The following is a 56,459-nucleotide window of genomic DNA, read 5'->3' as shown; positions in this document are numbered from 1 at the left end:
TCGCGACGGCCGGCGGATGTCCGTCGGCGGGGGAGGAGGCCAGGTCCACCAGGAACGGGAACAGCGTCGCGCCGAAGCCGTCCCCGGTGCCGACGGCCCGGCCGGTGACCTGCCGGAGGTCGTGGTCCGACACGCCGAGGGCGTGGCGCGGGAACTGGAAGACGTGCAGGGCGAACCGCCGCGGATGGTCGAAGGAGTACGGCCGGGCCGTGTCGTACACCACCAGGTCGCCCGCGCCCAGCTCGGTCCGGCGGCCGTCCTGCGCGAAGACGGCCGTGCCGGACACCTGGACGCCGACCGCCACCGGCGACTCGGACGCCCCGGACGACCCGGCGATCAGCGCCGGCGTACGGCTGGTCCGTCCCGCGTCGGCCTCCACGGTGGAGACCCGCAGGTGTCCGAGGCGGTCGGCGGTGATCCGGCCCTCGAACGGGCCGTCGCCCCGGGGGGTGACCGTCACCGGCACCAGCGTCCTGCTCACCGCGTCGTTCCAGTACGCGACCTTGTCCCGGTCGGGCACCGAGGCGGTCGTCAACACCGGGCTCATGTCGGCCTCCGGCCGGGGAGAGGGGAGAAGTGGGGTGGGGGGCGCGGCCGGCGAACCACTTCGGTGGGTCCGGTGCCTGCCCGCACCACACAGCCAAGCAGCGGCCCTTTTCCGCCTCCAGGCAGAACCACAGGCAGGAATGCCGGAGGCCGGGGCGCGCTCCGGAACCCCCGCTCGGGCAGGATGGGCACATTGTTCGATTCGGGGGGCAGTGGAGGAATGAGCGGGTGACCGGAGCAGGTCTGGAGTTCGGGGCGCTGTTGCGGCGGTTGCGCCTGGACGCGTCGCTGACCCTGGAGGCGTTGGCGGAGGCGTCGGGGGTGAGCGTCCGCGGGATCGGGGACCTGGAGCGGGGGCGGGTCGCGACTCCCCAGCGCAGGACGGTGGCCGCGCTCGCGGACGGGCTGCGGCTGGACGGGACGGAGCGGGAGCGGTTGCTCGCCGTCGCCCGGGTCGGCCGCAACCCCCGCCCGCGCCCGGCGGGGTTGCACGCCTTCCCCCGCGGCATCGACGACTTCGTGGGCCGGGAGGCGGAGCTGGCGCGGCTGCGGGCGCTGACCGGGCAGGGGACCGCGGGGATACCGGTGGTGGTGGCGGTGTCCGGGCCGCCCGGCGCGGGCAAGACCACCCTGGCGCTGCGCGCCGCCCACGACCTGGCCGGGCGCTTCCCGGACGGTCAGCTCATGTTCGACCTGCGGGGGACGGACGACGACGCGCCGGACGCGGCCGAACTCCTGCTCCGCGTCCTGAAGGCGCTGGGGGTGGCCGACCGGGACCTGGCCATGGCCGGTCCTCAGGGGCACCCGGAGCTGTGCCGGCGGGTGCTGGCCGAGCGGCGGTGTCTGCTGGTCCTCGACAACGCCCGCGACGAGGCCCAGGTGCGTCCGCTGCTCCCGGGCGCGGGCGCGGGGATGGTGGTGGTCACCAGCCGGAGGATGCTCACCGGCCTGGAGAGCGTCCACCGCCTGCCCCTCGGCGAGCTCTCCCCGGCCGAGGCCGCCGTCTTCCTGACCTCCCTGGTGGGAGGGGAACGCGCGGAGGCTGAACCGGGCGCGCTGGCCGAGGTGGCCGGCCACTGCGGGCACCTGCCGCTGGCCCTGCGGGTGGCGGGCAACTGGCTGGCCACGCGCACCGGCTGGACGGTGCGCCGCCTCGCCGACCGCCTCGCCCTCGAAGAGCGCCGCCTGGACGCGCTGGCCGCCGGCGACCTCCGTCTGTCGGCGGCCTTCAATCTGTCCTACCGCCAGCTCACCCCCACGGCCGCGCGCATGTTCCGGCTGCTGGCGCTGGTCGACGGGCCCGACGCCGGAGTCGCCGGCGCCGCCCGGCTGACCGGGCAGTCACCGTTCGACGCCGAGGACACCCTCGAGGAACTCGTCGAGACCGGTCTCCTGGGCGCGGACCGGGACCGCTACCGCTTCCACGACCTGCTGCGCCTGTACGCCCGCGACCGGCTGCGGGCCGAGGAGCCGGCCGGGGCGGCCGAGGCCGCCCGGACGGCGCTGCACCGCTGGCTCCTCGAAACCACCGTCATGGCCGGCCGCTGGTACGAGCCCGACCACGGCGCCCCGCCCGCCACGTGGCAGGGCACCGTCGACCTGTCCACCGCCGGGCACGCCCGCCGGTGGCTCCGGGTCGAGGGCGTCAACTGGCTGGCCGCCCTGCGCGCGGCCGCCGCCGCGGGGGACCACGCCGTCGTGGTGGAGGCCGCCGAGGCGCTGCACTGGTTCTCCGACCAGTGGATCTTCTGGGGGCACTGGCCCGAGGTCTTCGCCACGGCCGCCCGCTGCGCCCAGGCCCTCGGCGACCCCGTCCTGGAGGCGACCCACCTCAACTACCACGCCTGGGCCCTGCTCGTCTGCGAGGGCCGCCACCACGACAGTCTCGACCGCTCGGCCCAGGCCCTCGCCGCGGCCGTGCGCGCCGGCGACCTCCCGCAACAGGGATGGGCCCACAAGTATACCGCCTGGGCCTTCAGGCTGCTCGGCGACTACGCGGCGGCGGCGCGCCACAACGGTGAGGCGGCCACGCTGTTCGAGGCCGCCGGCGACCTCCACGGCGCGCTCCAGTGCAGGGTCGAGCACGACCAGATCCTGGTGGACGGGGGCCGGCAGGAGGAGTCCGTCGCGGAGATCCTGGACACGCTCTCCTTCCTCGACCAGGCCGGCGACCGCATCGAACCGCACATCGCCGACTTCACCCGCACGAACCTGCGGGTGCTCATCGGCGGGGCCCACGCCCAGCTCGGGAACTGGTCCGAGGCCGCCGAGCACCTGCGCGTCGCCGTGGAGCTCTGCCGTGCCGGCGGCAACGCGGCCATGGAGAGCCGTGCCCTGGTCCACCTCGGCAACAGCCTGCTGGCCGCCGGGGACCGCGCCGGGGCCCGGGACGCCTTCTCCCGGTGCCTCGCCCTCGGCGCCGCGGCCGACCCCCAGCGCCTCACCGAGGCCCGGGAACGCCTCGCCGAGGCGGACGTCCGGTGAACCGCCCGTACACCCCCGTCCGGTGGATCAGACCCCGGGGGAGGCGTCCCGTACGGGGTGCTTGCTCAGGATCGACACCCGGTTGAACGCGTTGATGGTGATCGCCACCCAGATCACGGCGGAGATCTCGTCGTCGGTGAGGGTCCGGCGGGCGTCGTCGTAGGCGCGCTCCTGCGCGAGGGCGTCGGCGGGGCGGGTGGTGGCCTCGGCGAGGGCCAGCGCCGCGCGCTCGCGCGGGGTGAAGAGCCCGGTGTCGCGCCAGGCGGCGAGCACGCCGAGGCGGCGGGGCGTCTCGCCGGCGCGCAGGGCGGCCCGGGTGTGCACGTCGAGGCAGGAGGCGCAGCCGTTGATCTGGGACACCCGGAGGTTGACGAGCTCCACCAGGATCCGGTCGAGCCCGGCGTCGGCGGCCGTCGCGCGGACCGCCTCGGCCGTCCGGACCAGGGCGTGGTAGGCCTGGGGGCTCTGCTTGTCGAGGTGGATCCGTCCGGTCGTGGGGGTTTCCGCCGCATCGCTCACTGCGCACTCCGTCCTCGGGGCCTTCCGCGGTCGCGGAAGCTATCATCGTCCATGATTGTTTAAAACGAAACTACAGGTTTCCGGAGGGGGACGCGCATGAGCGACAAGACGGGGACGGGGACGGAGTCCGGAGCCGCCGGGATCGGGGTGGAGGTGCTGTCCGCGCGGGACGTCCCCCTGGGCGGCCCGCGGGCGATGACCGTGCGGCGCACGCTCCCGCAGCGGACCCGTAGCCTCATCGGGGCCTGGTGCTTCGCCGACCACTACGGTCCCGACGACGTCGCGGAGTCCGGCGGCATGGACGTGGCCCCGCACCCGCACATCGGCCTCCAGACCGTGAGCTGGCTGTTCAGCGGAGAGATCGAGCACCGCGACAGCCTGGGCAGCCACGCGCTCGTACGCCCCGGCGAGCTCAACCTCATGACGGGCGGTCACGGCATCAGCCACTCCGAGGTCTCCACCGCCCGTACGACGGTCCTGCACGGCGTACAACTATGGGTCGCCCTCCCCGGGGAGCACCGGGACACCGCCCGCGACTTCCAGCACTACGCCCCCGGGACCGTCCGCCTCGACGGGGCGGACGTCAGGGTCTTCCTCGGCTCCCTGGCCGGCGAGACCTCCCCGGTGCGGACCTTCACCCCGCTGCTCGGCGCCGAGATCCTCCTCGACCCTGGCGCGGCCGTCACCCTCCCCACGGACCCCGCCTTCGAACACGGCCTGCTCGTCGACGAAGGAGAGGTCCGCCTGGCCGGCACCCTCCTGCACCCGGCCGAACTGGGCTACGCGGCCCCCGGCCCGGACGCCCTCACGCTGACGAACGAGTCGACCGCCCCGGCCCGCACGGTCCTCCTCGGCGGCCCGCCGTTCGGGGAGGAGATCGTCATGTGGTGGAACTTCGTCGGCCGGTCCGGTGAGGAGATCGTACAGGCGCGCAACGACTGGGAGCAGGGTCTGCGGTTCGGCGAGGTGCACGGCTACGACGGTGCGCGGCTGCCCGCCCCGGCCCTGCCCACCACCCCGCTGAAGCCGCGCGGGCGAGTGCGCTGACCTGCGGAAACCCATGCTCGGATGGGCTGTGATCCCACTGACGGCCATCGTGCTGGGCCCCTTGCTCCGCATCCTGTCTTGTGCTCGGCTTCGGGAGTCTGCCGGGAGCGAGGGGAAGCGCGCCGAGCCTCATGTTCGGGCTCGTGTGTCAGCGTTCGATCGGATCGGTGCCGACCTTTTGTCGACCTTCCTGACCGGTGGTCAGGTGGCGCTGGTCACCGTCTGCCGCCCGGATGTCGAGCGCCGGGCCCGGACGGAGCCACTGAAGCGCGACCGGGCGTCGCGAACCCCGGGTGTCGAACTCGGGCTCGCTCCCGATGCTGCCCCGCGCATGCCGGTCGCGGCCGCTGCGGGTGCTGATGCGGTGCTTCGCGCCACCGGCGTCGCCCTCGCTGATCTTCGCGATCGGGTCACCGTGCCAGGGGGCGATGGACGCCGCCCTGGCCGCCCCGGCCCGGGCGGTAGCCGCGGGCACCCCACCCGTCGGGGCGTTCGCCGGGTATCCCCTGGCCCACCCGCTGCGCTTTCTGCGCGGCCTGGTACGACCGCTGTGCGATGCGGATGGCGGCACCGGAATCCGTGGCCGTTCCGGTGGAGACGTGAACTCCGCTGTCTCCGGTGGTGCTTCGCATGGGGACGTTGACCTCGCGACAAGGCACGTCTTCGCCTCCTTTCAGGCGCCGACGGCCCGTGTGGGGGAGTGCGGAAGACAAGCTTCTTGCCGGGGAAGGCCGGTGTCGGGATTCGGGGGGTCGATGCCGGCCTCCGCGCGGGGCGTCAGGAAGGATCGATGCGCGCAGTGCCGACATGTGTCGTCGTGCATCGACGGGAAGTCACACCACAGGAGCCCCCTGTGCGGGGGCCCACCGGCGGATGAGGGCGGCGAACGCGGGCTGGTGGAAGGCGGCGGACATGGCGAGCCCGGCCAGGTCCGGCCGGCGAAGAACACCGCCGGGTTCGGCGCGAGCGCGACGGCCGGGCTCGGAACGCCCGTTGCGGAGCCCGCGGTCATGATCGTGCGGGGGCCGCGACCGGACCCCGTCCCGGTCGCGGTCCCGGCCGCGTGGAGGTCGAGGTGGGTCACGAGCGGCAGGAAGGCGCCGAGGTGGTGTCGAGCTGGATCGGCTGCGGAGCCGGAGCGCAGCAGCCGCCCCCGTCGCTCGCCCGATCGGTGGTCGCCCGGTCGAAGAGGCCGGCGCCGCCGCAGACCCCGGTCTCGGGCAGGACGAGTTCGACGCGCTCGGCCGCCTCGCGGTCGCCGGCGAGGGCGGCGACGACGGAGCGGACCTGCTCGTAGCCGGTGAGGGCCAGGAACGTGGGCGCGCGGCCGTAGGACTTCATGCCGACCAGGTGGACGCCCTCCTCGGGGTGGGAGAGCTCGCCCGCGCCGTGCGGGTAGACGGTGCCGCAGGAGTGCTGGTTCGGGTCGATGAGCGGGGCGAGGGCGAGGGGGGCCTGGAGGCGCTCGTCCAGGCCGAGGCGGAGTTCGCCGAGGAAGGACAGGTCGGGGCGGAAGCCGGTCAGGACGACGACCTCGTCGACCGGGTCGAGGCGGCGACCGTCCTCCGCCACCAGGACCAGCCGGTCGCCGTCGCGCTCGATCGCCTCCGTGCGGAAGCCGGTGACGGCGTCGGCGTGCCCCTCGTCGACGGCGGCCCTGGCGGCCAGGCCGAGAGCGCCGCGCGCGGGGAGCCGGTCGGCGGTGCCGCCGCCGAAGGTGGAGCCGGAGAGCCCGCGCCGCAGGATCCACGTGGCGTGCGTGCCGGCCCCGCCCTCGGACTTCGCGAGGTCGGCGAGGGTGGCGAGGGCGGTGAAGGCGGAGGCGCCGGAGCCGATGACGGCGATTCGCTTCCCGGCGTAGCGGGCACGGGTGGCGGAGTCGTTCAGGTCGGGGACGCGGTAGGAGACGCGGTCGGCCGCCGCACGCTCGCCGAGGGCGGGCAGGCCGTCGCCACCGGCCGGGCTCGGGATCGTCCAGGTGCCGGAGGCGTCGATGACGGCACGGGCGAGGAGCTTCTCCTCGTGTCCGTCGGCGTGGACCACGTGGACGGTGAAGGGCTGCGCCTCGCGGTCGGCGTCGACGGTCCGGTCGCGGCCCGCGCGGGAGACGCCGGTGACCCGGGCGCCGAGGCGCACCTTGTCGCCGAGGACGTCGGCGAGCGGCTGGAGGTACTGCTCGACCCAGTCGCCGCCGGACGGATACGCCTTCGTGTCGGGCTTCGTCCAGCCGGTGGGGATCAGGAGCTTCTCGGCGGCGGGGTCGGTGAGCTCGCCCCAGGTGGAGAAGAGCCGCACGTGCGCCCACTCGCGCACCGCCGCGCCGGCCCGGGCCCCGGCCTCCAGGACCAGGGGTTCGATGCCGCGGTCGACGAGGTGGGCGGCTGCGGCCAGACCGGCGGGACCGGCTCCGACGACCACGACGGGCGGCTGCTCCGTGGCGGTGGCGTTCATGACGAATCCCCTTTTGTTTCGACGTCTGTCGATCTTTTGCGTTCTCAGCATGGCACTTGTATCGACAAGCGTCAACATAGGCATTCATCGAAATAAGGTGATGCTTCATGGGACGCGTCGATGCCGCTGCCGTCGGGGGGCGGGTGGTCCGGTCTCGCGGTGGCGCACGGTCTTCTGCGTGAGGGGCTCCGGCCGCTGGTTCCCGAGGCGTCGGAGCGGCCGGCCGGGTCCTGGCCCCGGTCCACGACGGCCGCACCCTCTTCTCGCCGGTGCGGGTGAGCCTGGCCGGCCGGCACCGGTGCGCCGCTTCCCGCAGCAGCCGTTCGGGCGGGATCCGCACTTCTGGTTGATCGTCACGGGCCTGGATGCGGCTCCGCCGGGCCGGTTCCCGTTCCGTCCGGCCACGATGGCGGTCATCGGCGACGGTGGTCACCGCGCCGCCCTCGCCGCGGGCCGACCGGAACGGCGTCCGATGTTCACGCGTGTCGACGGCCCGGCCGTCATCCGGGGCGACGGGACCGGAGGGGAAGCGGACGTGATCATCCTGGCCACCGGTCACCTGCCCGACCTCGGTCGCCCCGTTCCGCTCGACGTCCTCGACCGGGCGGGCCGGCCGCTGCGCCGGGGTGGCGCCTCGCCGTCCCGTCTTCGCCCGGCGCGCGTGGGGTTGGAATGGCGGCGCAGCTTGTCGTCGGCCTCCTTGCGGGGCGTCGGCCGTGACGCGCGGCGCGGAGGACCGCTCGGGAGCCCGGCGGTCGACAGCCCCTGGGTGCTTGCTTTGACGTGTGTCAACATAGACGCATGTCGAACGTGAAGGTGCTGCCGCTGCTTCAGCCCGCCGTCGAGCCGTGCTGCCCGCCCCTGAACGAGCGGCCGCTGACCGCCGAGGAGGCAGGGCCGGCGGCGAAGATGTTCAAGGCGCTGGGTGATCCGGTCCGGCTGCGATTGTTCTCCGCGGTCGCCTCGCACGAGGGCGGGGAGGCGTGCGTGTGCGACATCTCCGACGTCGGCGTCTCGCAGCCGACCGTCTCCCACCACCTGAAGAAGCTGAAGGAGGCCGGACTGCTGTCCTCCGAGCGGCGCGGCACCTGGGTGTACTACCGCGTCGAACCGGCGGTCCTCGCCGCCATGGGGCGGCTGCTCACCAAGGCTTCCGGCGCATGACCGCCTCCGTCCTCGTGGTCCCTCTGACCGCCGACCACGCCGACGAGGTCGTCGCGATCCACCGGGCCGGCATCGACGAGGGCAACGCCACCTTCGAGACCACCGCGCCGTCCTGGGAGCGGTTCGACGCGGCCAAGTTGCCCGAGCACCGCTTCGCCGCCGTCGACGAGACCGGCCGCGTCCTCGGCTGGGTCGCCGCCACCAGGGTCTCCGACCGGTGCGCGTACGCGGGCGTGGTGGAGCACTCCGTCTACGTCCACCCCGACGCCCGGGGTCGGGGCGTCGCCTCCGCCCTGCTGAAGGCGCTCGTCGAGTCCACCGAGGCGGCCGGGATCTGGACCGTCCAGTCCGGGATCTTCCCCGAGAACACGGCCAGCCTCGCCGTCCACGAGCGGGCCGGCTTCCGGATCATCGGCATCCGGGAGCGCATCGGCCGTCACCACGGCGTCTGGCGGGACGTGATCCTGGTTGAACGCCGCAGCGGCACCGTGCAGTGACATACCCGCTTTGCCCAGGTCCCGGCATGCTCGTCCGGTAGCGATGCGCACCTCGTGACCGGCGGGACGGTTCCACTCGTCGCGGTGGACCCGCGGCTCCCCTTCGGGCAGATGAAGGTCGCCGTGGACATGGACGCTGCTGGTGTCCCCGGCCCGTACATCGTCGTAGCGGGGGGTGCCCCGACCTGCGGAGGTGGAGCACCGTTCAGGGGCGGGGGCTTCGCGTCTACGACCGGCCGGGGGCGAACGTCTTGCGCCAGGCGAGCGAGACGTAGACCAGGGCGACGAGGACGGGGACCTCGATGAGGGGACCGACGACGCCGGAGAGCGCCTGGCCGGACGTGACGCCGAAGGTGGCGATGGCGACGGCGATGGCGAGTTCGAAGTTGTTGCCGGCCGCCGTGAACGCGAGGGTTGCGGTGCGGCCGTAGTTCAGGCCGATCGCCTTGCCCAGCGCGAAGGTGCCGAACCACATCACCGCGAAGTAGACGAGCAGCGGAAGCGCGATCCGTGCCACGTCCAGCGGTTGCGAGGTGATGGTCTTTCCCTGGAGGGCGAAGAGGACGACGATCGTGAACAGCAGGCCGTACAGGGCCCAGGGGCCGATCTTCGGCAGGAACCGCCGCTCGTATGACTCACGGCCCATCCTCTTCTCGCCGATGCGGCGGGTCAGGAAGCCGGCCAGCAGGGGGACGCCGAGGAAGATGACGACGTTGAGCGCGATCTTCCCCATGGAGATGTCGAGGACCTCGCCCTCGCCCAGGCCGAGCCGGTCGGGGAGGACGTCGAGGTAGAACCAGCCGAGCAGGCCGAAGGCGAGGACCTGGAAGACCGAGTTCAGGGCGACGAGGACGGCCGCCGCCTCACGGTCGCCGCAGGCCAGGTCGTTCCAGATGATCACCATGGCGATGCAGCGGGCCAGGCCCACGATGATCAGACCCGTGCGGTACTCCGGGAGATCCGGAAGGAAGGTCCATGCGAGGGCGAACATCACCGCCGGCCCCAGGACCCAGTTGGCGACCAGCGACGAGACCATGAGCTTCTTGTCGCCGGTGACGGCGTCCAGCCGGTCGTAACGGACCTTGGCGAGGACCGGGTACATCATGATCAGCAGGCCGGCGGCGATCGGCAGGGAGATGCCGCCGATCTCGACCTTCGCGAGCGCGTCGTTCAGGCCGGGGACCAGTCGCCCCAGGCCCAGGCCGAGCGCCATGGCGAGGAGGATCCAGACGGCGAGGAAGCGGTCGAGCGTCGACAGCTTCGCGACCACGGATGCCTCCGGGGCGGTGGTCGCGGGGGCGGTGGGGCTCAACATGACCTCTTGGAGTCGGCGTGGGCGCGGGCGGTGGCGGCGAGTCCGGCGAACTGGCCGGCGAGCGCGTCGAGGACCTCGGGCTTCAGTCGGTAGTACGTGAACCGGCCGCACGGCTCCGTCTCCACCACCCCGGCATCGCGCAGCACCTTGAGGTGGTTGGAGAGGTTGGTCTGTCTGGCTCCGGTCTCCTCGACCAGGTGCGTGGTGCACAGGGTCTCGTGGGCGAGCAGGGTCACGATCCGGAGCCGCAGCGGGTCGGCGAGGACCTTCAAGAGATCAGTGTCGACTGACGTCAGCATGGGCTGATACTGTCACATCATTGATCGCTGATGCCAGTCCGGGCCGATGCCCGTCTGTCGTGGAAGAAGAACCGATGCCCGAGTCCCCGCTCGCCTCCGTGCTGTTCGTCTGCGTCCACAACGCCGGACGCTCCCAGATGGCCGCCGGATTCCTCCGCCACCTGGCGGGCGACCGCGTGGAGGTCCGCTCCGCCGGCTCCCTGCCCGGCGACCGGGTCAACCCGGCCGCCGTGGCCGCCATGGCCGAGCTCGGCATCGACATCTCCGGCCAGCGCCCCAAGGTCCTCACCCCCCAGGCCGTCCAGGCGTCCGACTACGTCATCACCATGGGCTGCGGCGACGCCTGCCCGTACTTCCCCGGCAGGACCTACCTCGACTGGCGGCTGGACGACCCGGCCGGGCAGGGTGTGGAAGCCGTCCGCCCCATCCGTGACGAGATCAAGGGCCTCATCGAGAACCTCGTCGCCGACATCGACGCGAAGACGCAGGAGAGCTGACCGCGTCATGACGACGACTACGACAGGCGCCCGGAACGCGCACGGGGTCGTCATCGGCTTCGGCCACGTCGCCGCGCTCTTCATCGTCCGCACCCCTTCCAAGCCCTGAGGAACGCGTCCATGGACAAACCGCCGGCCGTCGGAAGCACTCCTGGGGGGTTGCGGCGGACGCTCGGCGTGCCCGACGCCGTCGTGATCGGTCTGGGGTCGATGATCGGCGCCGGGATCTTCGCCTCCCTGGCCCCGGCCGCCCGCGCGGCCGGCTCCGGGCTGCTGATCGGTCTCGCGCTCGCCGCCGTCGTCGCGTACTGCAACGCGACCTCCTCCGCCCGGCTCGCCGCCCGCTACCCGGCCTCCGGCGGCACCTACGTCTACGGCCGCGAACGGCTCGGGGAGTTCTGGGGTTATCTGGCCCGCTGAGCGTTCGTCGTCGGCAAGGCGGCCTCCTGCGCGGCGATGGCGCTCACGGTCGGCTCGTACGTATGGCCCGGCCAGGCGCACGCGGTCGCGGTCGTCGCCGTGGTGGCGCTGACGGCGGTGAACTACGCCGGTGTGCGGAGGCCGGCCCTGCTGACCCGTGCGATCGTGGCCCTCGTCCTGGCGGTCCTCGCCGCCGTGGTGGTCACCTCCCTCACCTCCGGCGCGGCGGACGCGGCCCGGCTGGACATCGGCTCCGACGCGACCTTCGGCGGGGTGCTCCAGGCGGCGGGGCTGCTGTTCTTCGCCTTCGCCGGGTACGCGCGCATCGCCACCCTCGGCGAGGAGGTCCGCGACCCGGCCCGCACGATTCCCCGGGCGATCCCGATCGCGCTGGGCATCGCCCTGGTCGTCTACGTCCTCGTGGCGGTCTCGGTCCTGATGCTCCTTGGTCCGGACGGACCGGCCGGGGCGACCGCGCCGCTGGCGGACGCCGCGCGGGTCGCGGGGGCCGACCGGCTCGCCCCCGTCGTGCGCGTGGGTGCGGCCGTCGCCGCGCTCGGCTCCCTGCTCGCCCTGATCCTGGGCGTCTCCCGCACCACGCTGGCCATGGCCCGCGACCGGCACCTGCCGCACGCCCCGGCCGCGGTGCACCCGAGGTACAAGGTGCCGCACCGCGCCGAACTCGCCGTCGGGGCCGTGGTGGCGGTGGTCGCGGCGACGGCCGACGTGCGCGGGGCGATCGGATTCTCCTCCTTCGGCGTCCTCGTGTACTACGCCGTCGCCAACGCCTCCGCCCGGACCCTCACCATGGCCGAAGGCCGACCGGCGCGGATCGTCCCCGTCGTCGGACTGGCCGGCTGCCTCGTCCTGGCCTTCGCGCTCCCGGCATCCTCGTCACCGGCGTCACCGGCCCGGACCGGGAACCCGTCATGAAGCGGGCCGCCGCCATCGTCACCCGAATGCGGCCCGGGACCGGATCAGGTGACTGCGGGTTCCGCGCCCTCCAGGCATCTCAGACCGTGTACCGGTAGGAGGTCCACGGTCCTGTCGGAACGCCGTCCCGCAGAGCGCCGATGCGGCGTCGCCACTCGGCGCGCATGCCCGGATTCGCTCCGAGCAGGGGGAGGACGACCGTGAGGACGTTCAGGGCGTGCACGCGGGCCATGGTCGGGAGGCCCTCCCAGGTGCGGGGATCGAAGCCGTAGGCGTCCACGAGCCGTTGGTATCCGGTCATGGGGCGCCCGTAGCGGACGCAGCCCATGAGTTCGGGGACGAGGTCCCATTCGGGCGGCCCCACGCACATGAAGTCCAGGTCGCACAGGACCGGGTGGCCCCGGGCGTCGTGCAGCAGGTTGCCGATGTGGGCGTCGCCGTGGATCACCGTGCGGGGAAGGGCGAACCGTAGCCGGGGAAGCTCGTCCTCCAGGCGATCGGCGAGGTCGTGCAGGTAGGCGAGTTCGGCGGCGCCCGCACCTGCCGGTGCCCTGCGGAGGCGGGCTCGGTCGACGCCGAGCGGGTCCCAGTCCGGCAGCGGGCACGGAGGCGCCCCCAGGGCGTGCACGCGGCGCAGGGGGCCGGCCAGCTCGTCGACCGCCGGATGGCGGCCAGGTGCCTGGGGAAGATGGCGCCAGAACGTGGCCGGCAGCCCGCTCCCGGTCACCACGGGTTGGGGGACGGGAAGGGGGGCGAGCCTGACGGCGGGGACGTCCTCGTGTTCCAGCCAGCGTGCGAGGGCGACCACGCGGACGACGTCGTCACGGCCGAGCTGAGGGCCGGCGATACGGACGACCACGGGAGCGTGACGCAGCCGGAAGACCGCGTTCACGGTGAGGTGCAGGGGCTCGGCGCCCTCCGCGGAGAGGCCGGCCGTCGCGCACGCCTCCTCCAGCGCACGGCGGAACGCGTCGGCCGTGTACGCGTCCGGGCCCCTGCCCATGGTCAGTCCGCCGACAGGTCGCGGCGCCGGAGGACGAACGGGCCGAGGGCCAGCAGGTCCATGGGGGTGGTTGCGAAGCAGGCGACGGCGTCGCGGGGGTGATCGGCGATGGGCATCTCGGCCACGTTGAAGCTGGTGTTGATCACGACGGGGACGCCCGTCTCCCGTTCGAACTCCTTGAGCATACGAGCCACCAGGGGCTCGTCGTCCTCCGCGATGGTCTGGATGCGGGCGCTTCCGTCGACGTGCAGGGCCGCGGGGACGCGCTCGGCCCACCCCGGCTTGATCTGGTGGGTGAAGAGCATGTACGGGCTCGGGAGCGGTCCGTCGAAGATCTCCGCGGCGCGGTCGAGTAGGACCATGGGCGCCACCGGGCGGAACTGCTCCCGGCCCTTGATGTCGTTGAGGCGTTCGAGGTTCCCGCGGTAGCTGGGGTTGGCCAGCAGGCTGCGGTGCCCCAGGGCGCGGGGGCCGAACTCGCTGCGGCCCTGGAACCAGCCGACGACCTTGTTGTCGGCGAGTGCACGGGCCACGACGGCGGCCACGTCCGGCGGACGGGAGTAGGGGATCCGGCTGGACTGGAGCCAGGCCTCCGTCTCGGCGTCGCTCCAGCCGCGCCCCAGGGCGGCGGTGGTCATGTGCTTGACGGGGTCGCCCGCCGCCTGTGCGGTGTAGAGCGCGCCGCCGAGCGCCGTACCGGCGTCGCCCGCCGCCGGCTGCACCCACACCCGCTCGAACGAGCCTTCCCTGGCGATGCGCGAGTTGGCCACACAGTTGAAGGCGACGCCGCCGGCCATGGCGAGATCCCGTTCTCCAGTCTCGCGCCGGAGCCAGCGGGCGAGGTCGACGAGGACCTCTTCGAGGCGGCGCTGGACGGTGGCGGCCAGGTCTGCGTGGTGGGATTCCATCTCCTCGCCGCGGAGCCGGCGCGGCATCAGCTCGTGCAGGTCGAGCGGTTCGACGACGAAGGTGCCGTCCGTGTTCGCCCGCACGCGTTCGCGGAAGCGTCGCAGATAGGCGGGCTGACCGTAGGCCGCGAGCGCCATGACCTTGTACTCGTCCGCGCAGCGGCGGAAGCCGAGGTGCTCGGTGACGTCCTCGTAGAGCAGTCCGAGCGAGTGAGGCAGGTGCTGGCTCGCCAGGACGGTGAGTTCGCCGTGCTCGGCGCGGCCGGCGAGGTGCGTGGCGACTTCGCCGCGCCCGTCGAGGACGAGGACGGCGCAGTTGTCGTAGGGCGCGGCCAGATAGGCGGAGGCGGCGTGCGCGAAGTGGTGCGGGACGAAGGTGACCTTGGCCGGATCGAGGTCCGGGAACATCCGGTGGAGGAACTGCGGGGCCGTCTGCGCGTACGTCTTGTGGACCTGTTCCCAGAAGCCGCGCGGCTCGTTCGTGTCCTGGTCGGGGACGAGGGACGGCTCGTAGGAGTAGACCACGGCGTCGAGATCGCTCATCGTCAGTCCGGATTCGGCCAGGCAGCTCGCGACGGCCAGTTCCGGAAGTTCCCACCGGTTGAACGGCACCGGTGTCTTTCGAGCCTTTTTCCGTGAAAGACGTTCTTCTTCCTGGGCGATGACGATCTCGCCGTCGACGACCAGTGCCGCAGCCGGATCGTGGAAGATGGCGTTGATCCCGAGAATTTTCACGTGCTCCCCTCCGTGCCTCCTGTGCGCCCCCGAAAAACGCCTTACGGGGGTCCGCTTGCCGCTCATACCGTAAATGATCGCCAGCGTGCGGCGTAAGGCCACGAACATGCATAAACAAGACATAACCTCAAGGGGTATTCCATGCGCATCAAGGACATCTCCACCGCCATACGCACGCTCCCCACCAGGGAGAAGCAGGAGATGGGTGCCGGATCCCTGATCGATTCCGTGACCAATGTGTTCGTGCGTGTCCGAAGTGACGAAGGGGTCACCGGATACGGCGAGGCGGCCACCTGGAACCTCTTCTCATCGGAAACTCCGGAGGGGATATGCCACGTGGCCGAGAAACTCTTACAACCTGCGATAGAGGGCCGCGACGTCCTGGATCTCCAAGGCTGCCGCGCTGCCATTGATGCCGCCATCGTCGGAAATCCGGCCGCGAAAAGTGCCGTCGAGACGGCACTTCACGATCTCGCCGCCCGCACCCTGGGAATTCCCGTCTACACCCTGCTCGGCGGACTTCGGCGCCCGGACCTCGGACTGTCGTACTCCGTGTCGGCCCAGGACCTCGCCCAGGAGGCCGAGCTCGTCCGGGCCAGGTACGAGGAGGGGTACCGCATCTTCAAGATGAAGACGGGGGTGCGGGACTGGCGCACCGACGCCGCCAGGATCGAGGCCCTCGCCGGCCGGTACGACGACATCGTGATCCGGCTGGACTTCAACTGCACCGGCGACCCCCTGGACGTACCCCGGCTGATGAGGGCCGTCGCCGACGTGCCGATCGACTTCGTGGAACAGCCCTTCGCCCCCGAGCACCACCAGCCGCTCAGTCGACTGCGCCGGTCCTTCGCCGTACCCCTCTGCGCCGACGAGGGCTGCCGCACTCCTGCCGACGCGCGTCGTCTGCTGGCGGACGGCTCCTACGACCTGATCAGCCTCAAGCTCGGCAAACTCGGGGGCTACGGCACGGTCGGGCGGATCTCCGCCGCCGCGGCACTGCACGGCGTCTACGGGTACGCGGGGGCGTTCGAGGAGTCCCGGCTGGGGACGACCGCCGCACTGCACCAGATGCTCACGCTTCCCTCCCTGGTCGACGGCTGCGACTACTACTTCTCCCTCGTCGTCCTCGATCCCGAGTACGGCCCGCAGGGTGGCTTCACCGTGCGGGACGGGCGACTGGGCCTGCCCGAGGAGCCGGGTCTCGGCGTGACCGTCCCGGACCACTGGTTCGCCTGATTCCCACACCCCGGCCCGCACGTCGTTCCGTGCCCTCGGCCGGGCCCGTACGCGTCTTCACCACTTCGGCAACGCCATTCAGCGAGAAGAGGGGAATCCCGTGATCGCTGCCGAGAACCATGCCCTTCCACTCACCGGTCTCGCCGCCGACCTGGGTGCCGAACCCGGTCACGTCGCCGACTTCGCCGTCGGCCCCCGCCGGGTCCGGTTGCTGAGCAGCGACCCGGCCGTCATCGGCTACGCCACCGCGGCCCTGCGCCCGGCGCACGTGCCGTCGGGCTCCGACACCGGCGGCCGACCGCCGGACGCGGTGTGCCTGGCCGTACCGCTCCCCCCGCGCCGGCTGGACCGGCTCACCGTCCCCGGCGGTGAACCCGCCGAGCACCTGCACCTGCACGGCGGGCGCAGAGGACTCGCCGCCCGGCTCGGCGCCGCCGACGGGTTCCGTCTGGTCCGGATGCCCGGCAGGGCGGACCGTTTCGTCACGGACACGGCGGCCCGGTCCGTCCTGTACGCGGGGCAGTGCGGCGACCCCCGCTCCCTGACCGAGCCGGCCGCCCTGACCGCCGCGCTGCTCACCGCGCTCGCCGCGCAGGACGGCCCGGTCCTCGCGGGCGCGGCCGTCGGCACGGCCTCCGGGGCGGCGCTCCTGCTCGACACCGCCGAGGGGACGGCCGCCGCGACGGTCCCGCTGCTCCACGGGCACGGACACGCCCTGCTGTCCTGGTCGTCCGTCCAGCTCACCCGCGATCCCGGCGCACCGGGTGGCCTGCGACTACGCGGTCTGCCCTCCCCGTGCGAACTCCCCGTGAACCTGCTGCGGCGGATCCGTTCCCTGGCCCGGCACGTGTGCCTGGCCGACCATCCGGAACTGGCCGCACCCCAGAGCGCATCCGGCGACCTGCGGGGCACGGTGGAGTTCACCCCGGACGAACTCGCCGAGGCCCTGGGCTGCCAGGTGCTCGAACAGGCCCCCCTCGCCCTCCTCGCAGGACCGCGCGGAGTAGGCCCGGAGACGGCACTGCGCAGGGCCGCCGGGGTGTCCGCCGCCCGCTTCCCCGCCTGGCACGGCATCGGCGCGACCCCGCAGGCCCCTGCTGGCACCGCCTTGGCGGAGGAGACCGGTGTTCACCCCTGGATCGCCGTGGACGGGTACGACGCCGACTCGGCCCGCACCATCGCCGGTGAGCTGGAGCGAAGGCATCTCGCCGACTCCGTCCCCGACCGGCCGGACGCCACGCGCTGGCCGCGCTCCGCCCTGACCGGCCGCTGGGTCGCGGTGATGGAGCACCGCCGACTCAGCCGCGGCATGAAGCTGGAGCGCTGGCGGACCCGCGCCGTCCCGGCCGGCACCGTCCACGAGCTCATGACCACCCCCGTGCCGCCCCCCGCAGGTGGCGACCGGGTCGACGAGGTGTCCTACCTGGGCTTCGCCGAGTTCACGGGCGGCCTGCTCGCAGTGGGCGACGCGGTCCACGAGGCGGACGGGAAGCTCCTCGGTCACGTCCTGGGCTTCGACGACACCCACCTGCCCAACCACATGAACGTGGTCCTGCTGTCCGAGGACCGCCGGACCGGACGACAGCGGGGGCTCGTTCCCGGTGGACGACTCCATGTGACCGCCCCGGCCGACGCCCGTTCCGCGACCGGGCCGGGCGCCCTCACCGTTCCCGCAGAGGAGCCCCGATGACCACCAAGGACTTCCGGGCGGCGTGCGTTGAATGCGGCGCCTCCCGCCCGTACGCGGCCGTCGATCCCCGCTGTTCCTGCGGCGGCCTCCTGGACCCCGTCTACGACCTGTCGACGGCCCGGGTGCGCGAGGACGAAGAAGTGCCGTCCGCACGGTACTTCGACCTCCTTCCGCTGCACCGCCGCGACTCCGTCCTCCACATCGGCGACGGCAACACCCCATGCGTGCGTGCCCGCGCCCTCGGGTCCCGGCTCGGGCTCGATCACCTCTACCTCAAGGACGAGACGCGCAACGCCACCCGCACCACCAAGGACCGGATGGCCTCGTGCGTCCTCGCCGTGCTCCAGGAGCAGGGCGTCAGCGAGTTCGTGGCCAGCTCCACCGGCAACAGCTCCACCTCCTTCGCCTGGGGGCTGCGCTTCACCGACGCCATGAAGGTCCACCTCTTCACCGGGCGCGACTTCGTCGACCGCCACCAGTACACCCACCACCCCGGAGTCGAACTGCACGTCGTCGACGACGACTTCGTGGGAGCCGCCGCCGCGGGCCGGGCCTTCGCGGCCGATCAGGGGCTTCTCTTCGAGGGCGGCTTCTTCAACTCCGGCCGACGGGAAGGGCTGAAGCTCGCCTACCTGGAGGCGTACGACCAGATGCCGCGCCCGCCCGCCGTGGTGTTCCAGGCGATCAGCAGTGGCATGGGCGTGTACGGAGCGCACAAGGGGGCGCAGGAGTACCTCGCCATGGGCCGGCTCCCGGCGCTGCCCCGTTTCGTCTGTGTCCAGCAGCTCAGCTGCGCGCCCATGTGGCGCGCCGACCGGGACGGCAGCGACCGCATCCGGCCGCAGCACGTCCTGCGCAGGCCGCAGGGGCTCGCCAAGGCCATCCTGCGCGGCGACCCCAGCAACACCTATCCCTTCATGCGCGCCATCACCACCGGAACGGGCGGAGGCTTCGCAGCGGTCTCCGACGACGAGATGGTCCGGGCACGCCGGTGGCTCGCCGAGGACGAGGGCATCCCCGTGTGCTTCGCGGCCGCTGCCGCCCTCGCCGGAGTCGCCCAGCTCGCCGCACGCGGAGAGATCGACCGCGACGAGCCCGTCCTGGTCAACCTGACCGGCGGGGAGCGGGACGGGCGCGCCGATGACTGACGCACGACACGCGCTCCCCGACACGGAGCGGACGGCTCGCATCCGGACCCGTTCCCTGCGGTTGCGGCTCGCCTCGGTGCGTGCGGTGAGAAGCACCCGCTGGGGGTTCCTGGGGTCCTGCCTGTCGGTCGCCGACCTCCTCGCGGCACTGGTCGAGCACCTGGACCTCGCCGACCCCGGCGGGCCGGAGACACCGGACCACGACCGTCTCGTCCTGTCCAAGGGGCACGCGGCCCCCGCTCTGTACGCGGCCGTGGCCGGCTGGGAGGGGGACGGGACGTACGCGGCCCTCGACAGCCCCTACCAGGGCCACCCCAACCTGAGGTTCCTGCCCGGTGCCGGAATGACCACCGGCTCCTTGGGTCTGGGCGTCCCGGCGGCGGCCGGCCTGGCCCACGGGTTGGCCCTGCGCGGCGGCAGCGGACGCGTCGCCGTCGTCGTAGGGGACGGCGAACTCCAGACCGGCATCGCCCTGGAGGGGTACCAGTGGGCTCTGCGTGCCGGACTGCGCAACCTCCTCCTCGTCGTGGACGCCAACGGCTACCAGTCGGGCGGCACGACCCGGGGAGGGGACGCCTCCCGGCGGATGCTGGCCTCCACGGCCCCCGCCTTCGCCGCGGTCGACGGCCACGACCTCACGGATCTGGACGCCGGGATCGAACGCCTCCTGAACGACTCCGCGGGTCCCGCCGTGCTGTGGGCCTCCACCGTCCGCGGCAGCGGAGTCCCCGTCATCGAACAGAAGCCCGTGCCCATGAGCTGGATCCCTGACGACGACACGCTCGCCAGGGCGGAACACGCGCTCGGCTCGGAGCTGCGGGCCGCCGAGAGCGACCTCGCCGCGTTCTCCGGCCGTCCGCGCGCAGACCGAACCGTCCCCAGGAGGACAACGTGACACGTACCGGAGCGGACAGCCTCGTCGAAGCCCTGCGGGACGCGGGAGTCGAGTCGTTCTTCGGCCTGCCCGGCGAGTCGACCCTGCCGCTGTACGCCGCCGTGCGCCGTGCGGGGGTGCGCCACGTGATGGCCCGCAGCGAGACCGCCGCCGGATACATGGCCGACGCCTCCGCACGGTTCACCGGGAAGGCAGCGGTCGTCGACGCCCCCGGCGGCATCGGCTCGCCGCTGCTGCTGCCCGCGCTGCACGAGGCGTACAACAGCTCGATACCGCTGGTCGCGCTGACCAGCGGCGTGCCCCTCGGCCAGGAGGACCAGTGGCCGACGGCGGCCTGCCGCCACCAGGAGATGTTCCGGCCGTGCGTCAAGGCCACCCTCGCGGTCCCGGACGCCGCCCGACTGCCCGCCCTGGCCGCCCGGGCGGTCCGGCTCGCGACGGCGGGGCGGCCCGGACCCGTCCACCTCGACGTCCCCTCCGACCTGCTGGCCGGCCCGGGCGCGCCCGGGCCCGCCGCCCCGTCGTCCGTCGCCCGGCCCGCTCCGTCCCGCCTCCGCCCCGACGCGTCGGCGGTGGCCGAGGTCGTCGGCCTGCTCGCCTCGGCGAGACGGCCCCTGCTGGTCGCCGGCGGCGGTGTCCACCTGTCCGGGGCGTACGACCGGCTGGCCGCCCTCACGGACGCCTTCCGCATCCCGGTGGCCACGACGTTCAACGGCAAGGGCGTCCTCGCGGAGACCCACCCCCACAGCCTCGGGGTCATCGGCGCCAAGGGCTCGACCGCCGCCAACGACCTCGCCTCCCGCGCCGACCTGGTGCTCTGGGTCGGCAGCAAGGCGGGGGACAAGTCCACCGGCTTCGGGCGCCTTCCCGCACCGGACGCCGTCTGCGTCCAGATCGACGTCGACGAGGAGGAACTCGGCCGCATCCTCTCCCCCCGGTGCGTGCTGCACGCCGACGCCGCGGCAGCCCTCGCCGACCTGGAGAGCGCCCTGCGCGCGGCCGACTGGCGCGGTGCCCCCGCCTGGACGGGTGCCGCGGGCGCCCTCCTCGACGAGCCGCACGACACCACGCCTCCCGCCCCCGGCGTCCTCGTCCAGGCCGTGGAGCGGGCCTGCCCGGACGACACCGCCCTGGTCGCCGACGCCTCCCGCGCCTGTAGCTGGGCCGGCGCCCACTTCCGCGCCCGGAGCACGGGCCGCTCGGTCATCGCCCCGCGCGGCAGCGGCAGCATCGGCTACGCCCTTCCGGCCGCCATCGGGGCAGCCGTCGCCCAGCCGGGACGCACCGTCGTCGGCATCGGCGGCGACGGCGGCTTCGCCCTCGCCTGCCAGGAGATGGAGACCGCGATCAGGATCGGAGCCCGCCTCGTCTTCGTCCTCCTCAACGACAACGCCTTCGGACTGCTCGACCGGGTCTCGGCGGTCGGCCTGGACCGGCCGGACCTGCTCGACCGGTTCGCCGCCACCGACTGGACCGGCGTGGCACGGAGCTTCGGCTGGCACGCGCACACCGTGCGGGACGACGCCTCCTTCGAGCAGGCCCTGAAGGCGGGTCTCGACGCCGAGCGACCGACCCTCGTCAACGTCCTGCTCGCCGCCGACACCGCGTCCCCGGACTTCCAGATGTACGCCGAGCGCCACGCGGGCCGGAGGTGAGCGCCCTGTCCACCCCCGAGTCCACCCCTGAGGAGACCCCCGAGGAGACCCAGATGGAGGCGTTCACCCACGCCCTGTGCGGCGAACTCCTGCGCGGGCCAGACCCGTTCGTGATCGTGACCTGTGACGCCACCCTGTCGTTCCGGCTCGGCGACTTCGCCCGCCGCCACCCGGACCGCGTCCTGGACGTCGGGGTGGCCGAGGCCACCGCCGTCGCCGCCGCGTTCGGCCTGTGGCGCGGCGGACTCAAGGTCGTCGTCGCCGGATTCGCCGCGTTCCTCTCCCTGCGGGCCCTGGAACCGATCCGCTCCCTGGTCGCCCTCCACGGCGCCGACGTCACCTTCCTGGCCGGCATGACCGGGCTCAGCGCGGGCCGGGACGGCGTCCAGCACCACGCCACCGAGGACGCCGCCCTGCTGCGGGCCGTACCCGGAATCGAGGTCGTGGCCCCCTCGGACGCGGCGGACGCACGGGCCCTGGCCGCCCACTGCGCCACCCGCCCCGGGCCCCGCTGGGTACGACTCGTCCGACGCCCCGTCCACCTGGACGGGCGACCCGCCACGGGTGCCCGTTCCTGGACGCCGACCCGCTGGCTGACGCCGCCGCCTCCGGGCGGCCACGTCCTGCTCTGCGCCCACGGCGCCCTGAGCGAGCAGGTCCAGCAGGCGGCCCGGCTGCTGACCCGGCACCACGGCATTCCGGCGGCGGCCCTGCACGTGGGCAGGCTGTCCCCCGTCCCGACCGAACTCACCGCCGTTCTGCGCGGTTTTCCCGTCGTGCTCGCGGTCGAGGACCAGTACCGCCCGGGCGGACTGGCGGCGGCCCTCGATGAAGCCCTCACCGCCGGCCCCGCGGACGGCACGCGCCCCCACCTCGTACGGTGCGATCTCGCCGCCCCGCCCGGTTCCGGTGACTACACCGATCTGCTGCGGGCGACGGGACTGACCGCCGAGCGGCTGGCCGGCCGTGCCGCCACGGCCGTCCGTGACACGAAGGACAACCCGAGCTCAGGAGGAAGCGCATGATCCGCTACGCGATCGTGGGAAGCGGCTGGTCGGCCGGACGACACGCCCGGGTGCTGCGACGGGTCGAACGGGCGGAGCTGGTCCGGGTCGTCGTGGAGCCCGGCACGCCCCTTCGGGTGTCCGCCGACTTCGGCACCGCGACCGTCACCGACCACCTCGACGACGTCCTCACCGACCCGGCGGTCGACGCCGTGGTGGTGTGCACCCCTCCCGACACCCATCTGGAGATCGCCGAAGCGGTCCTGCGCGCGGACAAGCACCTGGTGGTCGAGAAGCCGGTGGGCCTGCGCCCCGACGGCGTCCCGCGCCTCGCGGAACTGGCCGAGAGCCGGGGCCTGACGGTGATGGTGCCGTACCACTTCCGGTTCGTCCCGCCCCTCCAGCGGCTCCGCGACCGCATCGCGGCCGGAGAACTCGGCACCGTCGCCCACGCCTACCACCGCATGTACAGCCTGCGCGACCGGGAGGGCGACTGGCTGTGGCACGAGGGACGCAGCGGCGGCATCATCGTGGAATCCCTGGTCCACGGCATCGACCAGATCATCTGGATGGTGGGTGAGCCGCCCCGCTCCGTGGCGGCCATGACGCACACCGGCCGTGGCGGCGTCGCCGACGCCGCCACGGTGCTCCTCCGCTTCCCCGGCGGTGCCGTGGGAACCGTGGAGGGCTCCTGGATCAGCGACCCCCACGTCCCCTTCGGCAGCCTCGACGTCGTCGGCTCCGCCGGCTCCGCCGCCTTCGAACGGGGACGCTTCCACGCCCGCCACTTCCGCGTCGAGACGGCGCCGGCCGACGGCGCCAGCCCTTCGCACACCGACGTCCTCGAAGACGACGACGCCGGATTCGTCGCCCTGCACGAGCACTTCACCGAGTGCTGCGCCCACGGCAAGCCGCCGAGGGCGGCGACGCTCCAGGAAGCCCACACGGCCGTGTACGTGGCCACCGTGGCCGCCGAGGCCGCACGGACCGGACGGGAGCTGCCCCTCACCGACCTGCGGCGGGACGCTCCCTGACGAAGACCCGCTCGGGCTTCAGACGCACGGTCACACGCTCCGCGTCCGGCTCCTCCGGATAGGGGCGCCCCTTGTACCTCATGGCCAACGCCTGGATGAGGCCGGCGGCGCCCTCCTCCTGGAAGGCGACCGTGCCCTCCACGGAGACGTACGAGTTGGGGTTCTCGCGCGGGTACACCAGCAGCGTCGCGCGGGGATCCCGCTCCAGGAGGCGGTACTTGAGCCGCTCGCGCAGGGTGCTGACCAGCACCTCGTCCCCGTCCGTCATGCACCACACCACCGACAGGTGGGGGGAGCCGTCCGTCCTCGGGATGCCCAGGACCGCGAAGGCCCGGTCGTCGATCCACCCGCGCGCCACCCGCGGGATCACCTCGTCCGCCATCACCGCACCTCCTGTCCGCCGTCGCCGCCGTAGGGAACGCCGCTGTCAGCCTGCCCCTTCCGGAGCCCGGGCACCAGACCGCCTCCGTCGGCCACGAGCACGTCGGCGTCGATCCGGTCCACGACCACGAGGAGTGCGAGGGCGCCCAGGACCGCGACCAGAGCGGCGGACAGCAGCCCGGGGACGAACGACCCGGTGACGTCCCTCAGCACGCCGACGACGAGGGGCGAGGCGATGCCCGCCAGACCCGAGAACGTGTTCTGCAGACTCTGCAGGGTTCCCGCCAGTGGCGCGCCCGGGGGCGAGAGGTCCGCCGGGATGGTCAGCAGCACGGACGTCGCGAACGACACCCCCGCGAACGACAGCGAGAGCAGGGCGAGGGCCGCGCCCGCGCCGGGCACGACGGCCGCGGCTCCCACGGACGCGGACACGAGCAGTCCGCCCGCCCCACAGGACTTCCGCGCGAACGTGAGCGTCCTGCCCCGCTTGACGAGGGCGTCGGACGCCCACCCGCCGAGCCAGTTTCCCCCGATGGCCGCGAGTCCCGGGATCGTGCCGAAGAAGCCGAGTTCGAGCAGGGTGAACCCACGGGCGTCGACCAGATAGGAGGGGAACCAGGTGATGAAGAAGTAGATCACGTACGACTGGGCGACGACGGCGATGACCGTGCCCCACACCGCGCGGCTGCGCAAGACCACGCGCCAGCCGGGTCCGGTGGTCGCGGACGCGCCCGCGACGGGGGCCGGCTCGGTCCGCCGAATGTGGTGCAGCTCCGCCGCCGAGACCCCCGGGTGCTGGTCCGGCCGGTCGCGGAACATCCACCACCACACCAGCGCCCACACCAGGCCCACAACTCCCACCAGGGCGAAAGCCCCCCTCCACCCCGCCGCCACCATCAGCGCGGCGAACACCGGGAGGGCGACCAGGGTGCCGACACGAGCGCCGCTGTCGTACAGCCCGCTGGCCAGCGCCCGCTCGTCGCGTGGGAACCAGAGCGCCATGCAGCTTGTCCCGGCCGGGAACATCGCGGCCTGGGTGACGCCGAGCAGCAGACGAAAGCCCAGCAGCCAGACCCAGCCGGCCGAGAGCCCCGTCGCCATGGTGACCAGCGACCACGTCACCGCGGCGACGGCCAGTACTCGACGCGCCCCGAACCGGTCGACCAGCCGTCCGCAGGGGATCTGGAACGCCGCGTACGTCCAGAAGAAGGCACCGAGGACGAGCCCGGACACACCGGCGTCGAAGCCGAACTCCTCCGCCACGACCGGGAGCGCCACCGACAGGCTCGATCGGTCCACGTAGTTGATGACGACGGCCACGAACAGCAGGACGACCACCTGCCATCGCACCCGCGATCCGGTCGAGCCGACCTCGGTGCCTCGAATGCCGCCCGTCTCGCGCAAGGGGATTCCTTTCACGCAGACCGTGCCATGAAGGCTGTCACTGTTCGTGTCTGGACCTCTCCCGCAGTATGGAGGGCACGGCACCGGACGGCACCCGCGCGAAACGAGCCACCTGGCGAGGGGGACGGTCTCCGCGACGCGATCGGCGGGACGCCGACCGGCCGCCGGGCCGGGAACCGCGACGGCATTCGGCCCACCGCCCGTTCAGGTGACCGCCGCGCCGCCCGAACGCGGCACGGTTCCAGGCACCGTGACGCGCACCGGCGGAGAGGGTGACCGCAGTGGCGACTTCATGCCAGCATGCGCCCGTGCTGCGCATGAGCGCGTCTCCGGAGTCGCCACCCTGACTACTCTCGGCATCCATGGACATTGATTCTGTCACTAGGTGTAATCGGCGTGCCATGCGACGGACGGACGGGTCCAGGCCCCGAGCGAGTTACGAACATCGATGAAGCGGCTCTGGACGCAGACGCGGTCGTTCCCGCCGGTCGTGCGGCTGCTCATGGTGAACCAGTTCGCGATCAACCTCGGCTTCAGCATGCTGATGCCGTATCTCGCCCTCCACCTGGCGGGCACCCTGGGACTTGCCGCGTCGGCCGTGGGGCTGGTGCTCGGCCTCCGTCACCTCTCTCAGCAGGGCATGTACCTGCTGGGAGGCACGATCGTCGACCGGGTGGGCTACAAGACGCCCATCCTGACGGGCTGTCTCCTGCGCACGGCGGGTTTCGGGATGCTGGGCTGGGCGGAGACCCTCCCCGCCCTGATCTCCGCCTCTCTTGCCACGGGTTTCGCCAGCGCGCTCTTCAACCCTGCCGTCCGCGCCTGTCTCGCGGCAGAGGCCGGTGAGCGGCGCGTCGACGCGTTCGCCGTCTTCAACGTCTACTTCCAGGGCGGGATGCTGCTGGGACCGGTCGTCGGATTCGCCCTGCTGGCCGTCGACTTCCGTCTGGTGTGCGTGGTGGCGGCCGGTGTGTTCGGCGCCCTCGCGGTTCTCCAGTGGCGGGCCCTGCCCGCACGGCGCAGTCCGACTCCGTGCGGGGTCGCGGCACAGTGGCGCGCGGTAGCCGCCAACCGGCCCTTCACGCTCTTCTCCCTGGCCATGGCCGGCTCTTCCGTCCTGACCTTCCAGACCTACATGCTCCTTCCTCTCGTCGCCTCCGAGACGCTCGGTTCCGACGGCCCGCTCGTGACCGGTGCGCTGTTCGTCGCGTCGGCGGCCGTGGCGGTCGCGGCACAGCTGCGCCTGACCGCGTGGGTGAAAGTCCGGTGGAGCGCTCAGCAGACCCTGGTGCGAGGACTGTCGCTCACGGGACTGGCGTTCGTCCCGCTCACCCTGTTTCCCCAGGGGACCACCCTGGTGAGGAGCGGGTGTCTGGCCACGACAGCCGTACTGCTGGCCGTGGCATCGACCGTGATCCACCCGTTCGAGATGGACATGGTGGTGGCGCTGGCGCGGGGCCGTTTCGTCGCCACTCACTACGGTCTCTACAGCACCGTCGCGGGTTTGAGCATCACCGGCGGAAACTTCGCCGCGGGCGTCCTGTGGGACGCCACACGCCATGAGGAGTACCTGGTCTGGGGGACGCTGACCGTGCTGGGGCTCGCGTGCGCCGCCTGGGTCGCGGTGCTCGGCCGTACGGGCCACTTGCCGGTACGACCGCCGGACGCCGTACCTGTCCGAGCTCCGCGCACCCCGGTCGCCGGACAGTCCGACCAGACCGCCTGACGGCCCGTCTCACCCGGTCGGGTGCTCGGGACGATCCTTCCGGAGGCGGTGTCGCCGCTCCGCCGGACGACCGTCTTCGCGGATGCCGACTGCCGTGGTCGGGTCCAGGGCCGGTTCGAGCCCGGCGGCTACGAGGAATCCGCGTTCCGGCGGCAGGTCGCGCGCGAAGAGGCTGAAGGTGGCCCGTGCCCGCATGTCCTCCCGCATGCCGCGACCAAGGCGGGCTGCTCGCGCCCGGTGGAACTGTCGGCGACCCGCCCCCGGATCGGAGAGGTCCCCTTCGACAGCCTCCGCAAGCGCATGACCACGCTGCGTTCCGCCGGGGAGGACCGGGTGCTCGTCTGTCTGAAGGGCGCTTCCGAAGCGGTGCTGCTGTTCGCCTACGCCACCCGCCCCGGCACCGACGCCGAGCCCGCCGTGCGCGCCCTGCTGACCGCCGAGGCCACACACCGGCGGTACACCCACGGCGTCAAGGACACCACCCTGGTCAGACCCGACACCTGGACCCACGACCAGGCCCTCCTGGACCGGCCGGGCAACCAGGAGATCCAGCTCGCCCTCTTCCGGGACTACAAGAACAACCTCGACGCCTATCCCGCCTTCCAGGACTACTTCCGCGCCACCTGGGTCCCCCTCCTGGCGATCTGGGGCCGCAACGACGAGATCCTCGGCCCCGACGGCGCCGAGGCATACCGCCGCGACCTGCCCGACGCCGAGATCCCTCTCCTCGCCACCGGCCGCTTCGCCCTGGAAGACCACCTCGACACCATCACCGGGTACGTCCGCGGCTTCCTCGGACGCGTCCTGAACTGACCCCGCGCCCCGGCGGGCCAAAGGGCCGCCGTGTCCGGAGCGGCCCGACGCGGGGGCTCGCCACCGGCACGGCGCGCAAAGACGTCCGGGGCGATCCAGGAGAGTGGAGTGCCCCGGGTGACGGATGACGGACGTCGTGGATGGCGGGTCAGTGGTGGGCGTGGACCACGGCGTGGCCCTTGCCGCGGCCGATCATCCACTTGTTGACCGGTGTGGTGATCAGGAAGGCGACGGCGAGACCACCCAGCAGGGCGCCCCAGAACACCCCGTCGGACAGGTGCGCGCCCATCGCTCCGAGGGCGAGGGGAACCGGAGGGGGTGCTTGTGTCCTGTCCCGAAGGGGGAGTGTCAAGGAGAGCGGGACCGGTGCCCGCGGGGCGCCCCTACAGTGGGGCGATGACCTCCATCATCTCTTCTTCGCTGGTGCTTCGCGGAACGCTCGGACGGCGTGCCCGGCTGCGTTCGGGGGAGCTGTTGCTGCGGTCGGGGCGGGAGGTCCGGCGGATACCCGTGGCGGCGATCGAGCGTGTGGAGGTGCGCGGGCTCCGCGGGCGTACGCTCGTCGTCGTCCTGACCGGACAGGAGCCGGACGCGGCGCGGACCCATCGGTTCGCCTCGCTCAGGCCCACTGCGGTGAAACGCTTCGCCACCGTCCTGCGAGAGGCGCTACCGGTGCGCGACACGGCCGAGCTGGCCCTTTCCGGCCCGTCACTGGTGCGCGTCGAGGCCTTGGAGCGCCCGGGGCTGCCCTCCGTCCGGTGGGACGTGGCCGTCGTCGTCGCGTTCTTCCTGGTGCTGGCCGCGCTGCTGATCACCCGGTCCTGGACCGGAGCCGTCCTCTGGCCGCTCGTCCCGACGCTGGTCGGCGCGGGAGTCAGCCTGACCGAACTGGGCTGGAAGCCCGTCCGCGAGGGCTGGATCCTGGCCGTGCGGGGGATCACGGTCGACGGGCGGCGCGAGAACTCGGGTTCTGTGGACGCGGGGGACTCCGACGCGTCGTACGTCTACCTGTTCACGGACGCCGAAGGAGCCATGCGCGCGTACCGGGGGACGAACGGGGGGCGTGACGAGGAGGAGATCCTCTACGATCCGCGGAACCCGGGCGTCAACCAGTTGCGACGCCGCAACGCCGCGCAGTTCGTCATCGGACTGGTCCTCCTGGTGGTCCTCGTCCTTCCCCTGCTGGGCGGCGGCGTGGCTCTCGGGCTGTCGATCCTCGCCGACCTGTTCGGCTTCGTGCCGGTCACGGTGTTCTAGGAACCTTCACCTCGGTCCTGGTGAAGTCCGCGTGCCGCGCCTCGGGCCCGGCCGACCACCGTCGGCGCCGGCGGTCGAGTCCAGCGTCGATCGCCTCGAGGGGCATCGCGCTGTCGCCGCGGGATACGGCAAGCGCGCCGTTCGCCACGGAGCCGCGGAGTCACGGCGCCGGTCGCGGCGATCGGCTGAGGGATGAGAGCGGCTCCGGCGTGCTTGTGACCGCCAGGTTCACCCGTTGTGAAGCAGCGACAGCAGAAGAAGCCGTCCCGCCGTCTCTTCGAAGCAGTCCTGGCGGGTGACACCGCGCGCGAAGGCACTGTTGCGCGGTGGACCGAGTCCGGAGAGGCGGAACGGTGACGGCACCACCGCGCTGTACCTGGCCTCGGTGCAGGGCGAGGCCGAGACGGCTCGTCTGCTCGTGGAAGCCGGTGCCTCTCCCGACACCGAGAGCAGCGGCCTCGGCTCGGAGGGCACACCGCTGTGCGCGGCCGCCTGCTGGGGACACACCGAAACGATCCGGCAGTTGTCGGCACATGGTGCCGGTACCCACCTCCGCGAAGACCACGGCGCAGGCAAGTCCCCACTGGACTGGGCGAACAACGGACCTCATCCCGACGCCGCCGAGATCCTCCGGGCGGCAGGGGCGCGACCGACAACCCATCCGGCTCCGTGGCCGGCCGGAAGCAGGCGCGTGCCGCACCAGTGACCTCAGGGCCCCTTGGGTCCGGTGCTCTCGTCGTTCGTGGCGGTGGGGGAGCCGTGTTCCCCGTCTCCGGGCAAGGTCCGAGGCCGAGATCGCGTGACGAGTCCATGCGTGCGTGACACCCGGACCGATCGGCGGTGCAGCCGAGGTCCTCGACGACCGGGACGGCGCCCCGACGCCCACGAAGCCTCCCTCGGCCCCGCCGCCCGCCTCCCCACCCACCGGCGCGCCCGAGGTCCCGTCCGGCACTTCCGGACGTGCGGAATCCTCCCCGTTCAGGCCGGAACCCCGCATTCGCCGGCGGGCCCGCACGGCCGGTTCCCTGCCGCGCGAGGCATTCCGCTTGTGACGGATGCGCGCGGCATAGGGATGTTCGGAGCGGGAGGTGTGGCCGGAGTCCCCGGTCCCCCCGGAGGGGCGGGAAGGGTTTCGGCCGACCTGAGGGGCGCGTCCCGTGCGCCCGGCACGGATCGCGGGCCGGGCTGACCAGGGGTTCCGGCGATCCGCGGGAAGCGAGTTCCCGCTGGCATATTCGGCGTGAACTGATGCGTTAGCGAAAGCATTTGCAGGCCACGGGGGGACCGGCCGGAAGAGGCTTGTGGCAGTGTTCCGATCCTGTCGGCGGGAAGGACGCACAGCCTCCCCCCGCCGCCGGGGAGCGCACGAGGCCCGTGCCGAGGACCGGCCGGGCACGCCCCCTTGATGCGACAGGCGCGTCGCGCGCCCTGCCGGATCCGACGAACCCGGTCGCCGCGATGTTCCTTCGCGGCAAGCGCCGTGCGGGACACGGCGCCCTACGACATCCGCCCGCGGCTCGACAGCCGCCGCGGACATCAGACCGCCGAGTGGTCAGCACTCGCATGTCCACGGAGGAGTACGTGGCCCATTCCCCCGTCAGCATCCTGTCCCAGCTCGACTTCAACCGGCAGCCGCTCCAGGAGGAGCTGCTGATGAGGACCTTCCACCAGCTCATGGAGGAACACGGTTACGTGCTGCTGTGCAACGTGACCGAGGAGTTCGACCCGGTGCGCCTGTGCCGGAGCCTGGGCGACTTCGTGCCCAACTACACGGGCGCCGTGGTGGGCGACGTACGCCCCGAACCGGGTATGGACGACGTCTACCACGCGGGCAACACCCGCCCCCTCACCCCGCACTCCGAGGGATACGACTTCGCCGTCACCCCGCCCCGCTACATCGCCCTGTGGTGCGTCTCCCCGGCCGAGGGACCCGGCGGCGAGACCACCCTCATGGACACGCGTCCCCTGGTGGAAGCGCTGTCGGAGCAGGAGAGGCAGCGGCTGCTGGACACGGACTACGCGTGGAAGACCACCGAGGGCGTGCAGCGGCTCGGCCTCGACCTGCACACCCGCCACCCCGTTCTGGAGGACCACCCCGAGGGGCCGATCGTCCGGTTCAGTTGCAACAACCTCATCCGGGACGACGACGACCCGGTCGCGGAGCTCCAGGACCGCTGGCACAAGAGCTTCGAGCGCGACCACGTCGCCGTGGACTACCGCGAACGCGACATGTTGGTGTGGGACAACTGGCGGCTCCTGCACGCGCGCAACGCCTTCAGCGACCGCAACCGCCACCTGCGCCGCATCCAGATAGCCGGCTGACACCCCGGAGGGGCACCCATGTACCGGACCATGCTGCACAGCAAGATCCACCGCGCCACGGTCACCCAGGCGGACCTGCACTACGTCGGCTCGGTGACCATCGACCGCACCCTGATGGAGGCGGCCGACCTGCTGCCCGGCGAGCAGGTCGACATCGTCGACATCGACAACGGCAACCGGCTCACCACCTACGTCATCGAGGGCGAGGCCGACAGCGGGGTCATCGGCATCAACGGCGCGGCCGCCCGGCTGATCTCCCCGGGCGACCTGGTCATCGTCATCGGCTACCGCACGGTGGCCGAGCAGGAGGCCAGGGACAACAAGCCGCACGTCGTCTTCGTGGACCGGAGCAACCGGCCCGTGACCGTCGGCCACGACCCCGCCGAGACCCCCGTCGCGGAACTGACCCGCGGCGACGTGCTCCAGGGAGCCGCCCGATGACGACCACGACACCCGGGCCGGCCACCCGCGACACGACGGCCCCCACCGACGCCCCCGGCACCCCCGCCGCCTCCCCGGAGAGCGTCGTGTGCCCCGCCGCGCTGACCCGCTACGACCGGGAACTGCGCCAGATCCTGGCCGCGGCCGGGGACGCCGCCGAGACCCCCGCCGGATTCTCGCCCCGCTGGGAACTGCCCGAGCCGAGCCCGTCGCTGGAGACGTTCTTCGCGCCCTCCACCATGAGCGCGCACCACCTCGGGGAGCGGGCCGGCACCCGCCTGGGCCTGCTCAACCTGATGCACAACCCGCGGACCCGCACCACCAAGACGTTCGCCTCCCTGGTGATCGTGGCCCGGGCCGTCGCCCACGTCCGCCGCACCGGCGAACCGGTCATGATCGTCACCCCGTCCAGCGCGAACAAGGCCACGGCACTGCGCGACGCCGTGCTGCGCGCCCACGAAGCGGGCCTGGCGACCGAACGGGAGCTGCGCATCGCCTGCGTGGTGCCCTCCGTCTCCGCCACGAAGCTCTGGGACTCGCCGCTCGCGCAGGACGCGGAACGGCGCCGCGCCCACCCGGTGGCCGTCTCGCACGGCGGAGGCTCCGCCCAGGTCAAGGAGCTCGCGCGGGCCGTGGTGGACGCGGAGGCCGACGCCGTCTTCGCCGCCCACGGGGTCCGGCTGTGGCACACCATGGACCTGGGCAACTACATGGTCGCCGACGCCGTACGCGCCCTCTTCGAGCGCGACAACCTCCCGCGGGAACCGCGCGTCCACGCCCACGCGGTGTCCAGCGCCTTCGGACTGCTCGGCCACTTCCACGGCCAGCAGTGGCACACCGGCCGCCAGTGGCCCGCCGAAGGCGCCGGCTACTTCCTGGTCCAGCACCTCGGCACGCCCGACATGGTCGCCAGCCTCCACCACGGCGGCTTCGACCACCGGCCCGCGTGGGAGGCCCGCGACGGGCTCCTCGTCCAGAGCGAGGACCCCCGCTTCCCGTTCGCCGCCCACGCGGCCGACGAACAGCTCGACCCCACGTTCTACACCCACACCCCGGCCACCTCCCCGCGGATGAACGAGATCATCCGCCGGCAGGGCGGCGGCGGCATCGTCGTGTCGCTCGTCGAGTGCGTCGAACGCTATCCCGCGATCCGCGAACTGCTCGCCCCGCACGGCGTCGTCCTGCCGAGCGACCCGCGCCGACTGCGGGAGTGGTCGCTCGTCATGGCGCTCACCGGCGTGTTCAACGCCGTCGACCGGGGACTGCTCACCGACCCCGAGGTCCTGGTGCACGCTTCGGGCTCCTACCACAGCGGCGACTTCCGCCCCGTACGCGACGAACACCTCCGGCCCGTCGACTCCCTCGACGACCTGCGCGCACTGGTGCGGGAGGCGGCCGCCTGACCTCCGGCAGCCCGCGCCGGAGCCCGTCTTCTTCCGTCAGGGGACCCCCTTGCCTGCTCTCCTCCCGCCCGCCCGGACCGCCGACCCGGCCCCGCCCGACGGCCCCGCCCGCCCCACCTCACCGCTGCGCTCCCGGGCGGCGTACGCCTGGAACAACAGCCCGGGCGCCGGCTGGCGGACCGCCCGCCGGCTGGCCGACACCGCGCCCCGCAGCGTCCGGGCCACCGTCTCGCACGGCCCGCCCGGCGCACCCGTCATCGCCTACGTCGGCCTCCCCCAGGGAGAGGCCAACATCCTGCAGCTCCTCGAACACCAACGCGCCCGCCTGGGGGCGCCCGTGACGCGCCGTCAGACCGCCCGCGTCGGCTGGCGGCACCTCGCCGAGGGGCGGTGGCCGCCGGCCGACCTCGTGGTCGTGGGGGCCGACGCCGCGCGGATGGACCGGCTGCCCGACACCACCGCGCTCACCGCGCCCTTCCGGGTGCACCTGGTGGTCGACGTCCCCCCGTCCCAGGAGGAGCTCCAACGACAGATCTCCCGGCGCGAGCGATGGGAGTTCAACCGCAACCAGCGCCGGCACGACTGGGAGCTCCAGGAGGACCCCTCCCCGGAGGCCCTCGACTTCTTCTACCGGCGCATGCACCGGCCGACCATGCGGCGCCGCCACGGCGACCGCAGCCGCACCGAGAGCCTGTCCGTGGCGCGGCACGCCATCCTGCCGCGGGGCACGCTGCTGTTCGTGACCAGCGGCGGCCGGCGGGTGGCCGGCGTGCTGTGCCACTGGTCGCCGGACCGCCGTACGCTCACCACCCGGCTCCTCGGCGTCCTGGACGGCGACGAACAGCACTACGCGGACGGCGCGTTCAAAGCGGTGTACCACCTGCTGCTGCGGTGGGCCTGCGCGCGGCGCGTACCGCACGTGGACTTCTTCGGCACCGAGGCGTTCCTCAGCAAGGGCATCTTCCAGTGGAAGCGCAAGTTCGCCCCCCGCGTCCAGTTGCCGCCCAACCACTTCTCCCGCAAGCGGATACGCCTGTACGTACGCAACGACACCCCCGGGGTCCGTGACCTGCTGGTGGCCAACCCGCTGCTGAGCTGGACCGCGGGACCGGACGGCCCGCGCATGACGCCCACCTACTTCACCGACGCCCAGCGCCCGCCACGGCTGGACGTCAGCGCACGCTGCCCCGGACTGCCCGAGCCGCGCCTCCTCGACCTCGACGCCTTCCTCGGAGGCGGCCGATGAGCCCGCCGCGCATCGCGATCGCCGGGACCGGCGCCTTCGCCGGCACCCTGCTGCGCGCCCTGGCCCGGCACCGGGAACCGCTCGACCTGTCCGTCCTCGGCTCCGACGCGGGCCGGGCGGGCGAACTGGCCGAGCTGGCCCGCAACCACGCGGCACTCAGCGGCGCTCCCCCCACCTGCCGGGGACACGGGGTCGACCCCGGCGATCCGGACGGGCCGGAGCGCCTGCTGGCCTCCCTCCGCCCCGACGTCCTGGTGGTCTGCACCTCCGAACACAGCCCCGCGGAGAGCCGCACCGCCCCCTCGGCCTGGACGGACCTGGTGTCCCGGGCCGGGTTCGCCCTGACCCTGCCCCTGCAGACCGGGCACGTCCTGCGCTACGCCCGGGCGGCCGAACGGGCCGCACCGGACACCCTGCTCGTCAACGCCTGCTTCCCCGACGCCGTCAACCCGCTCCTCACCGCCCTCGGCACGCCGGTGGTCTGCGGGGTGGGCAACGTCGCCACCCTGGCCGCCGCGCTGGCCGGCCGGGCCGGCGTCGCCGACCCCCGGCGACTGCACCTGCTGGCCCACCACGCCCACCTGCACCCCCCCGAAGCGCCCGGCCTCGACGCACGGGCCTGGCTGGACGGGTCCCCCGTCGACCTGACCGGCGAACTGACCGCGGTCCGCCGGCGCGCCCGGAGCCACCTCAACGAGGTGGGGGCGCTGGCCGCCGCGGCCCCCCTCGCCGCCCTCGCGGGTGCGGGCCCCGACCACACCGGGCACCTGCCCGGCCCCGCCGGACTGCCCGGCGGCTACCCCGTGACCGTCACGCACCGGCACGTCGCCCTGCGGCTGCCGCCCGGCCTGTCCCGCGACGAAGCGGTGCGCTGGAACACCGAGGCCGGCCGGCTCGACGGGGCGGTCGCCGGGGCCGGCGGCGCCGTCCGGCTCACCCCGGCCGCGCTGTCCGCGCTGCGCCCGCACTGGCCGGACGTACCCGAGGAGTGGACCCCGGCCCGGCTGACGCCGCTGCGCGAGGCGGTGCTCCGGCTGCGGGCCCGACTGCGCGCCCTGCCCCCGTCCCCGCCTCCGCCTCCGCCAAGTGACCCCCGCACGACGCCTTCACTCCAGGGAGCTGCCCCATGACCGTGGCCGACCAGTACCTGATGGGCGCCGCCGCCTCCGAACTGGACCGGATGCTCTTCCAGGGCGAGCTGTTCCGCCCGGAGGCCCGGCAGCTCCTCGAACGGTGCGGTCCCGGGCCGGGCGAGCGGGCCCTCGACGTCGGCTGCGGCCCGCTGGGCATCATGGACCTGCTCGCCGACCGGGTCGGCCCCGGGGGCGAGGTCGTCGGACTGGACGTCCAGGCCTCGATGGTGGAGCGGGCCCGGGAGGAGGTCGCCGCCCGGGGCCTGGACAACGTCCGCCTGGTCCACGGGGACGCGGCCGTGAGCGGCGAGGAGCCCGGCAGCTTCGACTTCGTCCACACCCGCCTGGTGCTGATGAACGTCCCCCACAGCGACGCCGTGCTCGCCGAGATGACCGCCCTGACCCGGCCCGGCGGCACGCTCGCCGTGCAGGACGTGGACTGGGTCACCCGGGTCTGCGACCCGCCCCACCCCGCCTGGGACCGGCTGGTCGGCGTCGTCGCGGAGCTGTGGCGGCGCAACGGCATGGACGTACGGCTCGGCCGCAGGCTGCCCCGCCTGCTGCGCGACGCCGGCCTGCTCGACGTACGCGTCGACGTCTTCGCCCGGGCCTTCCAGCCGGACCACCCCTACCAGACGCTCCTGGCCGACCGGGCCGAGCTGTGCCGGGACGCCCTGGTCGACCAGGACCTGATCACCGCCGGCGAGCTGGACGACTGCGTCGGCCGGGTGCGCGCCCACGTCCTCGCACCGGACACCGTCGTCGTCCACCCGCTGCTCTTCCAGGCCTGGGGACGGCGGCCGCCCCAGGATCCCACCGCCTGATCGCCCCGCGCGAGAACAAGGAGAACCATGTCAGCGACCTCCTGCGAGCTTCCCGGAACCGGGCTGGCGGCCCCGTCCGCCCAGCACGTGCGCGAACGGCTGCTGTACGGCATGCGTGACGTGCCCTTCCCGCCGGGGGCGGTTCCCCTCCACCCGGTGCTGCTGCCCCGTTCCGTCTACGAGGAGCTGCACGCCGCCGCCGCCCGGGTGCTCCAGGTGCTGGTGAAGGTGGCCCACGGACTCGGCGGGGACCGCGCCGAACGGCTCGCCGCGCTGAGCGTCGATCCCGCCGAATGCCCGCTGTTCACCTCCGACGAGGCCTGGGAGTGGCGCTACGCCGCCGCCATCGCCCGGCCGGACGCCTTCGTCACCCCCGACGGGATCCGGCTCATCGAGTACAACGCCGGGGGCGGCGTCGGCGCGGTGGTGCAGACGCAGCTCCTCGCGGACGCCTGGGTCGACGACGTCTACGCCGACCGGTCGCTCTTCGCCCACCGTCCCTTCCGGGCCCGCGCCGACATGTTCGAGGCGATGTGCGCCCGCGAGGGCACCGCCCGTGCGGTCGTCCTGCAGGGGAGCGTCGCCGACCTCGTGCGCGGCGTCAGCAGCACCCGCTACTTCGACGTCGAGGTGGACTACCTGCGCTCGCGCGGATTCGACGCCGCCTTCTTCGAACCCGAGGACCTGGTGGAGGGCGTGCTGAGCCCCACCGGAGAATTGCGCTACCCGGTGGGGCTGCGCCACTTCACCGTCCAGGAGTGGACCGAGCTGGGCGTGGACTGGACACCGGTGGGCGAAGTCCTGGAGGCGGGCTGCCAGTTGGTCTCCTCGGAGACCTCCTCGCTGCTCTTCAACAAGAAGCTCCTCGGCATCGCGTCCGAGGGGCACCCCTCGATGACCCCCGAGGAACGGCGTCTGGTGGACCGCTACGTGCCGTGGACCCGCGTGACCGGCGACCGCGAAGTCGTCCACCGGGGCCGCCGGTGGCCGCTGGAGGACCTGCTGCTGGAGCGGCAGGAGGAGTTCCTCCTCAAGGGCGCCACCGGCATGAAGGGCGAGCAGGTCACCATGGGCCGGGACACCGACCGGGAGACCTGGCGCGCCGAGGTGCGCCGGGCCGTGCAGCGCGAGGACTGCGTCGCGCAGCAACGGGTGGAATCCGTGCGCCGGCCGATGACCACGCAGGGCGCCGACGGCGAGGTGTACACCACGCAGGTGGCGCCCGTGCTGGGGCCGGTCGTCATCGGAGGCGCCCCGGCGGGCTGCCTGGCGCGCTACTTCGCCGACGGCCAGGACGGTGTCATCAGCGTGGAACGGCACGGGGCCGCACAGAACGTCGCCGTGGCCGCATGACCGCCGGCTCCGGTGGTACGAAGGAGGAAGGCGCCCGGATGAAGAAGCGCGCCACCGTACCCCTCTTACTCGGCGGCCAGGCGGTCAACGGCTTCGGCGACGGCCTGTGGTTCAGCATCTGGGCCATCTACTTCACCCGCATCCAGCACATCCCCGCCGAGAGCATGGGCCTGGCCATCGGGATCGGGGGAGTGGCGGGCTTCCTCGCGGCGATACCCGTCGGCACCGCGGCCGACCGCCGCGGGCCGCGCGAAGTCCTCTTCCTGATCGTCCTGCTGCGCGGCGCGGCCTCCGCCGCCTACATCTTCGTGGACGGCTTCTGGTCGCTGCTCCTCGTCTCCTGCTGCTACTCCGCCGTGCAGAGTTCGGGCGTCGGCGTCCGGGTCAGCCTCGTCTACCAGCTCATGGACAAGGACAACAGCCTGCGCGTCCTGGCGCAGGGCCGGGTCGTGCAGCACATCGCCTACGCCGCGGGCGCCGGCGCCGCCATGCTGGTCCTGGCCGACGGAGGGCGCTCCGTCTTCGTGGCGTCCATCCTGGTCAACGCCGTCACCTTCGCCGTCGCCGCGGTCCTGACCCTGGCCCTGCCGCACGTCCCGGCGACCCCGGTCGAACGGCGGCAGAAGGGCACGGCGGTGCTGCGCGACCTGCCGTACGTGGGGCTGATGAGCACCACCGCGCTCCTGTCGCTGTGCTGGCCGCTGCTCTCCAGCGGTCTGCCGCTGTGGATCGCGGAGGGCACCGAGGCACCGCTGTGGACGGCCGGCCTGGCGGTCGCGGTCAGCTCCCTGGCCATCGCCCTGTTCCAGGTGCGCGTCACCCGGCAGGCGGTGGACATCCCCCGCTCCGTGCGCTCCAACCGCGTCTCCGCCCTCGCCCTCGCCTGCTGCTGCCTGGTCTTCGCCGCGGCTGCCTGGGCGGGCAGCCCGCTGCTGGCCACCCTGGTCATCGTCCTCGGGATGGGCGCGCACGTCGTCGGCGAGCTGTTCTACGTCTCCTCCCGCTGGGGCCTGTCCCTCGGCTTCATGGTCAAGGAGGCCGAGGGCCAGTACCAGGGCCTCACCGCCAGCACCGAGTCGGGCGCGACGGCACTGGGCCCCGCGCTGGTCACCGCCCTGGTCAGCGGAGCGCGGGAGGCCGGCTGGCTGGTGCTCGGGGCGCTGCTCCTGCTGAGCACCGTCCCGGTGGGAGCCCTGTCCCGGCGCGCCGCACGCGACCCCCGGCGGGTGACGTGGACGGACGAGCGGACCACGGAGCGAAAGGCGGCGTGCTGACCCCCGGCTCCCCCTTCCACCAGCGGCTCCGAGGAGCGCCATGACCGCACTGTCCCCCGATCCCGTCACCACGCCGTCGCCCCACCGGCCCGCCCTGCCCTGGCAGCCCGCGTCCGCGGCCGTCCTGCGCATGGCCGGCTACCCCTTCGCCCTGCTCCACGCGCTGAGCGACCCGGAGTGCCTGCGCCTGGCCCGCCTGCGCCTGGCCGCCCGGGAAGAGCTGGACTCATTCGCCCGGCAGGCCGAGACCTCGCGCGGGGAGGCGACGAACAACGCCGACCGCTCACTGCTGCGGGCCCTGCGCCGGGGCCGCCCCTACCCGCCGCGCGACGAGCCGCTGTCCGAGCCGTTCGCCCGCACGGCGCGACGCCACGAGGAAGCCCTGCGCCGCCGCGACGACGCCGACCACGCCTACCGCCAGGCGTACGCGGCGGCCTGCCTCGGCGGCGCCGAGCGGGTCCTGGACCTCTTCCGCACCACTCCCTCGCTCCAGGACATGCTCCTGGTGTCCAACGACTCCGCCCACGCCCGACTGGTCCGCTGGCTGCACCGGGCCGACCCCCGGGGCACGTGGAGCAAGCAGGACCGCAACAACACGGCCACCCTGGTGCGCTACCTCCAGCGGGTGTGCGCCAAGAACGACACGACCAGCCACTTCGGCCCGCTCGCCCCGGCCCGACTGGACGGCTCGCGCACCGGCGTGCACTGGCGGCCCGCGCCGCTGCGCCGCCACACCGTGCTCTCCCGGTGGGCGGTGGAGGCGGTCGCCGGGGCCCTGCGCGAGGCGCACGAGGACGTGCGGCTGCTCGACCGGCCCCGCCGCGCCCCCGGCGCCCGTACGGAAGGCGGCCGGCTGCACCTCGTCCGCCTCGACCAGCGCCGCATGAGCACCGAGGTGCGCGAAACCGTCCACCCCGCGCCGCCCCGCGACCTGACCCCGGCCCTGCTGGAGCTGTTCGACCGCTGCGACGGGGAGACCACCGTCGCGCGGCTCGCCGCCGACATCGGCCGCGAACCCCGCGAGGTCGCGGGGGACGTCGCGGCCCTGCGGGACCTGGGCGCCGTGGCCGGGGAACCGGACCTGGCCTACGGAGTCGAAGACGCGCTGGAGGCCCTGCGCGACCGACTGTCCGTCCTGGGAGACGGGCACCCCGCGTCCCGGGCCTGTGCCCGCCTCGCGCGGGCCGTCACCGCCCTGCAGAGCGCGCCCCCCGACGGGCGGCCCCAGGCCCTGAGCGACCTGAAGTCGCTGTTCACCGACATCACCGGCCTGCCGCCGCACCGACCGCAGCGCGGCTTCTACAGCGACCACAGCCTGTTCCACGAACACTGCACCGGGGTCGCCGGGGACCTCGTGCTCGGCGAGCCGCTCGTCAGCCGGATGAGCGGCGAACTCTCCCTCCTGTACGACCTGTTCCTGCTGCGCCCGCGCTGGCGACTGCGACTGGAGCGGGAGCTCCTCGCCGACTGGTTCCGGCACCGCTTCGGCCCGGAGGCCCGCGTCCCCGCCGGCGACTACCTGACCGCGTTCGTCACCGACCTCGACCGGCTCGCCGACCGCTACCGGGACTGCGAGACACGGGTGAGCGCCATCGCCGGGGAACTGGAGGACGCGCTGTTGCCGCCCGCCGGCACCACCGCGCACCGCCACCACGTGGAGCGCGCCCGCGTCACGGCCCTCATCGACCGGTACGGACTGGACGAACCCGCCGTGTGCAACCCCGACCTGATGATCGCCGCCGCCGACCGCGATCACCTGGAACACGGCGAACCGACCCTGGTGGTGGGCGACCTGCACGCCATGGACGACCACCTCAGCCACGGCTCCATCGCCCCCTTCGTCGAACAGGCCTTTCCCTCGTTCCCGTCCGAGGAGGCCGAGCTCTACGCACGACTGCTCGCACCGGACGAGACCCTGGCCGACGTCACCCAGTGCCACCTGAACAAGACGTTCCCGCGGATCGCCCCCACGGGGCCGGACATCGAGGCGCACGACCGCTCCGACGCCCCGGGGCCCGACCGGCTGCGGCTGGCCGAGCTGACCGTGGAACTGGCCGACGGACGACTGCGGTTGCTCGCCCCCGACGGCCGGCGGCTGCGGCTGACCGTCCCGCCGCTGGCCTGGCCGATGCTGCGGCACAACCCGTTCGCGCCGTTCGGATTCCCGACCACCACCGAGACCAAGGCGGTCGGCGGCGCCGGCCGGACGCACCTGCCGCGGATCAGCGTCGGGGAGGTCGTGCTCCAGCGCGAACTGTGGCGCGTCGACCCCGCCGAGATCGCCGCGGCCGGCGTCGACGAGGAACCCGACGCCTTCGCCCGCCTCCAGCGGCTCCGCGCCCGGCTCGAACTGCCCCGCCACGTGTACGTGCGCTGCCCCGGCGAACCCAAACCCGTCTACTGCGACCTGGACAGCCCGCTCCTGGCGGGCTGCCTCACCCGTATGGCCGCCAGAGCACCGGAGGGCGGCCCACTGGAGATCAGCGAAATGCTCCCCGGCCCCGGACAGCTCTGGTTCGGCGACCAGGACGGCGGCCGCACCTGCGAGGTGCGCTACGCCGTGTTCACCGCCCGAGCGGGCGACAGCACCCCCGCCGCGCGACCGCCCACGTCGAAGAGGACGCCATGACCCGACATCCCAGCCCCGCCCCGCCCACCTCCACCCCCTCCTCCTCGCGGGACCGCCACGCGGACGTCCTGCGCGAGCTGCTCGACCACCTCGCCCCACGGGACCGGCAGGCCGTCCGGTCGGCCGCCGACCGGCTCGTCGACGCCCTGCGCCCGCACGGCGGCGTGCGGGACAGCACCGTCCTGGTGGGGTACGGCGGCGGCAAGGACAGCAGCTACACCGTCGCGTTCGTCCGCGCCGTCCAGCTCTTCACGGCCCGGCGCGACGGAGCCCCGTTCGTCCTCCGCAGCGCGACCAACCGCCACGCGGGCATGCCGCGGGCGGTGATGGAGAACATCGACCGGACCTACCGCGCGCTGGGCATGTACGACGACCCGTCCTGCGAACTGCTGCTGCTGGACGGCGGCCGGATACGCCCGTTCCGGCACGACCTGCCCGCGGACCCCGCCGTGACGGCCCGCAACCGCGCCGACATCCTGATGACGGGTCACCGCACGGCCGCCCAGGCCCGCCCCACCTTCTGCAACGCCTGCAACCTCTCCATGGCCAACTCCTTCGGCCTGGCCGCCGCGCACGGCCGGGGCGCCGACCTCATCGTCACGGGGGACTCGCGGGAGGAGCAGCGCGACTACGCCGTGTGGATCAACCGCCTGGGCCGCCAGGTGGGCCACGACCCGCGGGCACGGCGGCGCACCGGTTTCCCCCGCGTCCTGGGCGCGCTGGACACGGTGAGCCGCGCCTACGCGCGGACCATCCACGGAGAGGCTGCCCCCGAAGGCCCGGGGGTGCACGCCGACGTGCCCGCCGACCTGTCCTTCTTCTCCATCTTCGACGACACCCCCTACGACTCCGGCAGCCACTGGGAACTGCTGACCGAGTTCCTCGGCTTCCGCTTCGACGACCTCGCCTTCAGCTTCACCGAGTCCGACTGCGCCAACCCCGCCCTCATGGCCCATCTGCGCGGCCTGACCTGCGAGCACGTCCACGGACGCTCCTACGACGACGGCATGGACGAGTACGTGTCCTTCGCGCTGCGGCTGATGCGGCGCAAGGACTTCCCGCAGCGGCTCATCGACCGGATGGCGGAGCGCTACGCGGGCACCCCGGCACGGGCCGCCGTACGGGACGCGGTCGAGCGGTTCGCCGCGGAGGCGTACGGCCTCACCCCTCAGCACCTGGTGTGCCTGGTGCACGCCCCGTTCACCGCCCGCGGACAGCGGCTGTCCGCCTTCCTGCGCGCGGAGCACCCGGAGCTGGCGGCCGCCGAACCGGCCCTCCGCGCGCTGCTGGCGGCGCCGGCGGACGAACCCGTCACCGGCCCCGGCCTCGAACTGGCCGTCTCCCTGGAGGAGATCAGCGGACTGACGTTGCCCCAGGCGCGCCGGTTGTACGCCGACGACCGTCCCGACAGCGGAGCGCTGGTCAACCGCATCCTGGAGGACGATCCCCATAAGGAGCTGATCAGGACCAGGCACAGCGCGGACGGGCCGATCGTCCACGAACTGCTGTCCGGACGGTGACCCGGTGACCGCATCCGCCCCGGCCCTCGTCCAGCTCGGCGCCACCCGGGACGGGCTGGACCCCTACCGGGACGCCGCCGCGGCCCGCGGGCTGCCCGCCGTGCTGGTCGAGACCCCCGCCTACCTCGCCTGGCGCGGACGACTGGGCCGGGCGCCCTTCGACGAGGAGATCGCCGTCCGGCAGCCGCACGACCCGGCCCAGGTGCTCGCCGCCCTGCGGGACGCGGCCGTGCGGCCCGCGGTGCTCCTCGCGGGCTTCGAACGGTACGCGGCGGCCACCTTCGACGCGGCCGCCACCCTGTCCGTGCCGCCCGCCCTCCCCGGCCGCCCGCCGTTCCGCGCCCCCGACAAGGCACGCCAGCGGGCGCTGCTGACCGCGCTCGCCCCGCAGGTCCGCCAGCCCCGCCACAGTACGGACGGCCAGGGCGCCGGCGTCCCGTACCCGCGCGTGGTCAAGCCCGTGGACGGAGGGGGCGGACTGGGCGTGCACCTCGTCGAGGACGAACGGGAGGACCACCGCGCCCGCCGGCTCCTGGCACGCACCGCCAACTATGGCGGCGGCGCCTTCACCGGCGTCCTGACCGAGGAGTACGTGAGCGGTACGGAGTATTCCGTGCAGGGCGTCGCCCACGACGGACGGGCCCACGTGCTGAGCGTGTGCGAGAAGATCGTGCTGCTGGAGCCGGAGACGGGAGGCGCACCAGGACCGGAGCCGGGGCCGGAGACCGGACCGGGACCGGGCCGGGGGCCGCGCGGCTTCCGCGAGGCCGGCCACCTGATGCTGCCGCCGTCCGCCGCGGACCCCGGGCTGTGCGCCCTGGCGCAGAGGGCGCTGACGGCGACCGGATACCGCGACGGTCCCTTCCACCTCGACGCCGTCGCCGCCCACGACGGAGGCCTGTACTTCCTCGAAATGGGCTACCGGCTGTCCGGCGGCGGCCTGGTGGCGCTGGTCGAGCGGGCCGTCGGGGCCCGCTGGGCCGACCTGGCGCTCGCCGCCCACCTCGGCGAGGAACCCGTCCCGCACGCGCCCCGGGACCGAGGGGGCCCCTTCTACGGACAGCTCGCCTGCACCCACCCCGGACAGGTGCACCGCGCCGGAGAACTGGCGCGGGCCGGGGCCCGGGTGACGGTGCTGCCCGCCGCCCCCGTCCCCCCGGAGGCCTCCCTGGACCCCGCGCACGCCGCCGTACTGGCCTCGGACCGCAAGCGCCACGCGGCGGTCCTGGGACGGGTGGTCGTCCGGGGCGAGGACCCGGACGCCGTCCGGCGCCTGCTCACCGACTGCGCCACCCTCCCCACCCGCGTGAGCGCCCCGTGAAGAGGACCGCGCGGGAGCCCGTGAGAGAACCCGTGAAAGGAGAGACGCCATGTGCCGGCTCATCATCGCCCGTGGCCGCTTCGACCCGGCGGCCGTCCTGGACGCCGCCCTGGGCATGAGCACCGGCGTGACGGCCCTTCAGGACGTGCCGACCCGCGTGCACCCCAACGGCTGGGGAGCGGTGTGGCGCAGGGAGGACGGCACGCTCGGCGCCCTGCGCGACCACCGCGCCCTCGCCGAGAGCCCGCGCAGCGCCGAACTCCTGGACCTGCGCACCGACATGCTCGCCGTCCACGTCCGCCACGCCACCCTGCCGGAGAAGTCCGGCCCGCGCTTCGCCCACCCGCTGGAGCGGCTCGACGACACGGGCCCCTGGTACTTCATGCACAACGGCTTCCTGCCGACCGTCCACCGGCGTCTGGGCCTGAGCGCGTCGGCCTTCGACTCCGCCGAGTACTTCGACTACCTGCTGCCGCACGGCCGGTTCGAACTGGACACCGAACTCGCCCTGGAGCGGCTGGCGGACATCCCGCCCGGCGGCACAAGCGGCAACTCCCTGCTCATCAATCCCCGGCGCGCCTACGTCGTCCACTGGACGCCCCCGACGGCCCCCTACCAGGACTACTTCACCCTGCGCCGGCTGCGCCTGCCCGAGGCCGACGTCATCGCCTCCGAGGTCGTCCCGGCCCTCGCCCCCGCGGACCGGTGGGAGGCACTCGACCCGCACACGATCACCGACCTGCCCTTCACCCCCCGGCACGCGAGGAGCGCCCACCGTGCGGCATGAGACGCAAGCGACGACGCGGCAGGCGGTCACCTGGGACCGCACCACCTACGACGTCGCACACCACCCCGACCTGGGCCCCGAACCCCTGCGCCGCCTCAGCGCGGGGGAGACCGCCGTGATCCGGCTCCGCGGTCTGCTGGAGCCGCCCGACTTCGACCGGGCCCGCCGACGCGCCCTCGACCTGCTGGGATCGGCGTCGACCGTGAACTACAGCAACGGCTCCCTGACCACCGTCGGCCCCTACCTCGCCGCGCACCTCGACCGCCTGGATCCGTACTTCGAGCAGTCCGCGCGCGCCAACCGGCGGATGGCCGACGCCGGTTTCGACCTGCCGGCGCGGGTGCGCGCGGCCCTGCGGCGCACCTTCGGCCTGGAGTCCCTGCAACCGGCCCGGGAGCCGGACGGCAGGGCCTACGGCGAGGCCGTGATCCGGCTGCACGCCGACGGCGTGCGCAACCCCCTGCACAACGACCACATCGCACGCGACGCGCAGGGCACCGGACTGTCCCTGGCCGGGGTGGTCCGGCAGCTCAGTTGCGTGGTGTGCCTCCAGGAATGCGACGGCGGCGGGGAGTTGATCACGTACGCCAAACCGTGGGAGCCGCGGGACGAGCGCTGGAAGGTGCCCACCGAACTGGGGTACCGCGCCGGGGTGGTCGAGGGCGTTCCGCGACACGTCTTCCGGCCGCAGACCTACGATGTGTACCTGATCAATCCCACCCACTACCACGAGATAGAAGAGGTCCGCGGTGCCACGCGCACCACCCTGGGCTTCTTCCTCGGCTTCACCGACGACACCCTGACCCGCGCGGTGGCGTGGGGCTGACCGGCCGGCCCCGCACCACGGCTCAAGGAGACCCCCGTGGAATCCAGCACCACCCGACCCACCCCCTACGAACAGATCGTCGACCTGCTCGACACCACCGGCGCCCGTTACTCCGTCCTCGAACACGTCGAGGAGGGGAACACCGAGAAGATCAGCGCGCTGCGCGGCAACCGCATCGAGCAGGCGGCCAAGTGCATCGTCGTGCGGGTCGGGGTGACGAAGAAGAAGGGCCGCTACGTCATCGCCGTGGTGCCCGGCCACCTGCGGGTGGACATCGAGGCGATCCGGGAGCACTACCGGGGCGTCAAGGCGATGTTCGCGCCGCAGGACATGGCCGAGTCGCTCACCGGCGCCGTCAGCGGCTCCATCCCGCCCTTCTCGTTCGACCCCGACGTCGCGCTGGTCGTCGACCCGGAACTCCTGCGGGAGGAGGAGATGTACTTCAACGCCGCCCGGCTGGACCGGTCCCTGCGCCTGTCCACCGCCGACTACCTGACGGCGGCCCGGCCGGACGTGCTGCCCATCACCGAGGCCGCCACCGCGCCCCTGGCCTGACCGCGGGTCCGGCCGCCGAGCCCACCGCCGCTCGACGGCCGGACGCCCGGTCAGCTCCGCCAGGCGGGCAGGTCCGGCAGCGGACCGGGCGGGTCGAGGACGAGGTCGCGTCCGTCCGCGCGGCCGGTCAGCCAGCCCAGGAGGGCCGCCGCCGGCCCCGACACCCGTGGCCCGCGCCCGTCGCCGACCGGACGCAGCACCCGGTCCTCGTCGGCGACCAGCACCATGCCGGGCACGTCGTCGCGCTCCCGCAGCCCGGCGGTCGTGGTCGCGAGCTCGCGGGCGACGAAGAACGGGGGCCAGTCCGCGGGCCGGTGCCCGCACCCCAGGTCGGTGTGGTGCACCTCCACCTCGCGCAGCAGGCTGCCGACGGCCCCCCGGACGGGGCGCCTCCCCCCGCCCAGCCAGCGCACCGGCACCTCCCACGCCGCGTCCGGATGCTCGGCGGCGGCCGTCAGGAACCCGTTCAGCGCGGTGCGCAGGTCCGCCGTCAGCTCGGCGGCCGAGCGCCCGGCGCCCTCCTCGATCTCCCTTTCCCTCTGTGCCTCGTCGTCGTACTGCGCGAGGTCCGCGCCCGTGCGGGCGGCGATCAGCAGCCGGGTGCGCGAGTCGGCGCTGCGGGCGATGTGCGTGAGCACGTGCGCGCGGGTCCAGTCGGGCAGCGGCGAGGGGGCCCGCACGTCGTCGTCCGTCAGGGCCGCCGCCGAGTCGTGCAACCGCTCCACGGACGTGCGCAGCAGGGGCAGCAGGGCGGCGGGTGCCGCACTTCCGTCGTACGTCATGGCAGGTCTCCGTTCGGTGTCCGCGCGTCCCTGCACCGGTTCCCCCGGGAGCGGCCCGTACCCGTCCGCGTCCGGGTGAACGGCGGACACGGCCGAGCTCGGGACGGACCAGGACCGGATCGCCACCGTGAAGCCGGCGCCCGGGGAGAACGTCACCGGGACCGGCGCCGTCACCCCCGGGCGCCGGCGAGCAGCATGCCGCCCGTCGCCAGCATGGTCGCCGCGACCAGCCCGTCCAGCACCCGCCAGGCCTTCGGGCGGGCGAGGACGCCGCTCAGCAGCCGGGCGCCGAAGCCGAGTGCGGAGAACCAGCTCAGGCTGGCCAGGGCCGCGCCCGTGCCGAAGGCCCAGCGCAGGTCGCCGCGGTCGGAGGCGAGCGAGCCGAGGAGCAGGACGGTGTCCAGGTACACGTGCGGGTTCAGCCAGGTCATGGCCAGGCAGGTCAGGACCGCGCGGCGGGCCGAGCCGGCCTCCGGTCCGCCCGCGGTCAGGGCGGCGGCCGGATCGGGGCGCCAGGCACGCCTGGCCGCGAGGAAGCCGTAACCGAGCAGGAACGCCCCGCCCGCCAGGCCCACGGCGGTCAGCGCCGCCGGCCACGCGGTGACCACCGCGCCCACTCCCGCCACGCCGAGCGCGATCAGCACCACGTCCGAGACGGCGCAGATCGCGACCACCGGCAGGACGGCGTGGCCGCGTGCGCCCTGGCGCAGGACGAAGGCGTTCTGGGCGCCGATGGCGACGATGAGGGAGAGTCCCGTGCCGAACCCGGCGAGGAGGGCGGTGATGATGCTGCTGGTCATGGCTTCGACCCTAGGAAGGACACGCGAGTGAGTACAGCTAAAGGTTCTTAGGTATCCTTAGCCCTGCTTATGGACGATCTCCCCCTGGACCAGGTCCGGACCCTGCTCGCCGTGGTCGACGAAGGCACCTTCGACGCCGCGGCCGCCGCCCTGCACGTGACCCCCTCCGCCGTCAGCCAGCGCGTCAAGGCGCTGGAGCAGCGCACCGGCCGGGTCCTGCTGATGCGCGTCAAGCCGGTGCGCCCCACCGAGTCCGGCGAGGTGGTGGTGCGGTTCGCCCGCCAGTTGGCGCGGCTGGAACGGGACGCCCGCGCGGAACTGGGCCTGGCGGCCGGGCAGGGTCCGGTCCGGATCCCGGTCGCGGTCAACGCCGACTCCCTGGCCACCTGGTTCCTGCCCGCGCTCACCCGGGTCCCGCAGGACCCGCCGATCTGCTTCGAGCTCCACCGGGAGGACGAGGCCCACACCACCGCCCTGCTGCGCGAGGGACAGGTGATGGCGGCCGTGACCTCGTCGCCCGACCCGGTGGCCGGCTGCACGGTGCGGCGGCTCGGCCTGGCCCGCTACCGGGCCGTCGCCGCGCCCGGGTTCGTCGCCCGCCACCTCACCGGGTCCCTGGCGGACGACCTCCGCGAGGCACCGCTCGTGACCTTCGACCGGCGCGACGGCCTCCAGGACGCCTTCGTCCGGTCCCTCACGCGGGGCCGTTCGAGCGCCGGACCGATCCGCCACCTGGTGCCCACGTCCGACGGCTTCCGGGACGCGGTGGCCTTCGGCCTCGGCTGGGGCATGGTGCCCGAGCCGCAGGCGGAACCGCTCCTGCGCTCCGGCCGGCTCGTGGAACTGGCACCCGAGCGGCCCCTGGACGTCCCGCTGTACTGGCAGCAGTGGAAGCTGGACTCGCCCGCCCTGTCCGCGCTCGCCGAGGTGGTGGCGACGGCCGCCGCCGAAGCCCTGCCGGCCGACGGGGCCACCGGACCCGCCCGGTAGACCGCGGGGCCCGCCGGCCCTCCGGTGCTCAGTGCTCGCAGAGCGAGAACTCCCGCTCGTAGAGCTGCTCGTTGTGCTCGTCGACGAAGAACTTGCGCTCCCGCATGAGCTCTTCGCGGTACTCCTCGGCCTGTTCGCGCGTCATGGTCGAGGTGCCGGACCAGGGCTGCTGCGGCGGCACGTCGGACGTCGAGACGATCCTCTCCGACGGGTCGACCAGGAAGAACGCGAGGATCTTGCGGTGCCCCGGGCGGGTGGGGTCCGCGAGGTGGAACGGGCCGACACGGTGCTGCAGGACGTTCGGGAACGCCAGGCAGCGGCCCGCCGGGGTCGACACCGATCCCAGCACCTGGTTCAGCGCGTCCTCGTCCTCCAGGCCGTAGACCTCGCGCAGGCCGTCGTCGTCGTTCTGCTCGTAGTCCGGGTCGTCGAGCGCCGCCCGGAAACCCAGTCGGCTCTCGGTGACGTTCTCGCTGTCCCAGTAGAAGATGCCGGTCGAGACGATCCGCTCGTTCAGCATCCCCTCGACGTGCCAGGAACCGCCGGCGTACCCGGGCTTCTCCGGCGTGAGGTGGAGGGTGGCGAGCTTGACGATCACCTGGAGGCCGCGGCCGCGCAGGTCGACCCGGGCGGACGCGTCGGGCACCTCGGGCGGGGTGAAGACCGGGGCGTCCGGGACGACCGGGCTGCGGTTCTCCCACCAGTCGTCCATGGCCTCCTCCCACGCGCCGCGGGCCTCCTGATAGGCCGCGTCGTCGCCGTGGGCGGACCTGTTCGGATACTCCGGCTTCGAGTCGTACCACCCGTAGGGGTCCGCCTCGATCCGCAGGGGCCGCGGACGGCGCAGATCGGTGAGCACGTTCTCGAAGAGCGGGCGCATGCGCGCGAACAGGTCCGGCAGGACGGCGGCCAGTTCACGGTGGTTCTCGGGGTGGACGTTGTTGACGTACGAGCGGAAGGAGACGGCGCCGTCGTCGCTGACGTCGACGTCCGTGGGCAGCCACTGGAACCGCTCCGAGAACTCGTGCTTCGAGGAGGAGGCCGTCGGGTTCTGCCAAGCCCGCCCGGGAGCGCCGCTCACCCCGTTCACCAGGCAGAAGAGCGAGGGGTGCACCAGGTCCAGCACCTGTCCGCCGGATCCGGGGTGCCAGTCCCTCTCCGCCTCGGGGACCTCCTCCAGGACCCGGACCGCCTCGCGCAGCCGGGACCGGAGTCCGTCGTCGAACAGCGCGTCCGACTGCCACACCCCGTCGACGCCGGACACCTCCACGCCGGTGCGTTCGTCCCGCAGCGCGGCGTAGTGCGCGAGTTCGGCGAGCACGTAGCGCATCTGCGCTTCGGTGAGCCCCTGGGCGACGGCTTCACGCGTCCACCGGGCGACGACGTCGGCGTCGTTCCTCTTGTCGGACCATCCCGGCTTCTCCCGGATGTGCGCGCTGCACCGCATCATCTGGAGTTCCCGCAGGGTCCGGGGCGTCGCGAACGCCGTGGAACGGGAAGCCTGGAACGGCAGCGGGAAAGGGGACAGGCCGGTCACTTCTCTGGATCCTCCCGGTCGGCTTGCGGTGGCGGGAACACTACGTCAGCGGACTGACACCGACGCCGGGGGCCGTGAACCGAGGTGAGGACCGGGCGTCATTCCAGCCAGCTCCCGTCGCGCATGACGACCCGCCCGCGCAGTTCCGGCTCGCCGTGCCAGGCGCGCACGGTCCCGGGGACGACGCGTATGTAGAGGAAGGAGTCCTCCCCGCCGCGCGGATCCCAGCCGAACCTGTCGGCGAACGCCCGCGCCGCCTCCGCCGGGACCTCCCGGTCCGGGAAGCACTCCGCCTCGCCCTGGAGCAGCACCACGTCGAAGGCGTCCGGCAGGGCCAGGCGCACGCGGGGCTCCGCGCGGACGTTCCGGGCGGTCGGGGAGGCGGCGCCGGTGCACATCCACACCGCCCGCCCGTCCCACAGGAACCAGAGCGGCACCTGGTGCGGCCCGTGCTCGGGGTGGGACGTCGACAGCCACACGTACCGCTCGGCGGCGAGCCGCTCCCGGGTGTCGCGCACGCGCTCCGACGTCCGGCGGCGGACGGTTCTCACGATCTCCATGGGGGCCGACCCTAGTCGGACGGGTACGGCGCGCGCCTGGGACGCGGGACCTACTCCCCGCGACCGAGGCGGCCCTCGGCCAGGAATAGCCCCGGGCCCGCCCCGGGTTGCCACGAGCATGACGATCGACACGCCGCAGCCCGAGGTGCTGCGCTACACCGCCTTCTCCGGCAACCCCGACGGCGGCAACCCCGCCGGTGTCGTCCTGGACGCCACCGGCCTCGACGACGGCGCCATGCTGGCGATCGCGGCCGACCTCGGATACTCGGAGTCCGCGTTCCTGACGGCGCCCCCGGAGGGCCTCGGCGACCCGGAGGGCCTCGGCGGCGAGGGGGAACGGGCGTACACCATCCGTTACTTCAGCCCCAAGGCCGAGGTGCCGTTCTGCGGGCACGCCACCGTCGCCACCGCCCTCGCGCTCGCCGAGCGGACGGGCCCCGGGAAGCTGGTGTTCGCGACGCCCGCCGGCACCGTGCCGGTGGAGGTGACCGAGGAGGGCGGGACGCTCCGGGCCACCCTCACCAGCGTCGAGCCGCACGTCGAGGGGGTCACCGACGCCGACCTCGCGGAGGCGCTCGCCGTGCTCGACTGGCCGGCCGCCGACCTCGACCCCGCCTTCCCGCCCCGCATCGCCTTCGCCGGCGCCCGCCACCTCGTGCTCGCGGCGGCGACCCGCGCCCGTCTCGCCGACCTCGCGTACGACTTCGCGCGCCTCGAAGCCCTGATGCACCGCCTGGACCTGACCACGGTCCAGTTGGTGTGGCGCGAGTCGGCCACCTTCTTCCACGTGCGCGACCCGTTCCCCGTCGGCGGCGTCGTCGAGGACCCGGCGACCGGTGCCGCGGCCGCCGCGTTCGGCGCCTACGCGCGCGATCTCGGCCTGGTCCCCGAGGACGCCGTCCTCACCCTGCGCCAGGGCGAGGACCTGGGCCGCCCCGGCGAGCTCACGGTGACGCTGCGCGCGGGTGACCCGCGCGTCCGGGTCAGCGGCACGGGAACCCGCATCGGCTGAGGCTCCGGACTCCGGCCGAGGCTCCGTCTCCGGTTCCGGCTCCGCCCCGGGGACGTACGCCGTCGCGTGGAGTACGTCCCCCGGGGCCGTCAAGTGTTGCGTGTGCCTCACCGGCGGGTGCTGTTCAAGAAGGGGTCGCGGCGTCAAGCTGAGCGGCGTGCTCCGGACCATCGCGGGCGCACTTCTGATCGAGTCGGAACACGCCGTTGACGGCCAGAGCAGCGAACGGAGAACACTCGTGATTGTCGGAGTCCTCAAGGAAGCGCGGGCAGGTGAGAGTCGCGTTTCGGCCACGCCGGCCACGGTCGAACAGATCCGCAAACTGGGGTACGGCGTGGTCGTCGACCCCGGCGCGGGCGTCGCGGCCGGTTTCACCGACGGCGCCTACGAGGCCGCCGGTGCGACCGTCGGCGACGCGGTGGCGGCGGACGTGGTGCTGGGGGTCAACGCCCCGGCCCCGTCCCAGCTCGACCGGGTCCGGCCGGAGGCGACGGTGATCGCCCTGTTCTCCCCGGCCTTCGACCCGGCGATGGTCGAGGACCTGGGCCGGCGCCCCTTCACCGCGCTCTCGATGGACGCCGTGCCCCGCATCAGCCGGGCGCAGTCGATGGACGTGCTGTCGTCGATGGCGAACATCGCCGGCTACCGGGCCGTCATCGAGGCGGCGCACGAGTTCGGCCGGTTCTTCACCGGCCAGGTGACGGCGGCGGGCAAGGTGCCGCCCGCCAGGGTGCTCGTCGCGGGCGCCGGCGTCGCCGGCCTGGCGGCGATCGGCGCCTCGGGCTCGCTCGGCGCGATCGTCCGCGCCACCGACCCCCGGCCGGAGGTGGCCGACCAGGTGCGCTCGCTCGGCGGCGAGTACCTGTCGATCGAGTCCCCCGAGACCGAGGTCTCCCAGACGGGTTACGCCAAGGAGATGGGCGACGACTACAAGGCGCGCGAGGCCGAGCTCTACGCCGCCCAGTGCCGCGAGGCCGACATCGTCGTCACCACCGCGCTGATCCCCGGCCGCCCCGCGCCGACGCTGATCACCGCCGAGATGGTGGCGGACATGAGGCCGGGCTCGGTGATCGTCGACATGGCGGCCGCCAACGGCGGCAACGTCGAGGGCACGGTGAAGGGCGAGAAGACCGTCACGGAGAACGGCGTGACGATCATCGGCTACACCGACCTCGCGGGCCGACTCCCCGCGCAGGCCTCGCAGTTGTACGGCACCAACCTGGTGAACCTGCTGAAGCTGATGACGCCCGACAAGGACGCCCGCCTCGTCCTCGACTGGGACGACCCGGTCCAGCGCTCGATCACCGTCGTGCGCAAGGGGGAGACGGCCTGGCCGCCCCCGCCGGTCCAGGTCTCGGCGGCCCCGGCCCCCGCCCCCGCGGCGGCCGCGGTGGAGCCCGCGCCCGAGAAGGCGCCGATGACGGCGAGGCAGAGGTTCGGCGGCGTGGCCCTCGGCGCCCTGGCGCTCTTCCTCCTCGCCGCGTTCGCGCCGACGGCGCTGCTGCCCCACGTGACGGTCTTCGTGCTCGCGATCGTGATCGGCTACTACGTGATCGGCCACGTCCACCACGCGCTGCACACGCCGCTCATGTCGGTGACGAACGCGATCTCCGGGATCATCGTCGTCGGCGCGCTCCTGCAGATCGGCCACACCAGCACGGCGGTCACGGTGCTGTCGTCCGTGGCGATCCTCCTGGCCAGTATCAACGTCTTCGGCGGCTTCGCGGTGACGCGTCGCATGCTCGCCATGTTCAACCGGAGCTGACATGTCTGCGACCATTGCCGCCCAGGCGGCCTACCTCGTCGCCGCGCTGCTGTTCATCCTGGCGCTGGCGGGACTCTCCAAGCACGAAACGGCCCGGCTCGGCAACGCGTTCGGGATGCTCGGCATGGGCGTCGCGCTCGTCGCGACGGTCGTGCTCGCGGTGGACGGCGACGTCAGCACCGCCGGCCTCGGCCTCATGGCCGTCGCGATGCTGATCGGCGCCCTGATCGGCCTCCAGCGGGCCCGCGGCGTCGAGATGACCGGCATGCCCGAACTGATCGCGCTGCTGCACTCCTTCGTCGGCCTGGCCGCCGTCCTGGTGAGCTGGAACGGCTTCCTGAACGTCGAGCACGACCCGGACGGCCACGAGGCGAAGGCCCTGGACGCACTCGGCACCCTCGGCATCCACCACGCCGAGGTGTTCATCGGCCTGTTCATCGGCGCGGTGACCTTCACCGGCTCCGTCGTGGCGTACCTGAAGCTCGCCGCGAAGATCGACTCCAAGCCGCTGGTGCTGCCGGGCAAGAACGCCCTGAACCTCGGCTCGCTCGGCCTGTTCGTCGCCCTGACGGTGTGGTTCGTGATCACGCCGGAGCTGTGGCTGCTCATCGCCGTGACGGTCCTGGCGCTCGCCCTCGGCTGGCACCTGGTGGCCTCGATCGGCGGCGGCGACATGCCGGTCGTGGTCTCGATGCTCAACAGCTACTCCGGCTGGGCCGCGGCGGCCTCCGGCTTCCTGCTCGGCAACGACCTGCTGATCGTCACCGGCGCCCTCGTCGGCTCGTCCGGCGCCTACCTCAGCTACATCATGTGCAAGGCGATGAACCGCTCCTTCTTCGCGGTCATCGCGGGCGGCTTCGGCATCGAGGCGGCGTCCGGCTCGGACGTCGACTACGGCGAGCACACCGAGATCACCGCCGCGAGCGCCGCCGAACTGCTCGGCTCCGCCCGGTCCGTGGTCATCACGCCCGGGTACGGCATGGCCGTCGCCCAGGCGCAGTACCCGGTCGCGGAGCTCACCTCGAAGCTCCGGGCCAGGGGCGTCGACGTACGGTTCGGCATCCACCCGGTCGCCGGGCGCCTGCCCGGCCACATGAACGTGCTCCTCGCCGAGGCCAAGGTGCCGTACGACATCGTCCTGGAGATGGACGAGATCAACGACGACTTCGCCAAGACCGACGTCGTCCTCGTGATCGGCGCCAACGACACGGTGAACCCGGCCGGGGCCGAGGACCCCGGCAGCCCGATCGCGGGCATGCCGGTCCTCACCGTCTGGGAGGCCGGCAAGGTCATCGTGTTCAAGCGCTCGATGGCCTCCGGATACGCGGGCGTGCAGAACCCGCTCTTCTTCAAGGAGAACACCTCGATGCTCTTCGGCGACGCGAAGGCCCGGGTCGAGGACATCGTCGGCGCCCTCTGAGGCACGACGGGGGCGGGGGCCTCCCGGCCCGGCGCGGAGCAGGACGTCCACGCCGGGGCCGGGAGGCCCCCGTCCTCCACCCGATCGCCCCCTGGCTACTGTCACGGGCATGGTCGAACACGATGTTCACGCCTCCATCCGCGAGGCCTACGACGCCGTCGCCCCCACCTATGAGGAGATGTTCCGCGACTCGCTGCGGGACAGCCCCCTGGACCGCGCGATGCTCGGCGTCCTCGCCGAGGCCGTACGCGCGGACGGGGAGGGCCGGGTCGCGGACCTGGGCTGCGGGCCCGGCCACGTCACCGCCCACCTGGACGGCCTCGGCCTGTCGGCGTTCGGCGTCGACGCCTCTCCCGCGATGATCGCGCTGGCCCGCCGGGCCCACCCGGACCTGCGGTTCGACGTGGGCTCGATGACCGCCCTCGACATCGCCGACGGCGCGCTGGACGGCGTGCTCTCGCGCTGGTCCGTCATCCACGTCCCGCCGGTGGAACTCCCCGCCGTCCTGGCGGAGTTCCACCGCGTCCTGGCGCCCGGCGGGCACCTCCTGATCGCCTTCTCGGGGAGCGAGGGCCCGGCGCACCCGACGCAGGTCTTCGACCACGCGGTCGCGCCCGCCTACCGGTGGTGGCCCGACCACCTCGCCGCGACGCTGCGCGCGTCCGGCCTCGCGGAGGTGGCCCGGACGGTCCGCGAGCCGCGGCCCACCGACCGGCGGCAGTTCCAGGAGATCCACCTGCTGGCCCGCAAGGTCTGAGCGGGAGATCGGCCCCGGCCTGCTCCCGGCCTGCTCCCGGCCTCCCGCGGCAAGGGCCACGGCACCGACGTGGTCGCGGTCCTCTGCCGCTACGGCTTCGTCGTGCGCGGCCCGCACCGGCCGCGGACCGGGACGCCGGCG

50 protein-coding genes and 3 pseudogenes (2 of these 53 cut by a window edge) are annotated in these 56,459 nt (G+C 73.3%); 38 read left to right on the top strand and 15 right to left on the bottom strand.

The annotated features are described in order from the left end of the window. Window positions 1-547: the 5' portion of a helix-turn-helix domain-containing protein gene (locus ACFYNX_RS24420; RefSeq protein ID WP_388664114.1), read on the bottom strand. Its footprint begins 452 nt before the window's first position; the window shows 547 of its 999 coding nt (coding positions 1-547); its start codon is at window positions 545-547; its stop codon lies off the left edge, out of view. Between the two features lie 227 nt (window positions 548-774). Between ACFYNX_RS24420 and ACFYNX_RS24415 the strand changes: the two genes are divergently transcribed. Further along, window positions 775-3,030 carry an ATP-binding protein gene (locus ACFYNX_RS24415; RefSeq protein ID WP_388664112.1) on the top strand — a complete coding sequence of 752 codons (2,256 nt, stop codon included), beginning with the start codon at window positions 775-777 and terminating at the stop codon, window positions 3,028-3,030. A 27-nt stretch (window positions 3,031-3,057) separates the two neighbouring features. Here ACFYNX_RS24415 and ACFYNX_RS24410 read toward each other — a convergent pair whose 3' ends face one another. Continuing rightward, complete coding sequence (locus ACFYNX_RS24410; RefSeq protein WP_388664110.1) at window positions 3,058-3,549, bottom strand: carboxymuconolactone decarboxylase family protein; 492 nt, start codon at window positions 3,547-3,549, stop codon at window positions 3,058-3,060. Between the two features lie 96 nt (window positions 3,550-3,645). Here ACFYNX_RS24410 and ACFYNX_RS24405 point away from each other — a divergent pair, with 96 nt between their 5' ends. Next, window positions 3,646-4,596, top strand: coding sequence for a pirin family protein (locus tag ACFYNX_RS24405; RefSeq protein WP_388664108.1), 951 nt, complete (start codon window positions 3,646-3,648; stop codon window positions 4,594-4,596). A gap of 148 nt (window positions 4,597-4,744) precedes the next feature. Here the strand turns inward: ACFYNX_RS24405 and ACFYNX_RS24400 are convergent, their stop codons facing one another. Both ACFYNX_RS24400 and ACFYNX_RS24395 read right to left on the bottom strand, forming a co-directional pair. After that, window positions 4,745-5,071, bottom strand: a complete 327-nt coding sequence (locus ACFYNX_RS24400; RefSeq protein ID WP_388664106.1) for a hypothetical protein — start codon at window positions 5,069-5,071, stop codon at window positions 4,745-4,747. Between the two features lie 605 nt (window positions 5,072-5,676). Further along, window positions 5,677-7,047, bottom strand: coding sequence for an NAD(P)-binding domain-containing protein (locus tag ACFYNX_RS24395; RefSeq protein ID WP_388664104.1), 1,371 nt, complete (start codon window positions 7,045-7,047; stop codon window positions 5,677-5,679). Window positions 7,048-7,167: 120 nt separating this feature from the next. Here ACFYNX_RS24395 and ACFYNX_RS24390 point away from each other — a divergent pair, with 120 nt between their 5' ends. The 3 genes from ACFYNX_RS24390 (at window position 7,168) to ACFYNX_RS24380 (ending at window position 8,708) form a co-directional block, all read left to right on the top strand. Next, a complete protein-coding gene (locus ACFYNX_RS24390; protein WP_388664102.1) occupies window positions 7,168-7,326 on the top strand; it encodes an NAD(P)-binding protein in 159 nt (52 codons plus the stop codon). A 522-nt stretch (window positions 7,327-7,848) separates the two neighbouring features. Further along, window positions 7,849-8,211 (top strand): ArsR/SmtB family transcription factor, encoded by a 363-nt coding sequence (locus tag ACFYNX_RS24385; protein ID WP_388664100.1) that lies wholly within the window; start codon window positions 7,849-7,851, stop codon window positions 8,209-8,211. Continuing rightward, window positions 8,208-8,708, top strand: coding sequence for a GNAT family N-acetyltransferase (locus tag ACFYNX_RS24380; RefSeq protein WP_388664098.1), 501 nt, complete (start codon window positions 8,208-8,210; stop codon window positions 8,706-8,708). The genes ACFYNX_RS24385 and ACFYNX_RS24380 overlap by 4 nt, the downstream gene beginning before the upstream one ends. A gap of 226 nt (window positions 8,709-8,934) precedes the next feature. Here the strand turns inward: ACFYNX_RS24380 and arsB are convergent, their stop codons facing one another. Both arsB and ACFYNX_RS24370 read right to left on the bottom strand, forming a co-directional pair. Beyond that, window positions 8,935-10,023, bottom strand: a complete 1,089-nt coding sequence (gene arsB / locus ACFYNX_RS24375; protein ID WP_388664096.1) for an ACR3 family arsenite efflux transporter — start codon at window positions 10,021-10,023, stop codon at window positions 8,935-8,937. Beyond that, a complete protein-coding gene (locus ACFYNX_RS24370) occupies window positions 10,017-10,322 on the bottom strand; it encodes an ArsR/SmtB family transcription factor (protein WP_388664094.1) in 306 nt (101 codons plus the stop codon). Before ACFYNX_RS24370 ends, arsB begins: the two co-directional genes overlap by 7 nt. 74 nt (window positions 10,323-10,396) lie before the next feature. Between ACFYNX_RS24370 and ACFYNX_RS24365 the strand changes: the two genes are divergently transcribed. Next, on the top strand, window positions 10,397-10,819 hold the full coding sequence (locus ACFYNX_RS24365; RefSeq protein WP_388664092.1) for an arsenate reductase ArsC: 423 nt from the start codon (window positions 10,397-10,399) through the stop codon (window positions 10,817-10,819). Between the two features lie 120 nt (window positions 10,820-10,939). Next, window positions 10,940-12,172 (top strand): annotated as a pseudogene (locus tag ACFYNX_RS24360) (APC family permease). 79 nt (window positions 12,173-12,251) lie between these two features. Here the strand turns inward: ACFYNX_RS24360 and ACFYNX_RS24355 are convergent. Together ACFYNX_RS24355 and ACFYNX_RS24350 are read right to left on the bottom strand one after the other, a co-directional pair. Further along, the gene (locus tag ACFYNX_RS24355; protein WP_388664090.1) at window positions 12,252-13,175 is read right to left on the bottom strand and encodes a phosphotransferase enzyme family protein; all 924 of its coding nucleotides are present in this window, start codon (window positions 13,173-13,175) and stop codon (window positions 12,252-12,254) included. A gap of 2 nt (window positions 13,176-13,177) precedes the next feature. Then, window positions 13,178-14,818: a carbamoyltransferase gene (locus tag ACFYNX_RS24350; protein ID WP_388664088.1), complete on the bottom strand. Its 1,641-nt coding sequence runs from the start codon at window positions 14,816-14,818 to the stop codon at window positions 13,178-13,180. Window positions 14,819-14,959: 141 nt separating this feature from the next. On the opposite strand from ACFYNX_RS24350, the gene ACFYNX_RS24345 reads away from it, so the two are divergent. The 7 genes from ACFYNX_RS24345 to ACFYNX_RS24315 all read left to right on the top strand — a co-directional run bounded on the left by ACFYNX_RS24345 (window position 14,960) and on the right by ACFYNX_RS24315 (window position 23,480). Then, window positions 14,960-16,054 (top strand): mandelate racemase/muconate lactonizing enzyme family protein, encoded by a 1,095-nt coding sequence (locus tag ACFYNX_RS24345; protein WP_388664086.1) that lies wholly within the window; start codon window positions 14,960-14,962, stop codon window positions 16,052-16,054. A gap of 100 nt (window positions 16,055-16,154) precedes the next feature. Beyond that, on the top strand, window positions 16,155-17,744 hold the full coding sequence (locus tag ACFYNX_RS24340; RefSeq protein WP_388664085.1) for a DUF6917 domain-containing protein: 1,590 nt from the start codon (window positions 16,155-16,157) through the stop codon (window positions 17,742-17,744). Then, complete coding sequence (locus ACFYNX_RS24335) at window positions 17,741-18,892, top strand: pyridoxal-phosphate dependent enzyme (protein WP_388664083.1); 1,152 nt, start codon at window positions 17,741-17,743, stop codon at window positions 18,890-18,892. Before ACFYNX_RS24340 ends, ACFYNX_RS24335 begins: the two co-directional genes overlap by 4 nt. Beyond that, entirely contained in the window at window positions 18,885-19,787 is a 903-nt protein-coding gene (locus ACFYNX_RS24330; RefSeq protein ID WP_388664081.1) for a hypothetical protein, read from the top strand. The genes ACFYNX_RS24335 and ACFYNX_RS24330 overlap by 8 nt, the downstream gene beginning before the upstream one ends. Beyond that, the gene (locus ACFYNX_RS24325) at window positions 19,784-21,442 is read left to right on the top strand and encodes a thiamine pyrophosphate-binding protein (RefSeq protein ID WP_388664079.1); all 1,659 of its coding nucleotides are present in this window, start codon (window positions 19,784-19,786) and stop codon (window positions 21,440-21,442) included. The genes ACFYNX_RS24330 and ACFYNX_RS24325 overlap by 4 nt, the downstream gene beginning before the upstream one ends. Continuing rightward, window positions 21,439-22,467, top strand: coding sequence for a transketolase C-terminal domain-containing protein (locus tag ACFYNX_RS24320; RefSeq protein ID WP_388664077.1), 1,029 nt, complete (start codon window positions 21,439-21,441; stop codon window positions 22,465-22,467). Before ACFYNX_RS24325 ends, ACFYNX_RS24320 begins: the two co-directional genes overlap by 4 nt. Beyond that, the gene (locus tag ACFYNX_RS24315; RefSeq protein ID WP_388664075.1) at window positions 22,464-23,480 is read left to right on the top strand and encodes a Gfo/Idh/MocA family protein; all 1,017 of its coding nucleotides are present in this window, start codon (window positions 22,464-22,466) and stop codon (window positions 23,478-23,480) included. Before ACFYNX_RS24320 ends, ACFYNX_RS24315 begins: the two co-directional genes overlap by 4 nt. Here ACFYNX_RS24315 and ACFYNX_RS24310 read toward each other — a convergent pair. Then, window positions 23,452-23,862 carry a PPOX class F420-dependent oxidoreductase gene (locus ACFYNX_RS24310; RefSeq protein WP_388664073.1) on the bottom strand — a complete coding sequence of 137 codons (411 nt, stop codon included), beginning with the start codon at window positions 23,860-23,862 and terminating at the stop codon, window positions 23,452-23,454. The genes ACFYNX_RS24315 and ACFYNX_RS24310 overlap by 29 nt on opposite strands. Continuing rightward, window positions 23,862-25,265 (bottom strand): MFS transporter, encoded by a 1,404-nt coding sequence (locus ACFYNX_RS24305; protein ID WP_388664071.1) that lies wholly within the window; start codon window positions 25,263-25,265, stop codon window positions 23,862-23,864. Before ACFYNX_RS24305 ends, ACFYNX_RS24310 begins: the two co-directional genes overlap by 1 nt. A gap of 448 nt (window positions 25,266-25,713) precedes the next feature. Between ACFYNX_RS24305 and ACFYNX_RS24300 the strand changes: the two genes are divergently transcribed. Together ACFYNX_RS24300 and ACFYNX_RS24295 are read left to right on the top strand one after the other, a co-directional pair. Further along, a complete protein-coding gene (locus ACFYNX_RS24300) occupies window positions 25,714-26,991 on the top strand; it encodes an MFS transporter (RefSeq protein WP_388664069.1) in 1,278 nt (425 codons plus the stop codon). A 237-nt stretch (window positions 26,992-27,228) separates the two neighbouring features. After that, a complete protein-coding gene (locus ACFYNX_RS24295) occupies window positions 27,229-27,804 on the top strand; it encodes a hypothetical protein (protein ID WP_388664067.1) in 576 nt (191 codons plus the stop codon). Window positions 27,805-27,952: 148 nt separating this feature from the next. On the opposite strand, the pseudogene ACFYNX_RS24290 reads toward ACFYNX_RS24295, so the two are convergent. After that, window positions 27,953-28,114 (bottom strand): annotated as a pseudogene (locus ACFYNX_RS24290) (DUF4396 domain-containing protein); the annotation flags it as partial. An 86-nt stretch (window positions 28,115-28,200) separates the two neighbouring features. Between ACFYNX_RS24290 and ACFYNX_RS24285 the strand changes: the two are divergent. From ACFYNX_RS24285 to ACFYNX_RS24210, 16 genes are all read left to right on the top strand, one after another. Continuing rightward, window positions 28,201-29,061: a hypothetical protein gene (locus ACFYNX_RS24285; RefSeq protein ID WP_388664066.1), complete on the top strand. Its 861-nt coding sequence runs from the start codon at window positions 28,201-28,203 to the stop codon at window positions 29,059-29,061. A 295-nt stretch (window positions 29,062-29,356) separates the two neighbouring features. Beyond that, window positions 29,357-29,767, top strand: coding sequence for an ankyrin repeat domain-containing protein (locus tag ACFYNX_RS24280; RefSeq protein WP_388664064.1), 411 nt, complete (start codon window positions 29,357-29,359; stop codon window positions 29,765-29,767). 875 nt (window positions 29,768-30,642) lie between these two features. Further along, a complete protein-coding gene (locus ACFYNX_RS24275; protein ID WP_365540226.1) occupies window positions 30,643-31,383 on the top strand; it encodes a TauD/TfdA family dioxygenase in 741 nt (246 codons plus the stop codon). An 18-nt stretch (window positions 31,384-31,401) separates the two neighbouring features. Continuing rightward, the gene (gene panD, locus ACFYNX_RS24270) at window positions 31,402-31,824 is read left to right on the top strand and encodes an aspartate 1-decarboxylase (protein ID WP_365540225.1); all 423 of its coding nucleotides are present in this window, start codon (window positions 31,402-31,404) and stop codon (window positions 31,822-31,824) included. Beyond that, entirely contained in the window at window positions 31,821-33,227 is a 1,407-nt protein-coding gene (locus tag ACFYNX_RS24265; protein WP_388664061.1) for a DUF6002 family protein, read from the top strand. Before panD ends, ACFYNX_RS24265 begins: the two co-directional genes overlap by 4 nt. Before the next feature lie 49 nt (window positions 33,228-33,276). Further along, window positions 33,277-34,473, top strand: coding sequence for a GNAT family N-acetyltransferase (locus tag ACFYNX_RS24260; RefSeq protein WP_388664059.1), 1,197 nt, complete (start codon window positions 33,277-33,279; stop codon window positions 34,471-34,473). Next, window positions 34,470-35,603, top strand: coding sequence for a hypothetical protein (locus ACFYNX_RS24255; protein ID WP_388664057.1), 1,134 nt, complete (start codon window positions 34,470-34,472; stop codon window positions 35,601-35,603). The genes ACFYNX_RS24260 and ACFYNX_RS24255 overlap by 4 nt, the downstream gene beginning before the upstream one ends. Continuing rightward, window positions 35,600-36,430 (top strand): methyltransferase domain-containing protein, encoded by an 831-nt coding sequence (locus ACFYNX_RS24250; protein ID WP_365540221.1) that lies wholly within the window; start codon window positions 35,600-35,602, stop codon window positions 36,428-36,430. The genes ACFYNX_RS24255 and ACFYNX_RS24250 overlap by 4 nt, the downstream gene beginning before the upstream one ends. A gap of 27 nt (window positions 36,431-36,457) precedes the next feature. After that, window positions 36,458-37,783, top strand: a complete 1,326-nt coding sequence (locus ACFYNX_RS24245; protein ID WP_388664055.1) for a hypothetical protein — start codon at window positions 36,458-36,460, stop codon at window positions 37,781-37,783. Between the two features lie 38 nt (window positions 37,784-37,821). After that, window positions 37,822-39,057: an MFS transporter gene (locus ACFYNX_RS24240; RefSeq protein WP_388664053.1), complete on the top strand. Its 1,236-nt coding sequence runs from the start codon at window positions 37,822-37,824 to the stop codon at window positions 39,055-39,057. A 40-nt stretch (window positions 39,058-39,097) separates the two neighbouring features. Then, window positions 39,098-41,686 (top strand): lantibiotic dehydratase, encoded by a 2,589-nt coding sequence (locus tag ACFYNX_RS24235; protein WP_388664051.1) that lies wholly within the window; start codon window positions 39,098-39,100, stop codon window positions 41,684-41,686. Continuing rightward, a complete protein-coding gene (locus tag ACFYNX_RS24230) occupies window positions 41,683-43,206 on the top strand; it encodes a PqqD family protein (RefSeq protein WP_365540217.1) in 1,524 nt (507 codons plus the stop codon). The genes ACFYNX_RS24235 and ACFYNX_RS24230 overlap by 4 nt, the downstream gene beginning before the upstream one ends. A gap of 4 nt (window positions 43,207-43,210) precedes the next feature. After that, window positions 43,211-44,527: an acetyl-CoA carboxylase biotin carboxylase subunit family protein gene (locus tag ACFYNX_RS24225; RefSeq protein ID WP_388664048.1), complete on the top strand. Its 1,317-nt coding sequence runs from the start codon at window positions 43,211-43,213 to the stop codon at window positions 44,525-44,527. 49 nt (window positions 44,528-44,576) lie between these two features. Then, the gene (locus ACFYNX_RS24220; RefSeq protein WP_388664046.1) at window positions 44,577-45,314 is read left to right on the top strand and encodes a class II glutamine amidotransferase; all 738 of its coding nucleotides are present in this window, start codon (window positions 44,577-44,579) and stop codon (window positions 45,312-45,314) included. Continuing rightward, entirely contained in the window at window positions 45,304-46,140 is an 837-nt protein-coding gene (locus ACFYNX_RS24215; protein WP_388664044.1) for a hypothetical protein, read from the top strand. The genes ACFYNX_RS24220 and ACFYNX_RS24215 overlap by 11 nt, the downstream gene beginning before the upstream one ends. 36 nt (window positions 46,141-46,176) lie before the next feature. After that, the gene (locus ACFYNX_RS24210; RefSeq protein WP_388664042.1) at window positions 46,177-46,695 is read left to right on the top strand and encodes a YbaK/EbsC family protein; all 519 of its coding nucleotides are present in this window, start codon (window positions 46,177-46,179) and stop codon (window positions 46,693-46,695) included. Window positions 46,696-46,745: 50 nt separating this feature from the next. On the opposite strand, the gene ACFYNX_RS24205 is transcribed toward ACFYNX_RS24210, so the two are convergent. Both ACFYNX_RS24205 and ACFYNX_RS24200 read right to left on the bottom strand, forming a co-directional pair. Further along, a complete protein-coding gene (locus tag ACFYNX_RS24205) occupies window positions 46,746-47,477 on the bottom strand; it encodes a maleylpyruvate isomerase family mycothiol-dependent enzyme (RefSeq protein ID WP_388664040.1) in 732 nt (243 codons plus the stop codon). 170 nt (window positions 47,478-47,647) lie between these two features. After that, window positions 47,648-48,277 carry a LysE/ArgO family amino acid transporter gene (locus ACFYNX_RS24200; RefSeq protein ID WP_388664038.1) on the bottom strand — a complete coding sequence of 210 codons (630 nt, stop codon included), beginning with the start codon at window positions 48,275-48,277 and terminating at the stop codon, window positions 47,648-47,650. A 69-nt stretch (window positions 48,278-48,346) separates the two neighbouring features. Here ACFYNX_RS24200 and ACFYNX_RS24195 point away from each other — a divergent pair, with 69 nt between their 5' ends. After that, on the top strand, window positions 48,347-49,267 hold the full coding sequence (locus ACFYNX_RS24195; protein WP_388664036.1) for a LysR family transcriptional regulator ArgP: 921 nt from the start codon (window positions 48,347-48,349) through the stop codon (window positions 49,265-49,267). Window positions 49,268-49,295: 28 nt separating this feature from the next. On the opposite strand, the gene ACFYNX_RS24190 is transcribed toward ACFYNX_RS24195, so the two are convergent. Further along, window positions 49,296-50,804 carry a DUF4246 domain-containing protein gene (locus tag ACFYNX_RS24190; protein WP_388664034.1) on the bottom strand — a complete coding sequence of 503 codons (1,509 nt, stop codon included), beginning with the start codon at window positions 50,802-50,804 and terminating at the stop codon, window positions 49,296-49,298. 98 nt (window positions 50,805-50,902) lie between these two features. Further along, window positions 50,903-51,364, bottom strand: coding sequence for a pyridoxamine 5'-phosphate oxidase family protein (locus tag ACFYNX_RS24185; RefSeq protein WP_388664032.1), 462 nt, complete (start codon window positions 51,362-51,364; stop codon window positions 50,903-50,905). Window positions 51,365-51,482: 118 nt separating this feature from the next. On the opposite strand from ACFYNX_RS24185, the gene ACFYNX_RS24180 reads away from it, so the two are divergent. The 5 genes and pseudogenes from ACFYNX_RS24180 to ACFYNX_RS24160 all read left to right on the top strand — a co-directional run. Then, window positions 51,483-52,376, top strand: a complete 894-nt coding sequence (locus ACFYNX_RS24180; protein ID WP_388664030.1) for a PhzF family phenazine biosynthesis protein — start codon at window positions 51,483-51,485, stop codon at window positions 52,374-52,376. A gap of 238 nt (window positions 52,377-52,614) precedes the next feature. Beyond that, window positions 52,615-54,141, top strand: coding sequence for a Re/Si-specific NAD(P)(+) transhydrogenase subunit alpha (locus ACFYNX_RS24175; protein WP_388664028.1), 1,527 nt, complete (start codon window positions 52,615-52,617; stop codon window positions 54,139-54,141). Between the two features lies 1 nt (window position 54,142). After that, window positions 54,143-55,561 carry a Re/Si-specific NAD(P)(+) transhydrogenase subunit beta gene (pntB, locus tag ACFYNX_RS24170; protein WP_365540205.1) on the top strand — a complete coding sequence of 473 codons (1,419 nt, stop codon included), beginning with the start codon at window positions 54,143-54,145 and terminating at the stop codon, window positions 55,559-55,561. Between the two features lie 109 nt (window positions 55,562-55,670). Continuing rightward, window positions 55,671-56,318, top strand: coding sequence for a class I SAM-dependent methyltransferase (locus ACFYNX_RS24165; RefSeq protein ID WP_388664026.1), 648 nt, complete (start codon window positions 55,671-55,673; stop codon window positions 56,316-56,318). Window positions 56,319-56,345: 27 nt separating this feature from the next. Further along, window positions 56,346-56,459 (top strand): annotated as a pseudogene (locus ACFYNX_RS24160) (GNAT family N-acetyltransferase); its annotated part runs 141 nt beyond the window's last position; the annotation flags it as partial.

The organism is Streptomyces sp. NPDC007872, from assembly GCF_042868165.1.
Taxonomy (GTDB): Bacteria; Actinomycetota; Actinomycetes; order Streptomycetales; family Streptomycetaceae; genus Streptomyces.
This window is presented reverse-complemented; position numbering and strand designations above follow the sequence as displayed.

Excerpts from the sequence above, each read along its gene's own strand:
- ACFYNX_RS24405 (WP_388664108.1), top strand. The coding sequence starts at position 3,646 with ATGAGCGACAAGACGGGGACGGGGACGGAGTCCGGAGCCGCCGGGATC.
- ACFYNX_RS24395 (WP_388664104.1), bottom strand. The coding sequence starts at position 7,047 with ATGAACGCCACCGCCACGGAGCAGCCGCCCGTCGTGGTCGTCGGAGCC.
- ACFYNX_RS24390 (WP_388664102.1), top strand. The coding sequence starts at position 7,168 with ATGCCGCTGCCGTCGGGGGGCGGGTGGTCCGGTCTCGCGGTGGCGCAC.
- ACFYNX_RS24385 (WP_388664100.1), top strand. The coding sequence starts at position 7,849 with ATGTCGAACGTGAAGGTGCTGCCGCTGCTTCAGCCCGCCGTCGAGCCG.
- ACFYNX_RS24380 (WP_388664098.1), top strand. The coding sequence starts at position 8,208 with ATGACCGCCTCCGTCCTCGTGGTCCCTCTGACCGCCGACCACGCCGAC.
- arsB (WP_388664096.1), bottom strand. The coding sequence starts at position 10,023 with ATGTTGAGCCCCACCGCCCCCGCGACCACCGCCCCGGAGGCATCCGTG.
- ACFYNX_RS24370 (WP_388664094.1), bottom strand. The coding sequence starts at position 10,322 with ATGCTGACGTCAGTCGACACTGATCTCTTGAAGGTCCTCGCCGACCCG.
- ACFYNX_RS24365 (WP_388664092.1), top strand. The coding sequence starts at position 10,397 with ATGCCCGAGTCCCCGCTCGCCTCCGTGCTGTTCGTCTGCGTCCACAAC.
- ACFYNX_RS24355 (WP_388664090.1), bottom strand. The coding sequence starts at position 13,175 with ATGGGCAGGGGCCCGGACGCGTACACGGCCGACGCGTTCCGCCGTGCG.
- ACFYNX_RS24345 (WP_388664086.1), top strand. The coding sequence starts at position 14,960 with ATGCGCATCAAGGACATCTCCACCGCCATACGCACGCTCCCCACCAGG.
- ACFYNX_RS24335 (WP_388664083.1), top strand. The coding sequence starts at position 17,741 with ATGACCACCAAGGACTTCCGGGCGGCGTGCGTTGAATGCGGCGCCTCC.
- ACFYNX_RS24330 (WP_388664081.1), top strand. The coding sequence starts at position 18,885 with ATGACTGACGCACGACACGCGCTCCCCGACACGGAGCGGACGGCTCGC.
- ACFYNX_RS24315 (WP_388664075.1), top strand. The coding sequence starts at position 22,464 with ATGATCCGCTACGCGATCGTGGGAAGCGGCTGGTCGGCCGGACGACAC.
- ACFYNX_RS24310 (WP_388664073.1), bottom strand. The coding sequence starts at position 23,862 with ATGGCGGACGAGGTGATCCCGCGGGTGGCGCGCGGGTGGATCGACGAC.
- ACFYNX_RS24300 (WP_388664069.1), top strand. The coding sequence starts at position 25,714 with ATGAAGCGGCTCTGGACGCAGACGCGGTCGTTCCCGCCGGTCGTGCGG.
- ACFYNX_RS24285 (WP_388664066.1), top strand. The coding sequence starts at position 28,201 with ATGACCTCCATCATCTCTTCTTCGCTGGTGCTTCGCGGAACGCTCGGA.
- panD (WP_365540225.1), top strand. The coding sequence starts at position 31,402 with ATGTACCGGACCATGCTGCACAGCAAGATCCACCGCGCCACGGTCACC.
- ACFYNX_RS24265 (WP_388664061.1), top strand. The coding sequence starts at position 31,821 with ATGACGACCACGACACCCGGGCCGGCCACCCGCGACACGACGGCCCCC.
- ACFYNX_RS24255 (WP_388664057.1), top strand. The coding sequence starts at position 34,470 with ATGAGCCCGCCGCGCATCGCGATCGCCGGGACCGGCGCCTTCGCCGGC.
- ACFYNX_RS24250 (WP_365540221.1), top strand. The coding sequence starts at position 35,600 with ATGACCGTGGCCGACCAGTACCTGATGGGCGCCGCCGCCTCCGAACTG.
- ACFYNX_RS24245 (WP_388664055.1), top strand. The coding sequence starts at position 36,458 with ATGTCAGCGACCTCCTGCGAGCTTCCCGGAACCGGGCTGGCGGCCCCG.
- ACFYNX_RS24240 (WP_388664053.1), top strand. The coding sequence starts at position 37,822 with ATGAAGAAGCGCGCCACCGTACCCCTCTTACTCGGCGGCCAGGCGGTC.
- ACFYNX_RS24235 (WP_388664051.1), top strand. The coding sequence starts at position 39,098 with ATGACCGCACTGTCCCCCGATCCCGTCACCACGCCGTCGCCCCACCGG.
- ACFYNX_RS24230 (WP_365540217.1), top strand. The coding sequence starts at position 41,683 with ATGACCCGACATCCCAGCCCCGCCCCGCCCACCTCCACCCCCTCCTCC.
- ACFYNX_RS24220 (WP_388664046.1), top strand. The coding sequence starts at position 44,577 with ATGTGCCGGCTCATCATCGCCCGTGGCCGCTTCGACCCGGCGGCCGTC.
- ACFYNX_RS24205 (WP_388664040.1), bottom strand. The coding sequence starts at position 47,477 with ATGACGTACGACGGAAGTGCGGCACCCGCCGCCCTGCTGCCCCTGCTG.
- ACFYNX_RS24200 (WP_388664038.1), bottom strand. The coding sequence starts at position 48,277 with ATGACCAGCAGCATCATCACCGCCCTCCTCGCCGGGTTCGGCACGGGA.
- ACFYNX_RS24195 (WP_388664036.1), top strand. The coding sequence starts at position 48,347 with ATGGACGATCTCCCCCTGGACCAGGTCCGGACCCTGCTCGCCGTGGTC.
- ACFYNX_RS24185 (WP_388664032.1), bottom strand. The coding sequence starts at position 51,364 with ATGGAGATCGTGAGAACCGTCCGCCGCCGGACGTCGGAGCGCGTGCGC.
- ACFYNX_RS24180 (WP_388664030.1), top strand. The coding sequence starts at position 51,483 with ATGACGATCGACACGCCGCAGCCCGAGGTGCTGCGCTACACCGCCTTC.
- pntB (WP_365540205.1), top strand. The coding sequence starts at position 54,143 with ATGTCTGCGACCATTGCCGCCCAGGCGGCCTACCTCGTCGCCGCGCTG.
- ACFYNX_RS24165 (WP_388664026.1), top strand. The coding sequence starts at position 55,671 with ATGGTCGAACACGATGTTCACGCCTCCATCCGCGAGGCCTACGACGCC.